The organism is Kitasatospora sp. NPDC091335 (genome assembly GCF_044757205.1).
GTDB lineage: Bacteria > Actinomycetota > Actinomycetes > Streptomycetales > Streptomycetaceae > Kitasatospora.
Genome location: NZ_JBIVUM010000001.1, coordinates 464,131 through 519,813, shown reverse-complemented (window position 1 = coordinate 519,813; position 55,683 = coordinate 464,131). Strand labels below are relative to the sequence as shown.

50 protein-coding genes and 1 pseudogene (1 of these 51 only partly in view) are annotated in these 55,683 nt (G+C 73.6%); 29 read left to right on the top strand and 22 right to left on the bottom strand.

The genetic code is table 11. From position 1 onward, the window contains the following. Positions 1–396: the final stretch of a GNAT family N-acetyltransferase gene (locus ACIQOW_RS02315; protein ID WP_401078823.1), read on the top strand. 465 nt of this gene lie to the left of the window's left edge; only the last 396 of its 861 coding nucleotides appear in the window; its start codon lies off the left edge, out of view; it ends in the stop codon at positions 394–396. 102 nt (positions 397–498) lie between these two features. Here the strand turns inward: ACIQOW_RS02315 and ACIQOW_RS02310 are convergent, their stop codons facing one another. From ACIQOW_RS02310 to ACIQOW_RS02300, 3 genes are all read right to left on the bottom strand, one after another. Further along, positions 499–1,866, bottom strand: coding sequence for a pyridoxal phosphate-dependent decarboxylase family protein (locus tag ACIQOW_RS02310; RefSeq protein WP_401078820.1), 1,368 nt, complete (start codon positions 1,864–1,866; stop codon positions 499–501). 186 nt (positions 1,867–2,052) lie between these two features. After that, complete coding sequence (locus ACIQOW_RS02305; protein WP_049651848.1) at positions 2,053–2,517, bottom strand: Lrp/AsnC family transcriptional regulator; 465 nt, start codon at positions 2,515–2,517, stop codon at positions 2,053–2,055. A 152-nt stretch (positions 2,518–2,669) separates the two neighbouring features. Beyond that, entirely contained in the window at positions 2,670–3,593 is a 924-nt protein-coding gene (locus ACIQOW_RS02300; RefSeq protein WP_401078817.1) for an NADP-dependent oxidoreductase, read from the bottom strand. A gap of 219 nt (positions 3,594–3,812) precedes the next feature. Here ACIQOW_RS02300 and nadA point away from each other — a divergent pair, with 219 nt between their 5' ends. Continuing rightward, complete coding sequence (gene nadA, locus ACIQOW_RS02295; RefSeq protein WP_401078814.1) at positions 3,813–4,997, top strand: quinolinate synthase NadA; 1,185 nt, start codon at positions 3,813–3,815, stop codon at positions 4,995–4,997. An 80-nt stretch (positions 4,998–5,077) separates the two neighbouring features. Here the strand turns inward: nadA and ACIQOW_RS02290 are convergent, their stop codons facing one another. Further along, positions 5,078–5,371, bottom strand: coding sequence for a hypothetical protein (locus ACIQOW_RS02290; RefSeq protein WP_401078811.1), 294 nt, complete (start codon positions 5,369–5,371; stop codon positions 5,078–5,080). A gap of 37 nt (positions 5,372–5,408) precedes the next feature. Beyond that, positions 5,409–6,215, bottom strand: a complete 807-nt coding sequence (locus tag ACIQOW_RS02285; RefSeq protein ID WP_188297387.1) for a PspA/IM30 family protein — start codon at positions 6,213–6,215, stop codon at positions 5,409–5,411. 301 nt (positions 6,216–6,516) lie between these two features. Here ACIQOW_RS02285 and ACIQOW_RS02280 point away from each other — a divergent pair, with 301 nt between their 5' ends. Then, the gene (locus tag ACIQOW_RS02280; protein WP_317620133.1) at positions 6,517–7,113 is read left to right on the top strand and encodes a DUF3043 domain-containing protein; all 597 of its coding nucleotides are present in this window, start codon (positions 6,517–6,519) and stop codon (positions 7,111–7,113) included. A gap of 221 nt (positions 7,114–7,334) precedes the next feature. Then, positions 7,335–8,075 (top strand): class I SAM-dependent methyltransferase, encoded by a 741-nt coding sequence (locus ACIQOW_RS02275; RefSeq protein WP_223244421.1) that lies wholly within the window; start codon positions 7,335–7,337, stop codon positions 8,073–8,075. 61 nt (positions 8,076–8,136) lie between these two features. Here ACIQOW_RS02275 and ACIQOW_RS02270 read toward each other — a convergent pair whose 3' ends face one another. Beyond that, positions 8,137–8,337, bottom strand: coding sequence for a hypothetical protein (locus ACIQOW_RS02270; RefSeq protein WP_188297388.1), 201 nt, complete (start codon positions 8,335–8,337; stop codon positions 8,137–8,139). Positions 8,338–8,473: 136 nt separating this feature from the next. On the opposite strand from ACIQOW_RS02270, the pseudogene cobU reads away from it, so the two are divergent. From cobU to ACIQOW_RS02235, 7 genes and pseudogenes are all read left to right on the top strand, one after another. After that, positions 8,474–9,055: pseudogene (gene cobU, locus ACIQOW_RS02265) on the top strand (bifunctional adenosylcobinamide kinase/adenosylcobinamide-phosphate guanylyltransferase); the annotation flags it as partial. Positions 9,056–9,083: 28 nt separating this feature from the next. Next, positions 9,084–10,208 (top strand): nicotinate-nucleotide--dimethylbenzimidazole phosphoribosyltransferase, encoded by a 1,125-nt coding sequence (locus tag ACIQOW_RS02260; protein WP_401078807.1) that lies wholly within the window; start codon positions 9,084–9,086, stop codon positions 10,206–10,208. A gap of 179 nt (positions 10,209–10,387) precedes the next feature. Further along, positions 10,388–11,185 (top strand): adenosylcobinamide-GDP ribazoletransferase, encoded by a 798-nt coding sequence (locus ACIQOW_RS02255; RefSeq protein ID WP_401078804.1) that lies wholly within the window; start codon positions 10,388–10,390, stop codon positions 11,183–11,185. Between the two features lie 257 nt (positions 11,186–11,442). Further along, positions 11,443–12,945 (top strand): leucyl aminopeptidase, encoded by a 1,503-nt coding sequence (locus ACIQOW_RS02250; protein WP_401078801.1) that lies wholly within the window; start codon positions 11,443–11,445, stop codon positions 12,943–12,945. 382 nt (positions 12,946–13,327) lie between these two features. Continuing rightward, positions 13,328–14,734 carry a dihydrolipoyl dehydrogenase gene (lpdA, locus tag ACIQOW_RS02245; RefSeq protein WP_188297393.1) on the top strand — a complete coding sequence of 469 codons (1,407 nt, stop codon included), beginning with the start codon at positions 13,328–13,330 and terminating at the stop codon, positions 14,732–14,734. Between the two features lie 80 nt (positions 14,735–14,814). After that, positions 14,815–16,560, top strand: a complete 1,746-nt coding sequence (gene sucB / locus ACIQOW_RS02240; protein ID WP_401078797.1) for a 2-oxoglutarate dehydrogenase, E2 component, dihydrolipoamide succinyltransferase — start codon at positions 14,815–14,817, stop codon at positions 16,558–16,560. Positions 16,561–16,718: 158 nt separating this feature from the next. Next, complete coding sequence (locus tag ACIQOW_RS02235; RefSeq protein WP_401078794.1) at positions 16,719–17,234, top strand: DUF4240 domain-containing protein; 516 nt, start codon at positions 16,719–16,721, stop codon at positions 17,232–17,234. Between the two features lie 18 nt (positions 17,235–17,252). Here ACIQOW_RS02235 and ACIQOW_RS02230 read toward each other — a convergent pair whose 3' ends face one another. Beyond that, positions 17,253–18,329, bottom strand: coding sequence for a DUF2510 domain-containing protein (locus ACIQOW_RS02230; protein ID WP_401078791.1), 1,077 nt, complete (start codon positions 18,327–18,329; stop codon positions 17,253–17,255). A gap of 133 nt (positions 18,330–18,462) precedes the next feature. After that, a complete protein-coding gene (locus ACIQOW_RS02225; RefSeq protein ID WP_401078788.1) occupies positions 18,463–18,960 on the bottom strand; it encodes a GNAT family N-acetyltransferase in 498 nt (165 codons plus the stop codon). A gap of 74 nt (positions 18,961–19,034) precedes the next feature. Between ACIQOW_RS02225 and ACIQOW_RS02220 the strand changes: the two genes are divergently transcribed. Both ACIQOW_RS02220 and ACIQOW_RS02215 read left to right on the top strand, forming a co-directional pair. Continuing rightward, on the top strand, positions 19,035–19,940 hold the full coding sequence (locus ACIQOW_RS02220; RefSeq protein ID WP_188296191.1) for a TIGR01777 family oxidoreductase: 906 nt from the start codon (positions 19,035–19,037) through the stop codon (positions 19,938–19,940). Positions 19,941–20,416: 476 nt separating this feature from the next. Beyond that, positions 20,417–21,748, top strand: a complete 1,332-nt coding sequence (locus ACIQOW_RS02215; RefSeq protein ID WP_401078784.1) for an FAD-dependent oxidoreductase — start codon at positions 20,417–20,419, stop codon at positions 21,746–21,748. A 567-nt stretch (positions 21,749–22,315) separates the two neighbouring features. On the opposite strand, the gene ACIQOW_RS02210 is transcribed toward ACIQOW_RS02215, so the two are convergent. Then, positions 22,316–24,181 carry a regulator gene (locus tag ACIQOW_RS02210; RefSeq protein WP_401078781.1) on the bottom strand — a complete coding sequence of 622 codons (1,866 nt, stop codon included), beginning with the start codon at positions 24,179–24,181 and terminating at the stop codon, positions 22,316–22,318. Between the two features lie 344 nt (positions 24,182–24,525). Between ACIQOW_RS02210 and ACIQOW_RS02205 the strand changes: the two genes are divergently transcribed. The 7 genes from ACIQOW_RS02205 to ACIQOW_RS02175 all read left to right on the top strand — a co-directional run bounded on the left by ACIQOW_RS02205 (position 24,526) and on the right by ACIQOW_RS02175 (position 32,268). Then, entirely contained in the window at positions 24,526–25,287 is a 762-nt protein-coding gene (locus tag ACIQOW_RS02205) for a 3-hydroxybutyrate dehydrogenase (protein WP_401078778.1), read from the top strand. A 152-nt stretch (positions 25,288–25,439) separates the two neighbouring features. Beyond that, entirely contained in the window at positions 25,440–26,858 is a 1,419-nt protein-coding gene (locus ACIQOW_RS02200; RefSeq protein WP_401078776.1) for an MFS transporter, read from the top strand. Positions 26,859–26,995: 137 nt separating this feature from the next. Then, entirely contained in the window at positions 26,996–28,921 is a 1,926-nt protein-coding gene (locus ACIQOW_RS02195) for a helix-turn-helix domain-containing protein (protein ID WP_401078773.1), read from the top strand. A 175-nt stretch (positions 28,922–29,096) separates the two neighbouring features. Continuing rightward, positions 29,097–29,867, top strand: a complete 771-nt coding sequence (gene lipB / locus ACIQOW_RS02190; protein WP_401079773.1) for a lipoyl(octanoyl) transferase LipB — start codon at positions 29,097–29,099, stop codon at positions 29,865–29,867. A gap of 168 nt (positions 29,868–30,035) precedes the next feature. Then, on the top strand, positions 30,036–30,989 hold the full coding sequence (locus tag ACIQOW_RS02185; RefSeq protein WP_401078770.1) for a lipoyl synthase: 954 nt from the start codon (positions 30,036–30,038) through the stop codon (positions 30,987–30,989). A gap of 174 nt (positions 30,990–31,163) precedes the next feature. Beyond that, complete coding sequence (locus tag ACIQOW_RS02180; protein ID WP_401078767.1) at positions 31,164–31,367, top strand: hypothetical protein; 204 nt, start codon at positions 31,164–31,166, stop codon at positions 31,365–31,367. Between the two features lie 211 nt (positions 31,368–31,578). Beyond that, entirely contained in the window at positions 31,579–32,268 is a 690-nt protein-coding gene (locus ACIQOW_RS02175; protein WP_401078764.1) for a DUF4191 domain-containing protein, read from the top strand. A 152-nt stretch (positions 32,269–32,420) separates the two neighbouring features. Here the strand turns inward: ACIQOW_RS02175 and ACIQOW_RS02170 are convergent, their stop codons facing one another. Next, the gene (locus ACIQOW_RS02170) at positions 32,421–32,888 is read right to left on the bottom strand and encodes an RDD family protein (RefSeq protein WP_188298586.1); all 468 of its coding nucleotides are present in this window, start codon (positions 32,886–32,888) and stop codon (positions 32,421–32,423) included. 273 nt (positions 32,889–33,161) lie between these two features. Between ACIQOW_RS02170 and glnA the strand changes: the two genes are divergently transcribed. Beyond that, positions 33,162–34,574 carry a type I glutamate--ammonia ligase gene (glnA, locus tag ACIQOW_RS02165; protein ID WP_188298585.1) on the top strand — a complete coding sequence of 471 codons (1,413 nt, stop codon included), beginning with the start codon at positions 33,162–33,164 and terminating at the stop codon, positions 34,572–34,574. A 195-nt stretch (positions 34,575–34,769) separates the two neighbouring features. On the opposite strand, the gene ACIQOW_RS02160 is transcribed toward glnA, so the two are convergent. Next, positions 34,770–37,370, bottom strand: a complete 2,601-nt coding sequence (locus ACIQOW_RS02160) for an ABC transporter permease (RefSeq protein ID WP_401078759.1) — start codon at positions 37,368–37,370, stop codon at positions 34,770–34,772. Beyond that, a complete protein-coding gene (locus ACIQOW_RS02155; RefSeq protein WP_401078756.1) occupies positions 37,370–38,167 on the bottom strand; it encodes an ABC transporter ATP-binding protein in 798 nt (265 codons plus the stop codon). Before ACIQOW_RS02155 ends, ACIQOW_RS02160 begins: the two co-directional genes overlap by 1 nt. Positions 38,168–38,376: 209 nt before the next feature. Between ACIQOW_RS02155 and ACIQOW_RS02150 the strand changes: the two genes are divergently transcribed. Both ACIQOW_RS02150 and ACIQOW_RS02145 read left to right on the top strand, forming a co-directional pair. Further along, positions 38,377–39,588 (top strand): sensor histidine kinase, encoded by a 1,212-nt coding sequence (locus ACIQOW_RS02150; RefSeq protein ID WP_401078753.1) that lies wholly within the window; start codon positions 38,377–38,379, stop codon positions 39,586–39,588. Next, the gene (locus tag ACIQOW_RS02145; RefSeq protein ID WP_401078750.1) at positions 39,585–40,265 is read left to right on the top strand and encodes a response regulator; all 681 of its coding nucleotides are present in this window, start codon (positions 39,585–39,587) and stop codon (positions 40,263–40,265) included. The genes ACIQOW_RS02150 and ACIQOW_RS02145 overlap by 4 nt, the downstream gene beginning before the upstream one ends. Positions 40,266–40,421: 156 nt before the next feature. Here the strand turns inward: ACIQOW_RS02145 and ACIQOW_RS02140 are convergent, their stop codons facing one another. Together ACIQOW_RS02140 and ACIQOW_RS02135 are read right to left on the bottom strand one after the other, a co-directional pair. Next, the gene (locus ACIQOW_RS02140) at positions 40,422–41,012 is read right to left on the bottom strand and encodes a phosphatase PAP2 family protein (protein WP_401078747.1); all 591 of its coding nucleotides are present in this window, start codon (positions 41,010–41,012) and stop codon (positions 40,422–40,424) included. Continuing rightward, positions 41,005–42,294, bottom strand: coding sequence for a diacylglycerol/lipid kinase family protein (locus tag ACIQOW_RS02135; protein ID WP_401079771.1), 1,290 nt, complete (start codon positions 42,292–42,294; stop codon positions 41,005–41,007). Before ACIQOW_RS02135 ends, ACIQOW_RS02140 begins: the two co-directional genes overlap by 8 nt. A 245-nt stretch (positions 42,295–42,539) precedes the next feature. Here ACIQOW_RS02135 and ACIQOW_RS02130 point away from each other — a divergent pair, with 245 nt between their 5' ends. After that, the gene (locus ACIQOW_RS02130; protein WP_401078744.1) at positions 42,540–42,731 is read left to right on the top strand and encodes a hypothetical protein; all 192 of its coding nucleotides are present in this window, start codon (positions 42,540–42,542) and stop codon (positions 42,729–42,731) included. Here ACIQOW_RS02130 and ACIQOW_RS02125 read toward each other — a convergent pair. Further along, on the bottom strand, positions 42,728–43,828 hold the full coding sequence (locus tag ACIQOW_RS02125; protein WP_401078742.1) for a PP2C family protein-serine/threonine phosphatase: 1,101 nt from the start codon (positions 43,826–43,828) through the stop codon (positions 42,728–42,730). The genes ACIQOW_RS02130 and ACIQOW_RS02125 overlap by 4 nt on opposite strands. Before the next feature lie 163 nt (positions 43,829–43,991). Then, on the bottom strand, positions 43,992–45,209 hold the full coding sequence (locus ACIQOW_RS02120) for a cytochrome P450 (RefSeq protein ID WP_401078739.1): 1,218 nt from the start codon (positions 45,207–45,209) through the stop codon (positions 43,992–43,994). Between the two features lie 134 nt (positions 45,210–45,343). Here ACIQOW_RS02120 and ACIQOW_RS02115 point away from each other — a divergent pair, with 134 nt between their 5' ends. After that, positions 45,344–45,700: an arsenate reductase family protein gene (locus ACIQOW_RS02115; RefSeq protein ID WP_401078735.1), complete on the top strand. Its 357-nt coding sequence runs from the start codon at positions 45,344–45,346 to the stop codon at positions 45,698–45,700. A gap of 24 nt (positions 45,701–45,724) precedes the next feature. Here the strand turns inward: ACIQOW_RS02115 and ACIQOW_RS02110 are convergent, their stop codons facing one another. Beyond that, positions 45,725–46,195: a pyridoxamine 5'-phosphate oxidase family protein gene (locus ACIQOW_RS02110; RefSeq protein ID WP_401078732.1), complete on the bottom strand. Its 471-nt coding sequence runs from the start codon at positions 46,193–46,195 to the stop codon at positions 45,725–45,727. 221 nt (positions 46,196–46,416) lie between these two features. Between ACIQOW_RS02110 and ACIQOW_RS02105 the strand changes: the two genes are divergently transcribed. Continuing rightward, positions 46,417–46,965, top strand: coding sequence for a DUF1697 domain-containing protein (locus ACIQOW_RS02105; RefSeq protein WP_401078729.1), 549 nt, complete (start codon positions 46,417–46,419; stop codon positions 46,963–46,965). Between the two features lie 158 nt (positions 46,966–47,123). Continuing rightward, the gene (locus ACIQOW_RS02100; RefSeq protein ID WP_401078725.1) at positions 47,124–47,693 is read left to right on the top strand and encodes an FHA domain-containing protein; all 570 of its coding nucleotides are present in this window, start codon (positions 47,124–47,126) and stop codon (positions 47,691–47,693) included. A 52-nt stretch (positions 47,694–47,745) separates the two neighbouring features. Here the strand turns inward: ACIQOW_RS02100 and ACIQOW_RS02095 are convergent, their stop codons facing one another. Further along, positions 47,746–48,708: a DUF1152 domain-containing protein gene (locus tag ACIQOW_RS02095; RefSeq protein WP_401078722.1), complete on the bottom strand. Its 963-nt coding sequence runs from the start codon at positions 48,706–48,708 to the stop codon at positions 47,746–47,748. Positions 48,709–48,841: 133 nt separating this feature from the next. On the opposite strand from ACIQOW_RS02095, the gene ACIQOW_RS02090 reads away from it, so the two are divergent. Beyond that, positions 48,842–49,435, top strand: a complete 594-nt coding sequence (locus tag ACIQOW_RS02090) for a DUF6891 domain-containing protein (protein ID WP_188298568.1) — start codon at positions 48,842–48,844, stop codon at positions 49,433–49,435. 198 nt (positions 49,436–49,633) lie between these two features. On the opposite strand, the gene ACIQOW_RS02085 is transcribed toward ACIQOW_RS02090, so the two are convergent. The 3 genes from ACIQOW_RS02085 to ACIQOW_RS02075 form a co-directional block, all read right to left on the bottom strand. After that, positions 49,634–50,035: a hypothetical protein gene (locus ACIQOW_RS02085; RefSeq protein ID WP_401078718.1), complete on the bottom strand. Its 402-nt coding sequence runs from the start codon at positions 50,033–50,035 to the stop codon at positions 49,634–49,636. Positions 50,036–50,276: 241 nt separating this feature from the next. Continuing rightward, the gene (locus ACIQOW_RS02080) at positions 50,277–51,089 is read right to left on the bottom strand and encodes a hemerythrin domain-containing protein (protein WP_401078715.1); all 813 of its coding nucleotides are present in this window, start codon (positions 51,087–51,089) and stop codon (positions 50,277–50,279) included. A 399-nt stretch (positions 51,090–51,488) separates the two neighbouring features. Beyond that, complete coding sequence (locus ACIQOW_RS02075; RefSeq protein ID WP_401078712.1) at positions 51,489–52,559, bottom strand: alpha/beta hydrolase; 1,071 nt, start codon at positions 52,557–52,559, stop codon at positions 51,489–51,491. A 412-nt stretch (positions 52,560–52,971) separates the two neighbouring features. Between ACIQOW_RS02075 and ACIQOW_RS02070 the strand changes: the two genes are divergently transcribed. Further along, positions 52,972–53,715 carry an SDR family oxidoreductase gene (locus tag ACIQOW_RS02070; protein ID WP_401078709.1) on the top strand — a complete coding sequence of 248 codons (744 nt, stop codon included), beginning with the start codon at positions 52,972–52,974 and terminating at the stop codon, positions 53,713–53,715. 66 nt (positions 53,716–53,781) lie between these two features. Here the strand turns inward: ACIQOW_RS02070 and ACIQOW_RS02065 are convergent, their stop codons facing one another. Further along, entirely contained in the window at positions 53,782–55,536 is a 1,755-nt protein-coding gene (locus tag ACIQOW_RS02065; RefSeq protein WP_401078706.1) for a carbohydrate-binding module family 20 domain-containing protein, read from the bottom strand. Between the last annotated feature and the right edge of the window lie 147 nt (positions 55,537–55,683).

The window sequence follows — 55,683 nt, the reverse complement described above, 5'->3', positions numbered from 1 at the left end:
CACCGCGGCAACGCCACCCACCGGCACCTGCTGGACTCGGTGGACCGGCGGCTGCGCGGGTCCGCGCACGGTCCTGACCACGAGCTGATGCTGGGCCACTTCGAGGAGTTGCTGATCGCCGACGCGCTGGCCGGCAGCGGCTACTGCTACCGGGACGGCGGCGTGGTGCGGCTGCTCGCGGCGACCAGCAAGCGGATCGCCGCCCGGCTGCTGCGCGAGGCACTGGCCCGGGTGCCGGACGGGGCCGAGGCCCGGGTGGAGTACCTCACCGCGGAGCAGGAGTGGGCGCTGGACGTCGGGCTGGAGGTCGGGCTGACCCCGCGGTCCCGCGGTTTCGTCGGGGTGCGGGGGATGCGGCCGCCGGCGCCGTACCTGCCGAGCGGGGCGTTCCTGTAGCGCGGGCGTTCCCGTGGCGCGGGCGCCGTCCGTGGCGAGGCCGGGCGGGAGCGCGTCCGGCCCCACCGGGGAGCCGGTGGGGCCGGACGGCGGATGCCTCGGTCAGGCCATGGTGGCCAGGATCTCCTCGACCATCTCCATGGTGGTGCCGGGGTGGAGGAAGGCGAAGCGGGCGACCGTCTCGCCGTCCCAGCCGGTGGGGGTGACGAAGCCGATCTGGTCCGCGAGCAGCTGCTGCGACCAGCGGTAGTAGTCGTCGTTGGTCCAGCCCCTGCGCTTGAAGCAGACCGCCGAGAGCTGCGGGTCGAACAGCAGCTCCAGGTGCTCGGTCTCGCGGATCAGCCGCGCGGTCTCCCTGGCCAGGGTGAGGCCGGCCTCGATGGCGTCGGTGTAGGCCTGGACGCCGTGCACGGCCAGCGAGAACCAGAGCGGCAGGCCGCGGGCGCGCCGGGTCAGGTGGTAGGCGTAGTCGGTGGGGTTCCACTCGTCGCCCTCGGTGTGCAGCACGTCCAGGTAGGAGGCGTCCTGGGTGTGCACGGCGCGGGCGAGCTGCGGGTTGCGGTAGATCAGCGCGGCGCAGTCGAAGGGGGCGAACAGCCACTTGTGCGGGTCGACCACGAAGGAGTCGGCGTGCTCGATGCCGTCGTAGCGCTCGCGGACCGAGGGGGCGAACAGGCCCGCGCCGCCGTAGGCGCCGTCCACGTGGAACCACAGGTCGCGCTCGCGGGCGACCTCGGCCAGGCCCTTGAGGTCGTCGACGATGCCCTCGTTGGTGGTGCCCGCGGTGCCGACGACGGCGATCACCGTCTCGGGGTCGGGGTCGGCGGCCAGCGCGGCGCGCAACGCCTCGCCGGTGAACCGCCGGTCGACGGTCGGGACCTTGAAGGCCTCGACGCCGATGATGTTGAAGGTGTTCTTGACCGAGGAGTGCACCTGGTCGGCGACCGCGATCCGCAGCCGCGCCTCCGGACCGACGCCGAGCCGGCGGCGGGCCGTGTCGCGGGCGACCACGAGGGCGGAGAGGTTGCCCGCCGAGCCGCCGGAGACGAAGGTGCCGCCGGCCGACTGGGGCATGCCCGCGCGGTCGGCGATCAGGCGCAGCACCTGGTTCTCGGCGGCGATCGCGCCGGCCGCCTCCAGCCAGGAGATGCCCTGGAGGGAGGCGCAGGAGACGACCATGTCGAACAGCAGCGCGGCCTTGGTCGGGGCGCACGGGATGAAGGACAGGTAGCGAGGGCTGTCGGCGGAGATGACCGCCCTGGACAGCTCGTGGTCGTACAGCTTCAGCACGTCGGCCGGGGCGTTGCCGTCCTGGTTGAGCAGGCCGGCCAGCTGGCCGCGCAGGTGCTCGCCGTCGCCGGGGTGGTCGAGCGGGACGGGGTCGTACTGCAGCCGCTCCCGCATGTAGTCGAAGACCAGGTCGACCAGGTCGTTGTCGGGCCGGTGCATGCGGTCGGGTGCTGCGGACACGGCTGTCCCTCTCGGCGTGGGGTGTCGGGGGGCGTCCGGTCGGCGGGACGCTTCACCGCGACGGCCGGACATGATCAGCGTAGGCAGCACCGGCACCCCGGCGCGCGTCGGAACGCGGCTGGTCAGGCAGGTTTCGGGCGTCTTCGGGACGGTCCGCGCAGGATTCCTGCGTGCCGCCCGCAGGGGCTATCCGATGAGCTGTGAGAGGACCACGGAGGAGCGGCTGCGCTGCACGCCGGGCTCGCGCCGGATGCGCTCGATGACGGCCTCCAGGTGGCGCATGTCGGCGGCCCGCAGGTGCACCAGGGCGTCCGGATCGCCGGTGACCGTCCAGGCGGCGACCACCTCGGGGAACTGCCGCAGGCTGGCGAGGATCTCCTCGGGGGCGGTGCGCTCGCGGCAGTAGACCTCGACGAAGGCCTCGGTCTGCCAGCCCAGCACGGAGGGGTCGAGCACCACGGTGAAGCCCCGCACCACGCCGCGCGCCCGCAGCCGGTCGATCCGCCGGCGCACCGCGGTGGCGGAGAGGTTCACCTGGAGGCCGATCTCGGCGTAGGAGGCACGGCCGTCGCTGCCGAGCCGGGCGAGCAGGAGGCGGTCGGTCTCGTCCAGGTCGGCCCCGACCACCTCGTGCGCTCGGCTGCTGGTCATCGGTGCGGGGCTCCACGGGTCGTACGGGCGTTTCGGCGGGGCGCTCCGGTGGCGGGCTCCACTGCCCGGGCGCCTTTGCCGAAACGGTTCGTCACCATTCTGGCGGATGACCCGGACGAGTTCACCGCCGACGGACGACCGGCGGGCGGCCGTCACCGGACGAGCAGCACGATCTTCCCCCTGGTGCGGCCCTCGGCGCTGAGCGCCTGGGCGGAGGCCGCCTGGGCCAGCGGGAAGGTGGAGGCGACGGTGACGGTCAGCCGGCCGTCGTCGGCGAGCGCGGCCAGCTCGGCGAGGTCTCCGGCGTCCGGACGGACCCAGACGTACCGGCCGCCGAGCGCCTTGACCCCGAAGTCGGCGGTCGAGGCGATCCGGCCCGGGTCGGCCACCAGGCCGGCCGAGACCTGGACGGCTCCGTGGCCGACCAGGTCGAGGGCCGCGTCCACCCCGTCGGGGGCGAGCGCGCGGACCCGCTCGGCCAGGCCCTCGCCGTACACGACCGGCTCGGCGCCGAGGCCGCGCAGGAAGTCGTGGTTGCGCTCGGCCGCGGTGCCGATCACCCGGGCGCCGCGCGCCCTGGCCAGCTGCACCGCCAGGTGGCCCACCCCGCCGGCGGCGGCGTGCACCAGGACGGTCTCCCCCTCGGCGACGCCCAGCGCCCGCAGGCCCTGCAGGGCGGTGAGCCCGGCCAGCGGCAGGCCGCCGGACTGCGCCCAGTCCAGCGCGGCCGGCCTGCGGGCCAGGGTGCGGATCGGGGCGGAGACCAGCTCGGCGTACGTCCCGTGCTCGACGGCGTCCTTGCGGACGTAGCCGTACACCTCGTCGCCCGGGGCGAACTCGGTGACCGCGCCGCCGACCGCGCGGACCACCCCGGCCACGTCCCAGCCCATGACCAGCGGGAAGTGCACGTCGAAGAGGCCGTCCAGGGCGCCGTCCCTGATCTTCCAGTCCACCGGGTTCACCCCGGCCGCCCTGACCTCCACGAGAACGGAGTCGGGCCCGACCCTGGGGTCGGGCAGGTCGGTGTACTCGACCACCTCGGGGCCGCCGTAGCGGTTGATCGCGATTGCCTTCATGGGCTCAGCCATACCCCCGGGCTCCGGCATATCGATTCGGCCACACCCGGACTGCCCCGAATCGGTGATCCGGCTCCGCGGGGTCCATTCCGGCAAGCGGTTCTCGTCACATCGACAGAATGGCCGTCGTCACTCTGACGCTAAGCGGTTAGAATAGATAGCGTCAGTTAGACGAAAAGGCCCCACCGCTAGCTCGGCCGCACAGAAGGGCACCCGCCCGTGACCACCACCATCACCGAGACCTACGGCGTCGACCCCACCCCGACGCCGCTCGCTCTGCTGCTGCTCGGCCGTGAGGCCGACCCGAACAGCGAGCGCGGCGTCGAATGCCCCGGTGACCTCCCTCCGGCCTCCGACCCGAACCTCGTCGAGCGAGCCCGGGCGGCCAAGGCCGCCCTCGGCGACCGCGTCTTCATCCTCGGCCACCACTACCAGCGCGACGAGGTGATCGAGTTCGCCGACGTCACCGGCGACTCCTTCAAGCTCGCCCGCGACGCCGCGGCCCGCCCCGAGGCCGAGTACATCGTCTTCTGCGGCGTGCACTTCATGGCCGAGTCCGCGGACATCCTCACCAGCGAGCGCCAGCAGGTCGTCCTGCCGGACCTCGCGGCCGGCTGCTCGATGGCCGACATGGCCACCGCCGAGCAGGTCGCCGAGTGCTGGGACGCGCTGACCGACGCCGGCATAGCCGACGTGACCGTACCGGTCTCGTACATGAACTCCTCCGCCGACATCAAGGCCTTCACCGGGCGGCACGGCGGCCTCATCTGCACCTCCTCCAACGCCAAGCGCGCCCTGGAGTGGGCCTTCGAGCAGGGCCAGAAGGTGCTGTTCCTGCCCGACCAGCACCTCGGCCGCAACACCGCGGTGCGCGACATGGGCTTCTCCCTCGACGACTGCGTGGTCTACAACCCGCACCGGCCGAACGGCGGGCTGACCGCCGAGCAGCTGCGGGACGCGAAGATGATCCTCTGGCGCGGGCACTGCTCGGTGCACGGCCGGTTCAGCCTGGACTCGGTGAACGACGTCCGCGAGCGGATCCCCGGCGTGAACGTCCTGGTGCACCCCGAGTGCAAGCACGAGGTCGTCGCGGCCGCCGACATGGTGGGCTCGACCGAGTACATCATCAAGGCGCTGGACGCCGCCGAGCCCGGCTCCAAGTGGGCCATCGGCACCGAGCTGAACCTCGTCCGCCGCCTGGCCAAGGCGCACCCGGACAAGGAGATCGTCTTCCTGGACCGCGCGGTCTGCTTCTGCTCGACCATGAACCGGATCGACCTGCCGCACCTGGTCTGGGCGCTGGAGTCGCTGGTCGAGGGCCGGGTGCCGAACGTGATCACCGTCGACCCGGAGACCGAGAAGTACGCCAAGGCCGCGCTGGACCGGATGCTGGCCCTGCCGTAGCCCCCGGGCGGACGACGACGAAGGGCGGGCCCCCTCCGGTGGGAGGGGGCCCGCCCTTTCGTCTGGCAGCAGTCGCAGCGCTACTCGGGGAAGCCCGGGATCACGCCTTCGCCGTCGGCCAACAGCAGCTCGCGGACCTCGTCGATCGTCGCGTCCGCGCTCGGCAGGATCAGCTCCGACGGCTCCAGAGAGTCCAGCGGCAGCGGAGCGCCCGAGCCCTTCACCGCGGCAAGCAGCTTGCCGTAGGTCAGCCGGAAACGCTCCTCGTCGCCCGACTCCACCGCGGTGACGAGGTCAGAGTCGAGCGTGTTCAGCTCGTTCAGGTGGTCCTCGCCCACCTCGTACTGCCCTTCACCCATGACCCTGATGATCATGCCGTGCGTCTCCCTGGTTCGTGGGGTCGAGCTCAGATCACTTGTTGTAGTTGATGCGCGGGGTGTCCTGCTGCGGCTGCGGCTGGGCGTCCTGCGGCCTGCCCTGCTCGATCGCGGCGGGGCCGGCGGAGGAGGGACCGGACAGCTCGGCCTTCATCCGGGCCAGCTCCAGCTCGACGTCGGACCCGCCGGCCACCCGCTCCAGCTCGGCCTCGATGTCGTCCTTGCGGCCCAGGCCGCTCGCGTCGTCCAGCGCACCGGAGGCGAGCAGCTCGTCGATCGCACCGGCCCTGGCCTGCATCTGGGCCGTCTTGTCCTCGGCCCGCTGGATCGCCAGGCCGACGTCGCCCATCTCCTCCGAGATCCCGGAGAAGGACTCGGCGATGCGGGTCTGCGCCTGGGCGGCCGTGTACGTCGCCTTGATGGTCTCCTTCTTGGTGCGGAAGGCGTCCACCTTGGCCTGAAGTCGCTGGGAGGCGAGGGTGAGCTTCTCCTCCTCGGCCTGGAGCTGCTGGTACTGCGTCTCCAGGTCGGTGATCTGCGACTGCATGTTGGCCTTGCGGGTCAACGCCTCACGGGCGAGGTCCTCGCGGCCCAGGGACAGGGCCTTGCGGCCCTGGTCCTCGTACTTCGCCGACTGCTGCTGGAGCTGGGTCAGCTGGAGTTCGAGCCGCTTGCGCGAGGTCGCGACATCCGCGACACCCCGTCGTACCTTCTGGAGCAGCTCAAGCTGCTTCTGGTAGGAGTAGTCAAGCGTCTCACGCGGATCCTCCGCCCGATCCAAGGCCTTGTTCGCCTTGGAGCGGAAGATCAGCCCCATACGCTTCATGATTCCGTCGCTCATGGGCCTCGGGTGCCCCCTTCTCCGGCCTGCGGTCTCTATCTCGTTACCAGACACGACGAGTGTATGTGCAGCGAGCCCGTCGCCGCAGTGCACCTGCCTGCAACAAGACTGCTACAGGCACCAGGGGCGTTTCCTCCTCCCCCGGGTGGATCCGCCCCTCATACCCCCCATCGTCCATCCGACTGATCCCCTACGGGAAGGCCCCGGGAAACCCGCGCCGGACCGCGACCTCGCGGTATCGATATGTGTTCGGTTCCGAGGGCACCCGTGGAAGCCGCGTCGCACCCCGTACGCTGGGGGTGTGTTCCGACGCCGTTCAGATGATGCCGCCGCCTCCGCCACCGTGCTGGAGAAGCAGGACGAGACGACCGCCCGCGACCCGCAGGCCAAGAAGGGCCGACCCACCCCCAAGCGCAGTGAGGCCGAGGCCAACCGGCGTACCCGGGTGACGGTGCCCAAGGACCGCAAGGAGGCCAGCCGCCAGGCCCGCGACCGCATGCGGGTCGAGCGCGAGAAGCAGCGCCAGGCCCTGATGGACGGCGACGAGCGCCACCTGCCGGCCCGTGACAAGGGCCCGGTGCGCAGGTTCACCCGCGACTTCGTGGACTCCCGCTGGTCGCTCGCCGAGTTCTTCCTGCCGGCCGCCGTGGTCATCCTGGTGCTGAGCATCGTCAAGGTGCCGACGCTCCAGCTGCTCTCCACGCTGCTGTTCCTGCTGTTCTTCGTCTTCGTGATCCTGGACTTCGTCCGCCTCGGCCTCGGCCTGCGCAAGCAGCTGGCCGAGCGCTTCGCCGGGCAGAACACCCGCGGCGCCGTCGCGTACGGCATCATGCGCACCCTCCAGATGCGCCGGCTGCGCCTGCCCAAGCCGCAGGTGCGGCGCGGGGAGAAGCCCTGACCGCCGAACCGGTCGACTCCGGCTGGGCCCCGCCGTCCTGGGAGGGGCCCGGCCTCTACGCACTTCCCGGCCATGGGGACGCGCTTCCCGGCCAGGGGGGCGCACTTCCCGGACACGGGAGCGGGCTTCCGGGGCAGGGTGAGGGCGTCCACGACCGGCTCGCCCAGGAGCGTCGGCTGCCCTCCCGCAGCGGGTCCTTCGCCGGCGGCACCGGTGCCTGGCTGGAGCGGCTCGGCGGGCTGCGCAACTTCGTCCGCCAGGAGCTCGTCGCCCGTCAGCTGGCCGAACAGCTGGCCGGGCGCAGCGCGCAGCGCGTCCTCGACATCGGCTGCGGCCAGGGCACCCAGGCCCTGCGGCTGGCCCGGGCCGGCCACTACGTCACCGGACTCGACTCGGACCCGGTCGCGCTCGGCGTCGCCCAGGGGGCGCTCGCCGAGGAGCCGCCGGAGGTCCGCGGCCGGATGCAGCTGCTCAGCGGCGACGGCCACCAGTGCGGGCGCTGGTTCGGCCCGCGCAGCTTCGACGTGGTGCTCTGCCACGGCGTGCTGATGTACCTGCCCGACCCGGACCCGATGATCGCCTCGCTGGCCCGGCTGCTGGCGCCCGGCGGACTGCTCTCGCTGCTCGTCCGCAACCGCGACGCGCTCGCCCTGCGGCCCGCCGCCGCCGGGGACTGGCGGGCCGCGCTGCACGCCTTCGAGAGCGACCGGTACTACAACCGGCTCGGACTGGCCGCGCGCGCCGACCGGCTCGCCGACCTGACCGTCACCCTGTCCGAGGTGTCGGTGCCGATCCGGCACTGGTACGGCGTGCGGGTCTTCACCGACAACGCCCCGGACGACGCGACGCCGCCGGTGGACGGGCGGCAGCTGGCCCAGCTCCTGGAAGCCGAGGACCGGGCCGGCCGCACCGACCCCTACCGGCAGGTCGCCGCGCTCCTGCACGTGATCGGGGCGAAGTAGCCCCGCCGGATCGGGGCGAAGTGGCCGCACCGGCCGCACCGGCCGCTCCACCCCGTCGGGCCTACTCCTCGCTCAGGCTCATCGCGTAGACGACCCGGTCGTCCTCCAGCAGCACCGCGGTGTCCACACCGTCCTCCGCGAGCTGCTTCCAGGTCTCCCCGATCCAGGTCTCGGCGTCCCCCTGGCCGGCGAACTCCTCCTGGTTGCCGCCGGGCGCGACCGCACTGCCGTCCGACTTCTCGTACCGCCACGTCCAGACCATGCCGGCTCCTCCCACTGACCACTGACCACGCTGCCTGTGTTGCTGCGCACCATAGCCTGCCCGGCTCGATCTTCCGTATGCCTCGTCCGGCAGGATGGACGGCATGGCGACCCCATCCCAGCCCAGCCGCCCCGCGCCGCCCCGGACCCTGCTGCTCGGCGGCGCCCGCTCCGGCAAGTCCACCCGCGCCGAACAGCTGCTCGCCGGCCACCGGGACGTCCTGTACGTGGCCACCGGCGGCACCAGGGACGGCGACACCGAGTGGGCCCAGCGGGTCGCGCTGCACCGGGAGCGCCGGCCCGCGAGCTGGCGCACCGCCGAGACCTGCGACCTGGAGGCCGTCCTGGCCGACCGGACCGACCGGGCGCCGGTGCTGGTCGACTGCCTCGCGCTGTGGCTGACCGCCGTGATGGACGAGTGCGGCGCCTGGGACGACGAGGTCTGGGCGGACGGCGGAGAGGCCGCCGTGCAGCGCCGCTGCGAGGCGCTGGCGCGGGCCTGGGCGGCCACCGGCCGGGCCGCCGTGGCGGTGAGCAACGAGGTCGGCATGGGCGTCGTCCCCGCCACCGCCGCCGGCCGCCGCTTCCGCGACACCCTGGGCCGGCTCAACATGGCCGTGGCGGACGCCTCCGAGCGGGTCCTGCTGGTGGTGGCCGGGCAGGCGCTCACCATCAAGCCGGACCCCTTCGCACCGGACGTCAAGCCAGCCTCGGCATGAACATCCGCGGCGTGTAGCCTTCCGGACGATGGACACGACCGTGGATCTCGATACGTTCTCCTCGCTCGTCGAGCGCCCCGACGAGAGCGCCCGGCGGGCCGCCGAGGAACGCTGGCAGGCGGCCGACCGGCCGCGCGGCGGGCTCGGCAGGCTGGAGGAGCTGGGCAGCTGGCTGGCCTCCGTACAGGGGCGCTCCCCGGTGCTGCCGGTCTCCGCGCCCAAGGTGCTGCTGTTCGCCGCCGACCACGGCGTGGCGGCGCTCGGGGTCTCCCGGATGCCCGCCGACGGCGGCACCGCGGCCCGGGTGCGGGCGGTGCTCGACGGCAGCGCGCCGGTGTCCCGGCTGGCCGCGCGCTACGGCGCACAGGTCAGGGTGGTCGACGTCGCGGTGGACGCCGACCCGGCCGACTTCCCGGACGAGGTGGTCGCCCACCGGGTCCGGCGCGGCTCCGGGCGGATCGACGTCGAGGACGCGCTCACCGCGCAGGAGACCGTCCGGGCCTTCCGGGCCGGCATGGCCGTCGCCGACGAGGAGGCCGACGCCGGCACCGACCTGGTGCTGCTCGGTGACCTCGGGGTCGGTGCCACCACGGTGGCCGGCGTCCTGGTCGGCGCGCTGTGCGGGACGGACGCGGCGGCGGTGACCGGGCGCGGCTCCGGGATCGACGACCGGGTGTGGATGGTCAAGTGCGCCACCATCAGGGACTCGCTGCGGCGGGCCCGGCCGGTGCTCGGCGACCAGCTGGCGCTGCTCGGCGCCACCGGCGGGGCCGACTTCGCGGCCATCACCGGTTTCCTGCTCCAGGCGGCCGTACGGCGGCTGCCGGTGGTCCTGGACGGCGTGGTCTCGGCGGCCTGCGCGCTGGTCGCCCAGCGGATCGCCTTCCGGGCACCGGAGTGGTGGCGGGCCGGGCAGTCCAGCGGCGAGCCGGCCCAGGCGAAGGCGTACGACCGGCTGACCCTGACGCCGTTGCAGGACCAGGGCATCATCATGGGCGAGGGCCTCGGGGCGCTGCTGGCGCTGCCGCTGCTCCAGGCCGCGGGGGACGTGCTCGCGGACGAGGCGCCCAAGCCGTTCGTGCCGGCGGCACCGCGGGAGCCGAAGGCGCAGCCGAAGCTGCCCTCGGCGGCGGACCTGCTGCGAAAGCTGTAGACGGAGGCGGGGGCATCGGCGACCGGCCGCCCGCGACCGGGTGACGGCTCGTCGCCTTCCGCCGTACGGTTCCCCGCGCCCCTGTCGGGCGCGGGGATTTCCGTTTGTGCGGTGCGGTGCAGCGCGGTGCGGGTCAGGGCAGCGCCGTGCGGGTCAGGGCAGGTCAGTGCGATGAGGAGATGACGATGGCCGGCGGCGGCGATCGGGCCGGCTGGGCCGACGGCCTGCGGTTCGGGTTCGGGACGCTGTCCGTCCTGCGGGTGCGGGTGGAGCGGTGGGACCGGGCGGCCGGGGCCCGGGCGATGATGACGGCTCCGCTGGTGGGGCTGGTGCTGGGGACGGCCGCGGCCGCGGCCGGAGCGCTGGTGGCCTGGCGGGCGGGCGGGCTGCTCGGCGCGGTGACGGCGGTGGCGGTGCTCGCCGGGCTGACCCGGGGGCTGCACCTGGACGGTCTGGCGGACGTCGCCGACGGGCTGGGCAGCGGGAAGCCGGCCGAGGACGCCCTGCGCATCATGAAGCAGTCCGACATCGGGCCGTTCGGCGTACTGACCCTGGTCCTCGTCCTGCTCCTCCAGATCGCCGCCCTGGCCGGTCAGTTCGGTCACTCTCCGTTGCGAGGCGCGCTCGCGGTGCTCGCCTCCGCGACGGCCGCGCGGTGCGCGCTCACCTGGGGTTGCCTGCGCTCGGTGCCACCCGCACGGCCCGGCGGGCTCGGGGCGATGGTGGCCGGCACCGTGCCGCCCGCGGGAGCCGCCGCGGGGACGGCCGCCACGATGCTCGCCCTGGCCGCGCTCGGATTTTCTGACGGATGGTCAACTCTCCGGCTGCCACTGGCCGTTGTGATCGGCGTGGGCTGCGCCCGGCTGCTGCTCGGCCGCTGCGTGCGCCGGTTCGGCGGGATCACCGGCGACGTGCTCGGCGCGATGGCCGAGACCGCGACGGCCGCCTCGCTGTTCGCCCTGGCGTTGCTCGGCTGACACCGGGCGGCGCGTGATCCCAGCATGCGGACTACCATGCGTGAAGCACCGCAGCCCTGCACCGTGGCAGGTCCTGCCCGCCCGGCGCGCACCGAGGAGCCGGGGCCTCTGATGTGCGCGGCCGCCTCCGGCGGACGCGCGCTCCAGGGGGCCCGGACCTCCGGGCCCGCCGGCGGACGGCCTGCGACGGCGGGCTGCGCCGGTGCGGCAGTCTCGCCGTGACCGGCCGTGGACCGCGAAAGAACAGGACGCATTACGTGACTGCATTGTCTGTGAGCACCTCCTCCGCCGCCTCGCTGCGCGCGGACGCCCTGGTGGTCGGTGTCGCGAAGGGCCCGAAGGGCATCGTGCTGGCCCCCGGCGCCGAGGCCGTGAACGAGGCGTTCGAGGGCAAGCTGGCCGAGGTCCTCGGCACCCTGGGCGCGACCGGCGCCGAGGGCGAGGCCGTCAAGGTCGCCTCCCCCGCCGGGCTGAAGGCCGCGCTCGTGCTCGCGGTCGGCCTGGGCGAGGCCGCCGAGGACGGTTACCAGCCGGAGGCGCTGCGCCGCGCCGCCGGTGTCGCCGCCCGCACCCTGGCCGGCGCCAAGAAGGCCGCGCTGGCCCTCCCGGTCGAGTCCGCGGCGGACGTCGAGGCGGTCGCGCTGGGCGGCCTGCTCGGCTCGTACGCCTTCGGCGCGTACAAGGCCAACGGCAACGGCAAGGAGCCGGTCGGCGAGCTGGTCGTGCTGGCCGCCCGCAAGGGCAGCAAGGACGCCAAGGCCGCCGTGGAGCGTGCCGCCGCGATCGGCGAGGAGATGAACCGCGCCCGCGACCTGGTCAACACCGCGCCGAACGACCTGAACCCGAAGAGCTTCGCCGCGATCGCCCAGGCGGCCGGCAAGGAGCACGGCCTCAAGGTCGAGGTGCTGGACGAGAAGGCGCTGACCAAGGGCGGCTTCGGCGGCCTGCTGGGCGTCGGCGGCGGCTCGGCGAACCCTCCCCGCCTGGTGAAGGTGGCCTACACCCACCCGAAGGCCAAGGCCACCCTGGCGTTCATCGGCAAGGGCATCACCTACGACTCGGGCGGCATCTCGCTGAAGCCGGCCGGCCACAACGAGACCATGAAGTGCGACATGGCCGGCGCCGCCGCCGTGTTCGCCACCGTGGTGGCCGCCAAGCGCCTGGGCCTGGCCGTCAACGTGACCGGCTGGCTCGCCCTGGCCGAGAACATGCCGTCCGGCAGCGCCACCCGCCCGGGTGACGTCCTGAAGATGTACGGCGGCAAGACCGTCGAGGTCCTGAACACCGACGCCGAGGGCCGCCTGGTGCTGGCCGACGCGATCGTGCGGGCCGGCGAGGAGAACCCGGACGTCATCATCGACGTGGCGACCCTGACCGGCGCCATGGTGATGGCCCTGGGCAACCGCACCTTCGGCGTGATGGCCAACGACGACGAGCTGCGCTCGGAGCTGCACACCCTGGCCGGCGAGGCGGGCGAGCAGTCCTGGCCGATGCCGCTGCCGGCCGACCTGCGCAAGGGCTTCACCGAGTCGACCATCGCCGACCTGTCCAACATGGGCGAGCGGATGGGCGGCGGCCTGACGGCCGGTCTGTTCCTGCAGGAGTTCGTGGCCGAGGGCACCGCCTGGGCGCACCTGGACATCGCCGGTCCGGCGTTCCACGAGGGCGCGCCGTACGGCTACACCCCGAAGGGCGGCACCGCGAGCGCGGTGCGCACCCTGCTCCGCTTCGCCGAGCAGAAGGCGAACGGCAAGGCCTGATCCAGGCACCTCCCCGCTGACGGGGCCCGGCGCGCGTGCGCCGGGCCCCGTCGGCGTTCCGGCCCGGTTACCCACGGGTAGGCCGGGGCGCCATGGCGAACCCCTGTTCGCTGCGGGCGAAACTTTGTTCCACAGTGCGGAAGTCGCCGCGGCGAGCGGTGCGGAAGCCGCCCGTCCGGCGGCTGTCAACACCGCGCTGAGCTGCGATGATGCCCTTCCGTCCGGGGTGCTCCCGCCCCGGTGACCGCTCCACGGGACACCCCTGGGGCGGGCCCGGACATCAGCCGCCGTGAACAAGTGCGAAGATGTATTTCCGGCACGACTGGGCGCCCCACAAAGGCTTCCGACCCACCGGACCGCGACCGGCCCGGCGACCCACCCCATGCATGGAGGACGTGACGTGGCGAACGACGCCAGCACCGTTTTCGACGTTGTCATTCTCGGAGGCGGAAGCGGCGGTTACGCCGCGGCGCTCCGCGCCGCTCAGCTGGGCCTGAGCGTCGCCCTGGTCGAGAAGGGTGAGCTCGGCGGCACCTGCCTGCACCGCGGCTGCATCCCGACCAAGGCTCTGCTGCACGCCGCGGAGATCGCGGACGAGACGAAGGAGGCCGCCGAGTTCGGCGTGCTGGCCACCTTCCAGGGCATCGACATCAACGGCGTCCACAAGTACAAGGACGACGTCATCGCCGGCCTGTACAAGGGCCTCCAGGGCCTGGTGGCGTCCCGCAAGGTGACCTTCATCCAGGGCGCGGGCAAGCTCTCCTCGCAGACCTCGGTGGACGTCAACGGCCAGCGCATCGAAGGCCGCCACATCGTCCTGGCCACCGGTTCGGTGCCGCGCTCGATCCCGGGCCTGGAGATCGACGGCAACCGTGTGATCTCCTCGGACCACGCCCTCAAGCTCGACCGCATCCCGAAGTCGGTCGTCATCCTCGGTGGCGGCGTCATCGGCGTCGAGTTCGCCTCCGTCTGGAAGTCCTTCGGCGTCGAGGTCACCATCGTCGAGGGGCTGCCGCACCTCGTCCCGCTGGAGGACGAGAACTCCTCCAAGCTGCTGGAGCGCGCGTTCCGCAAGCGCGGCATCAAGTTCGAGCTGAAGGCTCGCTTCTCGGGCGTCGAGTACACCGAGACCGGTGTCCGCGTCTCCACCGAGAACGGCAAGCAGATCGACGCCGACCTGCTGCTCGTCGCCATCGGCCGCGGCCCCGTCTCGGCCGGCCTCGGCTACGAGGAGAACGGCGTCGCGATGGACCGCGGCTACGTCCTGGTCGACGAGTACATGCGCACCAACGTGCCCACCATCTCCGCCGTCGGCGACCTCGCCCCGACCCTCCAGCTGGCCCACGTCGGCTTCGCCGAGGGCATCCTGGTCGCCGAGCGCCTGGCCGGCCTCAAGCCGGTGCCGATCGACTACGACGGCGTTCCGCGCGTGACCTACTCCAACCCCGAGGTGGCCTCCGTCGGCATCTCCGAGGCCAAGGCCGTCGAGCTGTACGGCAAGGAGAAGGTCGTCACCCTGAAGTACAACCTGGCCGGCAACGGCAAGAGCAAGATCCTGAAGACCGCCGGCGAGATCAAGCTCGTCCAGGTCAAGGACGGCGCCGTGGTCGGCGTCCACATGGTCGGTGCCCGCATGGGCGAGCAGGTCGGCGAAGCCCAGCTGATCTACAACTGGGAGGCGCTGCCGGCCGAGGTCGCGCAGCTCATCCACGCGCACCCGACCCAGTCCGAGGCCCTGGGCGAGGCGCACCTGGCGCTGGCCGGCAAGCCGCTGCACGCGCACGACTGATCACGCCCCACCCCCTTTCCCGGTACTTCCCGTACGCAAGTACTTCCCGTACGCAAGACTTGATAGGAGTCGCTGAAACCATGGCGGTCTCAGTAACACTGCCCGCGCTGGGCGAGAGCGTTTCCGAGGGCACCGTCACCCGCTGGCTGAAGGCCGAGGGTGAGCGTGTCGAGGTCGACGAGCCGCTGCTGGAGGTGTCGACCGACAAGGTCGACACCGAGATCCCGGCCCCGGCCTCCGGCATCCTGGCCTCGATCAAGGTCGCCGAGGACGAGACCGTCGAGGTGGGCGCCGAGCTGGCGATCATCGACGACGGCTCGGGTGCCCCGGCCGCCGCCCCGGCCCCGGTCGCCGAGGCCGCGCCCGTCGCCGCTCCGGCCGCTCCGGTTGCCGCCCCGGCTCCGGTCGCCGCTCCGGCTGCCGCCCCGGCCGCCGACGCCACCCCGGTGCTGCTGCCCGCGCTGGGCGAGTCGGTCACCGAGGGCACCGTCACCCGCTGGCTGAAGGCCGAGGGCGACACCGTCGAGGTCGACGAGCCGCTGCTGGAGGTCTCCACCGACAAGGTCGACACCGAGATCCCGTCGCCGGTCGCCGGCACTCTGGTGAAGATCCTGGTCGGCGAGGACGAGACCGCCGAGGTCGGCGCCCAGCTCGCGCTGATCGGCGCCGCCGGTGCCGTCGCCGCCGCCCCGGCTCCGGTTGCCGCTCCGGCTCCGGTCGCCACTCCCGCCCCGGTTGCCGCCCCGGCTCCGGCTCCGGTTGCTGCTCCGGTCGCCGCTGCTCCGGCTGCCCCGGTTGCCGCTCCGGCTCCGGTCGCCGCCCCGGCCCCGGCCGCTCCGGTCACCCCGGCCCCGGTCGCCGCCCCGGCTCCGGCCGCCCAGGCCGCTCCGGTGGCCGACGCCGGTGACGCCTACGTCACCCCGCTGGTGCGCAAGCTCGCCGCCGAGCACGGCGTCGCGCTGTCCTCCGTCGCCGGTACCGGCGTCGGCGGCCGCATCCGCAAGCAGGACGTCGTCGCCGCCGCGGAGGCCGCCAAGGCCGCTCCGGCCCCGGTCGCCGCTGCCGCTCCGGCCGCCGCGCCGAAGGCCGCCGCCGCGCCGTCCGCCCTGCGCGGCCAGACGGTCAAGATGACCCGCATGCGCAAGGTCATCGGCGACAACATGCTGAAGGCGCTGCACGAGCAGGCCCAGCTGACCAGCGTGGTCGAGGTCGACGTCACCAAGATCATGTCGCTGCGCGGCAAGGCCAAGGAGGGCTTCCAGGCCCGCGAGGGCGTCAAGCTCTCCCCGATGCCGTTCTTCGTGAAGGCCGCCGCCCAGGCGCTCAAGGTCCACGCGGTCGTCAACGCGCGGATCAACGACGCCGAGGGTACCGTCACCTACTTCGACACCGAGAACATCGGTATCGCGGTGGACTCGGAGAAGGGTCTGATGACCCCGGTCATCAAGGGCGCGGGCGACCTCAACATCGCCGGCATCTCGAAGAAGACCGCCGAGCTGGCCACCAAGGTCCGCGACAGCAAGATCACCCCGGACGAGCTGTCCGGTGCCACCTTCACGATCAGCAACACCGGCTCGCGCGGTGCGCTCTTCGACACCGTGATCGTGCCGCCGAACCAGGTCGCCATCCTGGGCATCGGCGCCACCGTCAAGCGCCCGGTGGTCATCGAGGCCGACGGCGGCACCGCCATCGGCATCCGCGACATGGTCTACCTGTCGCTCTCCTACGACCACCGCCTGGTGGACGGCGCCGACGCCGCCCGCTACCTGGTCTCGGTCAAGGAGATCCTGGAGGCCGGCGAGTTCGAGGTCGAGCTCGGCCTCTGACCCCACCAGGTCCCCGCGGAACCCCGCGTACGGAACCCCGCGTCGTCCCCGGACGGCGCGGGGTTCCGCCGTTCCCGGCCCCCGGTCGTACCGAGTCGCGGGCATGAACCGAGTCGTGGCATGCGCGGACGCGGCCGAACGGGGATGCTGGAGCGGTGATGGACGAGACCGACTTCTGGCAGATCATCGACGAGACCCGGGAGGCCGCCGACGGCGACCCCGACGAGCAGGCCGACCTCCTGGTGGAACGGCTCCTCCAGCTGACCCCGGACGACGTGATCGACTTCGCCCGGCTGTTCCAGGCGCGCTTCGGGCGCGCCTACCGCTACGACCTCTGGGGTGCGGCCTACCTGCTGCTCGACGGCGCCTCCGACGACACCTTCGACTACTTCAGGTGCTGGCTGATCGGCCAGGGCCGGGAGGTCTTCGAGGGCGGGCTGACCGAGCCTGACGACCTGGCGGACCTGCTGCCCGAGTTCGACGAGGAGGAGGACGGCGAGGCCGAGGACCTCGGCTACGCGGCGGACGAGGCGTACGAGCGGCTGACCGGGCTGCCGCTGCCCGAGGTGGGCGGGCGGCAGGCCGACCGGCCGGCCGGGCCGGTGCTGGACTTCGACGACCCGGACGCCATGGCGAAGCGCTTCCCCAAGCTCTGGGAGCGGTACGGGGACTAGCCGCGCCCTGGGGACGTGTCAGGTGCTGCTGCCCGACGAGCTGTCCTGCTTGATGCCCTTGAGGATCTGGTCCAGCACCGAGACGTCCGGCGCGGCCGGGTTGTCGTCCACGCCGCCCTCCATGACCACGTAGCCGCCGCCCTTGGCCGGGAGGGCGACCAGCAGAACGTGGCCCTGGGTGCCGTCCGTGGTGCGGACGTGCCAGCGGGTGGCGTAGCCGAGCACGCCGGCCACGCTGACGTAGCCCGAGCCGGAGTCGGTGTGGGAGCTGATCCCGGAGAAGATCTGCCCGGCGTAGACGGGCATCTGGGCGTCCGCGGCCCCCTTCGGCGTGGAGCCCTGGATGGTGTCCTTCTCGACCGAGAACTGGCCGCGGATGCACTGGCTGCCGTCCGGGCAGGTGTAGCGGCCGGTGCCGAGGTAGACCGACGAGTGCGGCGGGCTGCTCGTCACCTCCCAGCCCTCGAAGACCGGCACCGTGATCGAGTGCTGCGCGTCGGGGACGGTGCTCTTGACCACCGGCAGGGGCTTGGGCGTGGGAGGGGGCACGATCGGGCTGGGGCTCGACGACGGACTGGGACTCGACGAGGGGCTGCTGCTCTGGGTCACGGTGACCGTGGGGTTCGGGGTCGGGTCCGCCTTCGGGTCGCCCCCGCCGCCGCCGAACGCGATCCCGGCGGCGATCCCGCCCACGGCCAGCACGCCGACCGCGATGCCGACGATCAGGCCGGTCTTCGGCTTGGGCGGGGGCGGCGGGTAGCCGGGGCCCGGGTAGCCGTAGCCCGCGCCCTGGGCGGGGTAGCCGCCCTGGGCCGGGGCCGGGTAGCCGCCCTGGGCCTGGGGTTGGGCCTGGTAGGCGTCCTGTCCCGGGTATCCGTAGGCCGGGGCCGCCGGTCCGCCCGGGTAGCCGTAGTCGGGCCGCTGGTCGGACGGCGCCCAGGGCTGGGTGGGGGCTTCGGCGAACCCGCCCGCGACGCCGCCCTGAAGCGGTCGTACCTCACTGGTCCAGGCGTTGCCGTCCCACCAGCGCTCGTGACCGGGGGTGCCGTCCGCACCCGGGACCGGGTACCACCCGGGAGGCGTCGAGTTGCTCACGGGCGAAACGGTACCCGGCGCGGCGGCGGGCCGGACAGCGCGGGACCGTCACGACTCTGCACCGCCGGGGAGACGGTGGACGGCCGCTTCCGCCGGGCCGGTCCCGCTGGCCGGCGAGCGGGCCCCGGCAGGCTCAGCCGGCCAGCCGGCGGGCCATCCAGACGTCGTCCACGTACTGCCCGTCGATCAGGAACTCCTCGGCCAGCGAGCCCTCGACGACGAAGCCGCAGCCCTCGTAGAGGCGGCGGGCCTGCGCGTTCCAGCCGAGCACCCGCAGGGTCATCCGGCGGGCGCCCTCGGCCCTGGCCGCCTCGCAGGCCGCCTCGACCAGGCGGCGGCCGATGCCCCGGCCGCGGACGGTGCCGTCGACGGCCAGGCCCTGGATCTGCCGCACGTGACGGTTGCTCGCCAGTGGAGTGGGCGGGACCTGGCGGACGTAGCCGACGATCCGGCCGTCCAGCACGGCCAGCAGGAACTGCCCCGGGGTGCGCCGCTCGTCGAAGAGCGGGTCCTCGACGGGCGGTCGCGGGGAGACGTCGGACCGGACGGACCAGGCCGCGTGGTTGAGGACGGCGAGCTCGCGCTCGTCCTCGCTCCGCGCCGTACGGATGATCAGATCGTCGTCAGGCATACGCGCCATGCTAGTGAGACGCGTCCGAACGTGACAGGCGGTCGGAAACGCGCGGGAGCTGCGAGGATGGGCGCATGCGCATCGCTGTCACGGGTTCCACGGGTCTGATCGGTTCGGCGCTCGTCCGCTCCCTGCTGGCGGACGGCCATGAGGTGGTCCGGCTGGTCCGGCACCGGTCGAAGACGGGCCCACGGCCGGACGGCAGCACCGCGATCGGCTGGAACCCGCTGCTCGGCGAGGTCGAGCGGGACGGGCTGACCGGCGTCCAGGCCGTGGTGCACCTGGCCGGCGCCGGGGTCGGCGACCGCCGCTGGACGGACTCCTACAAGCGGGAGATCCGGGAGAGCCGGGTGTACGGCACCGAGACGCTGGCGGTCGCGCTGGCCGGGCTCAAGGAGCCGCCGCAGGTGCTCGTGAGCGCCTCCGCGGTCGGCTGGTACGGGCAGACCGGCGACCGGGTGATCGACGAGGACTCGCCCGCCGGTGACGACTTCCTGGCCGAGGTCTGCCGGGAGTGGGAGGACGCCGCCCGGCCGGCCGAGCGGGCCGGGATCCGGGTCGTCCACCCGCGCACCGGGATGGTGCTCTCCACCAGCGGCGGGGCGGGCGGGCGGCTGTTCCCGCTGTTCAAGCTCGGCCTCGGCGGGCGGCTCGGCGACGGACGGCAGTACTGGAGCTTCATCTCGCTGCACGACGAGGTGGCCGCGCTGCGGTTCCTGATCGACCACGACGACCTCTCCGGCGCCTTCAACCTCACCGCGCCGAACCCCGCGACCAACGCCGAGCTGACCACCGCGCTCGGCCGGGCGCTGCGGCGGCCGACGCCGTTCCCGGTGCCGGAGGCGGTGCTCAGGGCGGTGCTGGGCGAGCTGGCGGTCGAGGTGGTCGGCAGCCACCGGGTGGTGCCGCGGCGGCTGCTGGACGCGGGCTTCCGCTTCACCCACCCGGACGTGTACTCGGCGGTGCTCGCGGCGATGTGACGGGGCGGGTGGGGCCGGGCGCCCGGGGCGGGTGGGCGAGCTGCCCGGCCGTGGGTGCCGACCATGGGTGCCGACCGGGCGGGCGCGCGGGGTGCTGCGCGCGCGGGGCGGGTTGGCGCGCGTGCGGGTGGTGCGCGACCGTGCGTACTCCGACTACGGCATTCGCCCTGGCCAGGGGCATATGCCGAGCGTGGCTGAAGGGGGCCCGGGAAGGGGGCGCACGGGAGCACGCGACGGGCGCGTCGCACGCCCCCGGTGACCGTACGCGCCCGCCGACCCCCGAACCCGGCCGCCACGGCGCACTGTCCGTGACCGGCGTCCTGCCCGGTGCCGCACAACCCGCCCTTCCCCTCGGATCCGGTCCGACGCGCTTGTCTGATGCTCACACTGACTGGGCATCACCCTCCACGGACCGTGTCCCGGCACCCCGCTGCCTGCGTCGGCCGGAGCCCCGGGACCAGGGAGGGAGCACGCCAGTGCCCACGTACGACTTCACCCGCCGTGCCCGTCGGACGTCCGACCCGGACGTCGTCGTGGTCGGTGCCGGACTCGCCGGCCTGGCCGCCGCCCGCGCGCTCACCGGCCACGGCCTCGCCGTTCAGGTCCTGGAGAGCACCGACCGGATCGGCGGCCGGATGGCCACCCGCGAGCAGGACGGATTCCGGCTCGACGACGGCAGCCACCTGCTGAACACCGCCTTCCCCGAGCTGCGCCGCACGCTCGACCTCGACCGCCTCGACCTGCGCCCGCTCGCGCCCGGCGTACTGGTGCACAGCGCCGGCCGCCGGTACCGCGCCGGGGACCCCCAGCTCACCGTCGCCCGGCACGCCACCACCCGGGCCCCGCTCGGCAGTCCGCTGGACAAGGCCCGGCTGGCCGGTTGGCTCGGCCGGCTCGCCACCACCCCGGTCGGCCGGCTCCAGGCCAGGCCGGAGACCACCGCCGCCCGCGCGCTGGCCGGCCACGGCCTCGCCCCGCGCACCGTGGACGGCTTCCTGCGCCCGCTGCTCAGCGCGCTGCTCTCCGATCCGGCGCTCGGCACCAGCAGCCGGATCGCCGACCTGGTGCTGCGCTCGTACGCGCGCGGCCGCCTCTGTCTGCCCGCCGGCGGCATCGCGGCGGTACCGGCCCAGCTGGCCGCCGCCCTGCCCGCCGGCACCGTCCGCACCCGGATCCAGGTCGGCTCGATCGCCGCGGACGGCGTGGAGACCCTCGCGCACGGGCGGATCGGCGCCCAGGCCGTGATCGTCGCCACCGACGCCCGCTCCGCCGCCGAACTGCTGCCCGGGCTACGGCTGCCGGACTTCCACTCCGTCACGACCTTCTACCACGCGGCCGACCGCGCCCCGCTGGGCGAGGCCGTCCTGCTGCTCGACGGCGACCGGCCGAACGGGCACCCGCCACTGGTCTCGCACTCGCTGGTGCTCAGCGAGCTGCACCCGTCCTACGCCCCGGCCGGCCAGGCGCTGGTCGCCACCACCGTGCTCGGGCGGCGCACCTTCGACGCGAGCGGCCCGGCCGGGCTGGAACCGGCCGTCCGGACCCGGCTGGCCGCGCTGTACGGCACCTCGACGACGGGGTGGCAGTTCCTCGGCGTGCGGCACGTCCCGGACGCGCTGCCCGCCATGCCGCCGCCGCACAACCCCCGGCGTCCGGTACGGCTGCTGGCCGGGCTGTACGTCGCCGGGGACCACCGGGACACCAGCACCGTGCAGGGCGCGCTGGTCTCCGGGCGGCGGGCGGCAGAGGCGGTGCTGCGCGACCTCGGCGTCCCGGTCGACGCCAGGGAGGCCGAGGCGGCGGCCTGACGGTCCCGGTCCGCGGCCGGCAGGCCGCTGCCGGCACGTCGAGGCCTCCCCCCACACCAGCGGTCTGCCGGGGTGACAGACCGACGGCGTGCCGGGACGCCGACGCGCCCGTTCCGCCTGTTCCGACCGTTCCGCCTTCCGATCGGTCCGTCTGTTCCGATCGGTCTGACCGTTCATCGGATGATTCCGACCACTCGGCCGGTCGCGCGGTGAGCGCCACCGCCCAGCGACCGGCCCTGATCCCGATCCCCGCCGCAGCCGTGGCCGCCCCGCTGCTCGCCGACCGGCTGCCGCGGTGGGTCGTCGTACCCGACCACCGTCCCGACCGCGGTCCCGACCGCCTTCCCGACCCGCCTTCCCGACCGTCGTGTCCGGGATCGCGCTCGGCTCCTGACCGGCCGGGACGTACCGGGCCGGGGCACGTCGACGACCCGGCCGGCCCCGGGACCGGCTCCGGCACGCCGCGCGGGGCCCGCTGGAGACGGGCGGGCACCGCGGCGGCCGGTCCCGGTGGTCGTGGCGGTCGACGCCGAGCGGCCGAGGGCCGGGCCCCGCGCACCCGGCCGCTCAGATCACCCCCGCCTGCCTGGCCGTCTCCTCGAAGGCGCGGGCCACCGGGCTGCCGCGGTACGGGGTGAGGCGGCGGTGGAAGTCCCGGACGTACTCCAGCGAGCGGGCCGAGCGCATCTCCCCCGCCGCCCGCAGCGCGTCGGTGGCCATGGTGCAGGCCTCGTCGAGGTCCCCCATGCCGAGCCTGGCGGTGGCGAGCACCAGGCGGCAGAAGATCCGGCTGCGGGCGTAGGCGGGCGAGCGCAGCCGCAGCGACTTCTCGGCGTGCTGCGCGGCCGTCCGCCACTGCTGGAGGTCGCGGTAGCAGTGGGCGAACTCGTCGGAGAGCTGGGCCTCGTCGAAGTAGCGCGCCCAGGAGGGCAGTTCGTCGCCGGACCGGGCCGCGGCCAGGGAGCGTTCGGCGCGCACCAGGGCGGTGGTGCAGGACCGCACGTCGCCCAGCAGGCCGTGGCCGCGGGCCTCGGCGGCGTGCATCAGCGACTGGACCACCGGCGGCACGGCGGTGCCCACGCCCTGCTGGGCGACCCGGGCGAGCTGGACCGCCTCCCGGCCGTGGCCGAGGTGGACGGCCTGCTGGCTCATCGTCACCAGCACGTAGCCGCCGAGCGCGCGGTCCCCGGCGGCCTGGGAGAGGCGCAGCGCCTGGACGAAGTAGCGCTGGGCGAGGCCGTGCGCGGCGATGTCGAAGGACGTCCAGCCCGCCAGTCTGGTGAGGTCGGCGACCGCCCCGAACAGGGCCCGGCCGATCTGCTCGCCGTAGCGGCCGCGCAGCATCGGCTCGGCCTCGCTCTCCAGGTAGCGGACCAGCGCCTGGCGGGCGTGGCCGCCGCCGTAGGCGTGGTCGAGCGCCCGGAAGAGGTCGCCGACGGCGCGGATGGCGGCGATGTCGCCGCGGCCGACCCGCAGGGTGGGCCGGGACTCGCGGGCCTGGTCGGTGTAGGCCGGCTCGACCGCGACCGGCGGGCGGCGGCTCTGGATCGGCACCCGGCCGATGGTGGGGGCGGTGCCGGTGGTCCCCGCCGTGCTGCGGGCGGTGGGGGCACCGGGGGCGCCGACGGCCGGGCCGCGCGCCGGGCCCATGGGGGACGCGCCGGGCGCACCCGGCGCCGGGGCGCCGGTGATGGCCGCGGAGGTGGCGCTGCCGGACGGCGGCCCGGCGGCGTCCGGCCTGACCAGGGTGGAGCCGTCCCGCGCGACCCGCTCGTCGGTGCGGCCGATCAGCCAGTCCCGGCTGGGGACGACCAGGCCGGCCGGGGTGAAGGCGATCCGGCGCAGCTCGGACTGCGGGCCGTTGTCCTTGCGCCACATGCTCGCCACGATGTCCACCGCCTCCTGCGGCGTCTCGGCGAACTCCAGGCCGGCGTAGACCGGGGCGCAGGCGTCCAGGCCGAGGTCCTGGGCGGTGAGGCGGCGGCCGAGCCGGCGGGTGAAGACCTCGGCGATCAGCGCCGGGGTGGCGCCGCGCGGCTGCTGGCCGCGCAGCCAGCGGGTGACCGAGGTCTTGTCGTAGCGCAGGTCGAGGCCGTGCTCCAGGCCCAGTTGGTCGACCCGGCGGGCGAGGCCGGCGTGCGAGAAGCCGGCCTCCTCGATCAGCGCCGCGAGCTGACCGTTCTGCGGGGCCGGGCCGGAGTGGCCGGGGCCGCGGGCCGAGGCGGGCGCGGACGCGACGGGGTTCTCGTGCCGTTCAGGTGTGGCCTGCACGGGCAGCCGCAGGTCGTCGGCGCCCGGGGCGTCGGCGGCCAGCGTGTCGGCGGTCAGGGCGTCGGGGGCGTCCGGAAGGGTCCGGCCGACCGGACCTCGGTGCTGGCCGAGCGGGTCGAGCGGTCCGTACGCCGGGCTGTCGGTTGCAGGCCGTTGGGGCATGTCTGTCAACACCTCTCGGACGTCGCACCTGGCCTCACCAGCACTTCGGCGGCCTGGGGCGGCGCCCCCTGTCGGGAATCGGCGTGAATGTAGCGAGCATTCGGGCGCTATGGGTGGATCTGACCGAGCAATCCACCGAACGGGTGAAGCAACCGCGCCCATTGTGGGGAAGCGCGCTCACGTTGGGTTTGGTCATCCGCAGCCGAACCGTCAGCCGATCGACCGGTCGATCCACCGTTCGGACCCCGCGCCGTTCTCATGGCTGACAACACCACAGCCCAACGGGATGCTGTGGCGGTCCGCCACATGGGAGCGGGGCCGCCGGATTCCTACCGTTCTCGGCCATGGACACCTCTACTGCCCGCCCGCTCGCCGGCCGCACGGCCATGGTCACCGGGGCCGCCTCGGGCATCGGCCGGGCCTGCGCCGAGGCCCTCGCCGCCGCCGGCGCCCGGGTCTACGTCGTCGACCTCGCGGCCGACCCGGCCGAGGAGCTCGCCGAGCGGATCGGCGGCCGCGCGATCGTCACCGACCTCGCCGACCCCGGGGCCGTGGACGCCCTGCCGGACGACGCTGACATCGTCGTCAACAACGCCGGCCTCCAGCACGTCGCGCCCGTACACGAGTTCCCGCCGGACCGCTTCACCCTCATCCAGCGCGTCATGGTCGAGGCCCCGTTCCGCATCCTGCGCCGCACCCTGCCGCACATGTACGAGCAGGGGTGGGGCCGGGTCGTCAACGTCTCCTCCGTCCACGGGCTGCGCGCCAGCGCCTTCAAGTCCGCGTACGTCACCGCGAAGCACGCCCTGGAGGGCCTGAGCAAGACCGTCGCGCTGGAGGGCGCTCCGTACGGCGTCACCAGCAACTGCATCAACCCCGGCTACGTCCGGACCCCCCTGGTGGAGAAGCAGATCGCCGCCCAGGCGCTCGCCCACGGCATCCACGAGGACGAGGTGGTCGAGCGGATCATGCTCGACCGCACCGCCGTGAAGCGCCTGATCGAGCCCGACGAGGTCGCTCAGCTGGCCCTCTGGCTCTGCTCCCCCGCCGCCTCCTACATCACCGGCGCCAGCCTCCCCGTCGACGGCGGATGGACGGCGCACTGAGCGGGGAGCGCTCCGGGATCCGACCGGCCCGCTCATAGGGCGGACAGGCACATTCGACCCCGGGACTGTGTGGGCCACCCACATAGTCCCGGGGTCCGGTGCTTCCTACCTTGTGGCGACATCGTCTCCCCCTGGTTCTGGAAGTGGTGGCCATGAACGCCTCTGCGCGAGGTACGACGGCGAGCAGCTCACTCCCGAGAGTGGTAGCCGCGAGCCTGATCGGCACGACCATCGAGTGGTACGACTACTTCCTGTACGGCACGGCGGCGGCGCTGGTGTTCGGGAAGCTGTTCTTCCCGCACAGCGACCCGCTGACCGGGACCCTGCTGTCCTTCCTGACCTACGCGATCGGGTTCGCCGCGCGGCCGCTCGGGGCGCTGGTGTTCGGGCACTTCGGGGACCGGGTCGGGCGCAAGCGCCTGCTGGTGGTGAGCCTGCTGCTGATGGGCGGGTCGACCACCGCGATCGGGCTGCTGCCGACGTACGACTCGATCGGGGCCGCGGCGCCGGTGCTGCTGACGGCGCTGCGGCTGGTGCAGGGCTTCGCGCTCGGCGGCGAGTGGGGCGGCGCCGTCCTGCTGGTGTCGGAGCACGGGGACCAGCGGCGGCGCGGGTTCTGGGCGTCCTGGCCGCAGGGCGGGGCACCGGCCGGGAACCTGCTGGCGGCGGGGGTGCTGTCGCTGCTGACGACGGTGCAGTCGGACGCGCAGTTCCTCGCGTGGGGCTGGCGGGTGCCGTTCCTGCTGTCGGCGGTGCTGGTCGTGGTCGGGTTGTGGATCCGGCTCGCGGTGGACGAGTCGCCGCTGTTCAAGCAGGCGCTGGCGGCGAAGCAGAAGCGGGAGAAGGAGCGGAGGAGCGCCGAACGGCCGCCGCTGGTCGAGGTGTTGCGGAACCACTGGCGGGAGGTGCTGGTGGCCATGGGCGCGCGGATGGCGGAGAACATCTCCTACTACGTGATGACGACCTTCGTGCTCACCTACGCCGTCACCCACGCGCACTTCTCCAAGCAGACCGCGCTGAACGCCGTCCTGATCGCCTCCGCGATCCAGTTCGCGCTGATCCCGCTGTTCGGCGCGCTGTCCGACCGGGTCGGGCGCAAGCCGGTGTACCTGGTGGGCGCGGTCGGGGTGGGCGTCTGGGCCTTCGTCTTCTTCGGCATGATCGACACCGGGTCCTTCGGCTCGCTGGTCGCCGCCGTGACCGTCGGCCTGGTCTTCCACAGCGCCATGTACGCGCCCCAGGCCGCCTTCTTCTCCGAGCTGTTCGCGACCCGGATGCGCTACTCGGGAGCCTCGATCGGGGCCCAGTTCTCCTCGGTGGCGGCCGGCGCCCCGGCGCCGCTGATCGCCACCGCGCTGCTCAAGGACTACGGCAGCGCCACCCCCATCGCGGTGTACGTGGCCATCGCGGCGGCGATCACCGTGCTGGCGGTGCTCTGCGGCCGGGAGACCAGGGGCCTGGACCTCGCGGAGGTCGCGGAGGACGCGCCGGACGCCGGGACCGCGGGAGCGGACGGGCAGCACGGCCAGGAGGCGGACGCCGCCTCCACCGGGAAGCCCGCCGTCGCCTGAGCCCCGAGCCCGCCGGGAAGCCCGCCGTCGCCCGAGCCCCGAGCCCGCCGGTAAGCCCGCCGTCGCCCGAGCCCCGAGCCGGTACGATCGCGCTCTCTCGGAACCGACGGAACCGACGCCGATTGGCAGCACGCACCATGAACCACCCTCACGAAAGCGCCGCGCCCGCGCTGCGGCGGCTGCTCGACCTGCTCGCCTCCGGCGCCGCCACCGAGGACTTCGCCGACGTGCTGGCCGACGCCCGCCGCCGCGGTGCGTCGGCCGCCGTCCTCGCCGAGATCGACGACGCCACCTGGCAGGCCCTGCGGGTCCACCGCACTCTGCGTCAACACCGGCGCCGCGAGGCGGAGTTGACGGCCCTTTTCGACACCGCCGGGGACCTCGCCGCGTCCCGGGACCTGGACACCGTGCTCCAGGCGATCGTCCGCCGGGCCCGGATGCTGCTCGGCACCGACACCGCGTACCTGACCCTGCCGGACGAGGCCGCCGGCGACACCTACATGCGGGTCACCGACGGCTCGGTCTCCGTCCTCTTCCAAACCCTGCGGCTCAGCCTCGGCCACGGACTGGGCGGGCTGGTCGCCCAGACCGCCCGCCCGTACGCCACCCCCGACTACCGCGCCGACGAACGCTTCCACCACACCGGCACGATCGACGCGGGCGTCCTCGACGAGGGCCTGGTGGCGATCATCGGGGTGCCGCTGCTGATCGGCGGGCGGGTCATCGGCGTCCTGTTCGCCGCCGACCGCACACCGCGCGCCTTCTCCCCCGACGAGGTCGCGCTGCTCTGGTCGCTGGCCGCGCACGCCGCGATCGCCCTGGACACCGCCAAGTCGCTGGCCGACACCCGGGCCGCGCTCGCCGAGCTGAACGCCGCCAACGAGCTGGTCCGGGCCCACTCCGCCGCCGTCCAGCGCGCCGAGCAGGCCCACGACCGGCTCACCGACCTGGTGCTGCGCGGCGCCGAGGTCCCGGACGTCGCCGCCGCCGTCGCCGTCCTGCTGGGCGGCGAGATAGCCGTCCTGGACGCCGAGGGCGAGCCGCTGGCCGGACGCTCCGCACCCGCCGCGGAACTGACCGCCGCGGTCGCCGCCTCCCGGGCCGAGGGCCGGTCCGTACGGCACGGCGACCAGTGGGTCTGCGCGGTGCTCGCCGGACACGACGCGATCGGCACCATGGTGCTGCGCGGCCGGCCCGACCTGGACGACGCCGACCGGCGGCTGTTCGAGCGGGCCACTGTGGTCACCGCGCTGCTCCTGCTGCTGCGCCGCTCGGTCGCCGAGACCGAGAACCGGGTCCGCGGCGAACTGCTCACCGACCTGCTGACCGCGCCCGAGCGCGACCCGGCCGGGCTCACCGCGCGCGGCCGCCGGCTCGGCGTCGACCTCGCCCGGCCGCACCTGGTGCTGGTCGCGGAGCCGGCCGACGGGAAGGACGACGACCGGGGACGGCTGGCGGGCGCCGCCCGGCGCTACCTGTTCGGCTCGCGGGGCGTCAGCGCCGAGCACGCCGAGACGGTCGTGCTGCTGGTGCCCGCCGAGAACGGCGGCGCCGGTGGCACCGGGGGCACCGGCGATCCCGAGGAGACCGCCAGGCAGGCCGCCGAGCGGCTGGCCCGGCTGGCCGGGTTCCCGGTCACCGTCGGTGCCGGCCGCCCCGCCGCGGGACCGTCCGCGCTCGCCGCCTCGTACGGCGAGGGCCTGCGCTGCGTCCGCGCGCTGCGGGTGCTCGGCCGGGCCGGGGAGGGCGCCTCGGCCCGCGCGCTCGGCTTCCTCGGCGTCCTGCTCGGCGACGGCCACGACGTGGACGGCTTCGTCGGCGCGACGCTCGGCCCGCTGCTGGCGTACGACGCCCGGCGCGGCACCGAGCTGGTCCGCACCCTGCGCACCTACTTCGACTGCGGCGGCAGCCTGACCCGGGCCAAGGACGAGCTGCACGTCCACGTGAACACCGTGGTCCAGCGGCTGGACCGGGTCGAGGCGCTGCTCGGACGGGACTGGAACCACCCGGAGCGGTCGCTGGAGCTCCAGCTCGCGCTGCGGCTCCAGCTGCTCGCGGGCTGAGCGGGGCGGGGCCGGGCGGGGCGTCCGCTCGGGGCCGGACGGGGCCGGATCGGGCGGGGCGGCTGCCCACGGGCGGCCGAAGGGGTCCCGCCGGGCTGGGCGTACAGTGGCGAGGTTGGTCTCGAACGCCTGGCAAGGAGCGGCAGCGGTGAGCGAGAACGTGCGTTTTGTCCACATGGGCATAGGTGAGCGGACGGTGCCCTACCAGGAGGCCTGGGAGGAGCAGCAGCGGCTGCACGCGCTGCGGGTCGCGGACGAGATCCCCGACACCGTCCTGCTCCTGGAGCACCAGTCGGTGTACACCATGGGCAAGCGCACCAACCCCGCCGACCTGCCGCTGGACGGCACCCCGGTGGTGGAGGTCAACCGCGGCGGGGAGATCACCTGGCACGGCCCCGGCCAGCTGGTCGGCTACCCGATCGTCAAGCTGCCCGACCCGATCGACGTCATCGCCTACGTCCGCCGGCTGGAGGAGGCGCTGATCCGCACCGCGGGCGGGTTCGGCATCGACACCGCCCGGGTCGAGGGCCGCAGCGGGGTCTGGGTGCTGGGCGAGTCCATCCCGGACGCCGTGGTGGACCCGGCGCAGGTGGTGGACATCGGCAGGCTGACCCTGCGGATGGGCCTGCCACTGGGCATCGACCCGCGGCTGGCCGGCCCCGAGTACGCGCCCTCCAACGCCGGCCAGCGCGGTGACGACCGCAAGCTCGCCGCGATCGGCGTGCGGGTCGCCCGCGGGGTGACCATGCACGGCTTCGCGCTCAACTGCGCCCCGGACATGACCTGGTTCGACAAGATCGTGCCGTGCGGCATCCGGGACGCGGGCGTGGCCTCGCTCACCGGCGAGCTGAAGCGCGAGCTGTCCGTCGCCGAGGCCGCGCCGGTGGTCGAACGGCACCTGGCCGACGTCCTCGCCGAACTGCCGGAGCCGGCGCTCAGCCGCTGAGCACCTCCCGTCCCGCCCGCCCGGCGGCCGCCGGAGATCACGGCGGCCACCGGGAATCTACCGACCGGTAGCCGTGTTGCCCTGCGATTGCAGGGCGGCAGGCCCGGCGAAGGCCCCACAACCACAGGCGTACCCTGGGGGTACCCCGTCTAGTTCTAGGAGTCGCACGTGTCCGCTGTCGCGCCCGACGGCAGGAAGCTGCTCCGCCTGGAGGTCCGCAACAGCGAGACCCCCATCGAGCGGAAGCCCGAGTGGATCAAGACCCGCGCGAAGATGGGGCCGGAGTACAACGCCCTCCAGTCGCTGGTGAAGAAGGAGGGGCTGCACACGGTCTGCCAGGAGGCCGGCTGCCCCAACATCTTCGAGTGCTGGGAGGACCGCGAGGCGACCTTCCTCATCGGTGGCGACCAGTGCACCCGCCGCTGCGACTTCTGTCAGATCGACACCGGCAAGCCCGCCGAGTTCGACCGCGACGAGCCGCGCCGGGTCGCCGAGTCCATCGTCACCATGGACCTCAACTACGCCACCATCACCGGCGTCGCCCGCGACGACCTGGCGGACGGCGGCTCCTGGCTGTACGCCGAGACGGTGCGCCAGGTGCACGCGCTGACCGCGGGCCGCGAGGCCGGCCGCACCGGCGTCGAGCTGCTCATCCCCGACTTCAACGCGGTGCCCGAGCAGCTGGCCGAGGTCTTCTCCTCCCGCCCCGAGGTGCTCGCCCACAACGTCGAGACGGTGCCGCGGATCTTCAAGCGGATCCGCCCGGCGTTCCGCTACGAGCGCTCGCTGGACGTCATCACCCAGGCCCGCGCGGCCGGGCTGGTGACCAAGTCCAACCTGATCCTGGGCATGGGCGAGACCCGCGAGGAGGTCAGCCAGGCGCTGGCCGACCTGGTCGGCGCCGGCTGCGAGCTGATCACCATCACCCAGTACCTGCGTCCCTCGCTGCGCCACCACCCGGTGGAGCGCTGGGTGAAGCCGCAGGAGTTCGTCGAGCTCCAGCAGGAGGCCGAGGAGCTGGGCTTCGCGGGCGTCATGTCGGGCCCGCTGGTGCGTTCCTCGTACCGGGCCGGCCGGCTGTACCGGCAGGCGCTGGAGCGGCGCGCGCAGGCGGCTGTCTGACGGCCGGCGGTCGGTTTCAGGCCATGGAAGGGCGGAGCGACTGCTCCGCCCTTCCGGTTTTCACCACGCTTTGACTGCCTGGTCACGGACTGGTAACACGGGGTGGGGACTCTGGACGCCTGATGGGCGTTCGATTCTTCTCGGCCATCACAGCCAGGAGAGGAGCTGTTCGGCATGGGGATGCGGATCCGGTCGGTGGGGGTGGCGCTGCGGTTCGCCGAGAGCGTCCTGCTCGCTCCCGGCCAGCGGCACGCACGGCGCAACGCCTGGGCGGCGGTGTGCGAGAACCGCAGGTACGCGGCGGACCGCCGGCACGACGAGGCGGTGGCGGTGTCGGGGTCGTCCGGGGTGTCCGGACCGGCCGGGACACGGCCGTAGGTGCGGCCGTAGGTGCGGCCGTAGGTGCGGCCGTAGGTGCGGCTGCCAGTGCGGCCACGGGGCGGGCCGTCCGCGCGGCGGTGACGCTTCGGCGTCGGCGATGGCCCCGGCGTCGCTCTGTGCGACGGTGTGCGGGCGCTCGGGTCACGGTTGGGGCGAACGGGTACCCGGGCTTGGATATCCCGTACCCGTGCCACGTACCATGAGCGTTATGGCGAGGGAAACATCCGAGAACCCCGGACGGCTGAAGCAGATCCGTCTGGCGTACACCATGACCAAGAAGGTCGACACCAAGATCGGCCTGATCATCGCCGGCGTCGGCCTGCTGACCTTCGGCGTGTTCCTCGCCATCGGCTTCGCGATCGAGCACCCCGTCTACCTGGGCATCCTGGGCTTCATCGTGGCCGTGCTGGCCATGGCGATCGTCTTCGGGCGCCGGGCCGAGCGCGCCGCGTTCGGACAGATGGAGGGGCAGCCGGGGGCCGTGGCGGCGGTGCTGGACAACATCCGGCGCGGCTGGAGCTCCAGCACGACGCCGGTGGCGGTCACCCGCAACCAGGACGCGGTCTACCGTGCCGTGGGCCGGGCCGGCATCGCGCTGATCGGCGAGGGCAACCCGAACCGGGTCCGCCAGCTGCTGGCCTCCGAGAAGAAGAAGATGGCCCGTGTGGTCGGCGACGTGCCGGTGCACGACATCGTGGTGGGCACCGGCGAGGGCGAGATCCCGCTGAAGAAGCTCCAGGTCCACCTGATGCGCCTGCCCCGCGCCATCACCGCCGCCCAGGTCACCGAGACCAACGACCGCCTGCGCGCGCTGGGCGACCTGCTCTCCAAGGCGCCGATCCCCAAGGGTCCGATGCCGAAGGGCGCCCGGATGCCCAAGGGCGGCCAGGCCCGCTGACCCTCCCTCCCCTGACGACAACGGCCCCGCCGCGGAAGCTCCGCGGCGGGGCCGTTCTGTGTCCTACGGGACCGGCGTGATCGCATGGGGCCGGGATGGTCCTACGGGAACCGGGGGGTACGGGCCTGGGGTGGCCGCACCGACCCCGGGCGCTAGATCCGGACCTCGACGGTGCCGACCGCCTTGTCGTGCAGGCCGCGGGTGTCGCGGTCCCAGACCAGCGGCGGCACCACCAGGCAGAGCAGCAGGGTGCGCAGCAGGACCTGCGGGATGGTCGCCCGCCTGCCGTCCAGCCGGACCACCCGGAGGCCGAACAGCCGCTTGCCGACCGTCGTGCCGGTGGTGGCCAGCAGCAGGGCCGCGACCAGGAAGAACAGCGGGCTGGTCCACAGGTTGGCCTCGGCCTGGTCGCCGCGGGCGATCAGCCCGTACGAGATCAGGGCGACCAGCCACCCGTCCACGAACAGGGCGCCGATCCGCCGGCCGGGGCCGGCGATCGAGCCGGGGCCCTCCTTGGGCAGCCCGAGGCGCTCGCCGCGGTAGCCGAAGTCGGCGCCCAACTTCTCGGCGGCCGCCCGGGGGCCGTCGATCCACGATCCCAACGCTTCTCTGGTGTCCACGAATCCACACTAACCGGGCTGACGGCGTGCACCCCCACCGGCTCCCCTCCGGCCGGGGCAGCACCCCCCGACCGGGTGAACCGTCGTTCCCGGGCTTTCCAAGTGGTCCAGACCACTTGCGGAAGGACGCCCAGCTCGGCGAGGCGATTTGTACAGGCCCGTCCATCTTTGCCACCCGTGCGGCGGCCGTGGTTAACATCTAGGAAACGACCGGGTCACCGGCTGGAAACGACCCATTCCTATGGTGAGCCAAATTCGCACCGAGGAGGATGGATGTTCAACAACGCCGCCGAAGTGAAGCAGTACATCCAGGACAACGACGTCAAGTTCGTCGACGTCCGCTTCTGCGACCTGCCGGGCGTCTTGCAGCACTTCTCCGTACCCGCGGCGACCTTCGATCCGTCCGAGATCCTGATGTTCGACGGCTCGTCGATCCGCGGCTTCCAGGCCATCCACGAGTCCGACATGGCTCTGGTGCCGGACCTCGCCACGGCCCGCCTCGACCCCTTCCGGGCCGAGAAGCACCTCAACATCAACTTCTTCATCCAGGACCCGGTCACCGGCGAGGCGTACAGCCGCGACCCGCGCAACGTCGCCAAGAAGGCCGAGGCCTACCTCGCCTCCTCCGGCATCGCCGACACCGCGTTCTTCGGGCCCGAGGCCGAGTTCTACGTCTTCGACTCGGTCCGCTTCGAGACCAGCGCCAACGCGTCCTTCTACCACATCGACTCGGAGGCCGGCGCCTGGAACAGCGGCGCCGCCGAGGGCGACGTGCGCGGCTACAAGGTCAAGTACAAGGGCGGGTACTTCCCCGTCCCTCCGGTCGACCACTTCGCCGACCTGCGCGCCGAGATGTCGCTGGAACTCGCCGCGGCCGGGCTGGAGGTCGAACGCCAGCACCACGAGGTCGGCACGGCCGGCCAGGCCGAGATCAACTACAAGTTCAACACCCTGCTGCACGCCGCCGACGACCTGATGCTGTTCAAGTACATCATCAAGAACGTCGCCTGGCGGAACGGCAAGACCGCCACCTTCATGCCCAAGCCGATCTTCGGCGACAACGGCTCGGGCATGCACGTCCACCAGTCGCTGTGGACCGAGGGCTCGCCGCTCTTCTACGACGAGCAGGGCTACGCCGGGCTCTCCGACACCGCCCGCTACTACATCGGCGGACTGCTGCGGCACGCCCCCTCGCTGCTGGCCTTCACCAACCCCTCGGTGAACTCCTACCACCGCCTGGTGCCGGGCTTCGAGGCGCCGGTCAACCTGGTCTACTCGCAGCGCAACCGCTCGGCCGCGATCCGCATCCCGATCACCGGCTCCAACGCCAAGGCCAAGCGCATCGAGTTCCGCGCGCCGGACCCGTCCTCCAACCCCTACCTGGCCTTCTCCGCCATGCTGATGGCCGGCATCGACGGCATCCGCAACAAGATCGAGCCGCTGGAGCCCGTCGACAAGGACCTCTACGAGCTGGCCCCCGAGGAGCACGCCAACGTCCCCCAGGTCCCGTCCTCCCTCCCCGCCGTCCTGGAGGCCCTGGAAGCCGACCACGAGTACCTCCTCGCGGGCAACGTCTTCACCCCGGACCTGATCGAGACCTGGATCGACTTCAAGCGCACCAACGAGATCGCCCCGATCGCCCTCCGGCCCCACCCGCACGAGTTCGAGCTGTACTACGACCTGTAGAGGGCCTCCGACCTGCGGGAACGCAGGTCGGTCTCTCAACGTTTCCGCAGGTCAGCACCTCGCTGACCTGCGGAAACGCCGGCTGCCGACTCGCGCCGAATGCCCTGGGCTCGCCGTGTGGAATGAGAGTGTCGCGACGCTGCCCGGTTTCGAGCCGTTCCGCGCGGTCCCGCCGAGCGGGAACGCAGCGCGTTTCTAGTCCGCGGCCAGCGCGGACAGGATGTCGAGGCGAGCCGCCCGCACAGCCGGGGTCAGCGCCGCGAGGACGCCGGCGATCACGGCAGCCGCCGCCAGTTCCGCAAGGGTGATCCAGGGCACTGACAGGATGGTTTGCCCCTCGCCCGCCATTCGATGGAGGGCGATCCCCCAAGCGATGCCGAGCGACAGTCCTGACAGAGCCCCCAAGGCAGTGATCACGACCGACTCCAAGCGGACCATGCGGCGGACTTCGCGGCGTGAGGCCCCGACCGCGCGCAGCATGCCGATCTCGCGCGTCCGTTCCCCGACCGACATGGCCATCGTGTTGGCCACGCCCAGCACCGCGATGACGACCGCGAGGGTCAGGAGCCCGTACGCCATCGAGAGCATCCGGTCGGCGCTGTTTCGGACGGATGCCTTGTAGGCCGCCCGGTCCTGCACGGCCAGCTGCGGATACCCGGCCAGCGCCGTGGTGAGCGCCTTCCCGACCGCTGTCGGGTCCGCGCCGCGGGCCGCGAAGGCGAACAGGGTGGTGTCGGAGGCGGTGGGAGCCAGGGTGGACAGGACGTCGAATCCGACACTGGGCGCGAGTCGTACCCGGCCCATCGACATGCCGGGCGGTTCTTGGCGTTGAACGGCGCCGATCGTCAGGGTCACCGGGCGGCTGCCCGGTCCGGCGAGGGTGACGTGGTCGCCGATGCCGACGCCGAGTCGCTCGGCCATGGCGTCCACGAGGACGATCCGGCCGTGGGCGAGCGCGGCCTGCGGGTCGCCCGCTGGGTAGGTCTCGTGCATCGCGGTGGGGAAACCGGGCTCGTCGCCGTAGACGGTGGTGGACAGCGTGGTCGCTCCGGCGGTGAGCGTGGCCCTGGTGACCCGTTCCCTGACGATCTCGCCGATTCCCGGTACGCGCCGCGCCGCCTCGGCGGCCTCGGGCCCGAACTGCGCCTGCGAGTGCTGTCCGCTGACGATGAAGTCCGCGCCGAGCATCCGGTCGGTGCGAGCCGCCATGGAGTCCGAGGCGGAGGCCGCCGAGACGGCCATCGCCGTTGCCACGCAGATGCCGATCATCAGCGCGGCAGAGGTGGCGGCAGTGCGGCGCGGGTTGCGCAGCGTGTTCCCGGCGGCGATCGCGCCGATCGGCCCGAAGAGCCGCGGGAAGGCGGCCGTCAGGACCGGGACGACGCCGCGGACGAGAGCGGGCCCGAGCGGGAAGAAGGCGATCAGGGTCAGGATCATGCCCGGCGCCGTCGCGGCATGGCCCGCGATCAGCAGACCGGCCCCGGCCAGCAGCAGCGCCGCGCCGGTCAGCGTGCGGCCCCGGCCGGGCCGGGTGCTCGGCGCGGCCGCCTCGCGGAGAGCGGCCATCGGCGGGATGCGTCCCGCACGCCGCGCCGGGATCACTCCGGCGGCCAGCGTGGCCACGGTGCCGACGGCGTAGCCGACCAGCACGGCGTCGGGCCCGACGACCAGCGAGGTCGAGCCCAGGTCGAGGCCGAAGGAGGCCATCGCCGCGTGCAGCCCGACGGCCAGCCCGATCCCGGCGCCGATGCCGAGGGTGGAGCCCAGGAGGCCGAGGACCAGGGCTTCGAGCAGGACGGACCGGTTCACCTGCCGGCGGCTCGCGCCGATCGCGCGCAGCAGGCCGAGCTCGCGGGTCCGGGCCCCGACCAACATCGAGAACGTGTTGAAGATGAGGAGCACGCCGACCAGGACGGCCACCACCGCGAAGCCCGTCATCACCATGCCGAGGAAGTCAGTGGTCTGACCGGCCCCGTTGTCCGGGCTCACGGCGGTCGGATCCTTGGCCTGGACCTGGACCGCGCCGCCCAGGGTGGCCTCGAGGCCGCGACGGAGGTCGGCGGGCGTCACACCGGCGGCGGCGTCCACCCGGATCGAGGTGGCCGCGCCGGGCTTGCCGAGCAGCCGCTGCTGGGCGGTGGCGGTGTCGACGTAGACGCGGGTGTTGCCCTGGCTGGCGGCCTTGAAGTCGGCGATGCCGGTGACCCTGGCCTCGAACGTGCCGGGGACGGCGACCACCCTGATCGTGTCCCCGATCCGCACGTGGGCGCGGTCCGCCGAGACGCGGTCGAGCACGGCCTCGTCAGGGCCCTGCGGGGCCCGGCCGCCGGCGAGCCGCACCGGCGACCGGTCGGAGTCGTACCAGTTGCCCGCCAGTACGGGGATGCTGCTCTTGGCGCCGAAACCGGACATCCCGCCGGCCGCGTCGATCGCCTTGTCCTGCGAGTCGGTCAGCGTCGCGGTGTCGACCGTGACGTCGGGGTACGCCGCCGCCACGCCCGGCACGGCGCGCACCTTCCCGACCAGGGTGTCGGCGTCCGGCAGCGTGCCGCCCTCGCCGACCACGGCCCGCTGCACCGCGTCGCCGGCCTCGGCCGGCCCCGTGCCCGCCGGCAGCGGGGCAGTGACGGTGACGTCCGGGGCGCTCGCCGCCGCGGCGTCGTCCAAGGCCCCGTTGATCGTGCCGGTGAAGATCATCGTGCCGGTGACGAAGGCCACCGAGAGCACCACGGCAAGGCAGGACAGCGCGAGTCGTCCTGTGTGCGCGAAGATCCCGCGCAGCGCCACCTTCGGCATCAGCGGTGCCCCCCGCCTTGGCGCATCCGGTGCAGGACGGCCTCAGCGGTCGGGGACCGCAGCTCGCCGGCCACCCGGCCGTCGGCGAGGAAGACCACGCGGTCGGCGAAGGACGCGGCGGTCGGGTCGTGGGTCACCATGACGACGGTCTGTTCGAGCTCGTCCACGCTCCGGCGCAGCAGCCGCAGTACCTCGGTCCCGGCCTGGGAGTCCAGGTTCCCCGTGGGCTCGTCGGCGAACACGATCTCCGGCCGGCCCGCGAGGGCGCGAGCACAGGCGACCCGCTGCTGCTGCCCGCCGGACAGTTCCGAAGGCCGGTGGCGCAGCCGGTCCGCCAGGCCGAAGGTCACCAGGATCTCGTTGAGCCAGGCCCGGTCGGGCGTGCGGCCCGCGATCGCCATGGGCAGGGTGATGTTCTCCAGGGCGGTCAGGGCCGGGATGAGGTTGAACGACTGGAAGATGAAGCCGATCCGGTCGCGGCGCAGCTCGGTGAGCTCGCGCTCGCGCAGCGCGGTGAGCTCGATGTCGTCGATCCAGATCCGGCCGCCGTCCACCGAGTCCAGGCCCGCCAGACAGTGCATCAGGGTCGACTTGCCCGAGCCGGACGGGCCCATGATCGCGGTGAACGCGCCGCCCTCGATCTCGACGTCGACGGCGTCCAGAGCTGTGACCTTCGCGTCGCCCGTGCCGTGGACCTTGGTGATCTTCTCGCCGCGGGCGGCGGGCTCGGACACGGGAACCGGTGCCCGGCCGGAACCCGGTGCTTGATCCGGAGCGGGTGCTCGGTCGAGAGTCATGCGGATGCTCCATCCTTCGAAGATCGTCAGGTGCCGGATGGCTTTCCACGATGGCGGTCGCGGCCGGTCCGCCGGATCAGGCCGCGGCACGGAGTCGGTGTCCGGGCCCCGGGCCCGGACACCGTGTGCGCCCCTGGTCCGAGGTACAGGTCCGAAGATGCGACCGCAGACGGATGACGCGCCCACGCGCCCGCGACTAGCGTCAGGACGTGCTTCGGCCCCCGCTCACCAAACGGCTGACCCGCGTCCAACTCGTCGGGCTGGACGTCGCGGTCGGCATGGCGCTCCTGCTGTGGGGGCGTCCCACCGACGCCCAGCTCGCCACCGCCGGCCTCCCGCTCCCGGGCTGGTACGCGCTGTTGACCTTGCTGGCCTGCGCGGTGGCGGCCAGACGGCTGTGGCCCCGGCCGGCCCTCGGGGTGTCGCTGGCCACGTACGCCACGATGGCGGCCTACGGGTTCGTCAAGTTCCCGTCGCTGGCGGTCGCGTTGTGCCTCTACCAGTTCGCGCTCTCGCAGCCGCGGTCCCGGGCCGTGGCCGGCCTGGTGCTCACCGAGGCCGTCGTCGGCGTCGGCATGGCGATGGGCGGCAGCTCGGTGACCTTCGACAACGCCTGGGCCGCGATGTGGTTGGGACAGAGCGCGCCGATCGTGGCCTTCTGGGCGGCCGGCATGATGATCAGGTCACAGCGCGCCTACGACGCCGGGCTGCGGTCCCAGGCGGAACGTCAGGCGCAGGCCCGCATCGAGGAGGCGCAGCGGACGGTCATCGAGGAACGTCTGCGCATCGCCCGCGAGCTGCACGACGTGATGGCCCACAGCATGGGCGTGATAGCCGTGCAGGCCGGCGTCGGCCGCCACGTCATCACCGGACACCCTGACGAGGCCGCCAAGGCGCTGACCGCGATCGAGACGGTCAGCCGCACGGCGCTGCGCGAGATGCGGGCCCTGCTCGACGTGCTGCGGGAGGAGTCACCCGCCGACGACCCGGCGGCCGCCTCGGACCTGGCGAAACCCGGCCTGAGCGACCTCCCCTTCCTGATCGAGCAGACCGGCCGGACCGGGCTCCAGGTCGAGCTGCGGATCAGGGGCGCCGCCCGGCAGCTCCCGCCGTCGATCGACCTGGCCGGCTACCGGATAGTCCAGGAGGCCCTGACCAACTCCGTCAAGCACGCTGCGACCGCCCGCGCCCGGGCCCAGGTCAGCTACCACCCGGACGGCATCGAGATCGAGGTGACCGACGAGGGCCGCGGCCGCCCCGGCCCCGCCGTCACGTCCGAAAGCCCTGGCGGCCGTGTCGGTCACGGCCTGATCGGCATGCGGGAACGGGTCGCGCTCTCCGGCGGCGACTTCGCCGCCGGCCACCTCCCGCTCGGCGGCTTCCGCGTCTGGGCCCGGTTCCCCACCGGGGAATCGGCGTGAGCGGGGACGTGAGCGGGGACGTGCGGGTCGTGATCTGCGACGACCAGGCCCTCGTCCGCGCCGGCTTCCGGGTGCTCGTCGACACCACGCCGGGCCTCACGGTGGTCGGCGAGGCCGGCGACGGAGCCGAGGCGGTCGAGGTCATCCGACGGGAACGGCCCGACGTCGCCCTGATGGACATCCAGATGCCCGGGATGGACGGGATCGAGGCCACCCGGCGACTGCTCGGCGGCGAAGACCCGCCACCGGTGCGGATACTGATCCTCACCACCTTCGACCTCGACCGCTATGTGTTCACCGCGCTCCACGCGGGCGCCAGCGGCTTCCTGCTGAAGGACACCCCACCGGAGGACCTCCTCTCGGCCATCGGCGTCATCGCCGACGGCGAGGCTCTGCTCTCCCCCCGCGTGACCCGGAAACTGGTGGCCGAGTTCACCAGGCGCCCCCAGGTGGCGGTCGGAGCGAACCGCCGCCTCGACGAGATCACCGACCGGGAGCGCGAGGTCCTCGTCCTGATCGCGAACGGCATGTCCAACACGGAGATCGCCGACGGACTGCACCTGTCGCACTCCACCGTCAAGTTCCACGTCAGCAGACTCCTCGCCAAGCTCGGCGCCCGGGACCGGGCCCAGCTCGTCATCGCCGCCTACGAGAGCGGCCTCATGAACCACCGGTGAATCAGCCCTCTCTCGCTTCGGCCATGGTCGCTCCGGATTCGCCACCGCCGCCCGCGTGGAGGGCGCCGTTCTCGATGTCGTCGACGTGAGGTGACGCCCGCCGTCGCGCGGCGGCGTTCCGCGGCCATCGGGCGGACGGGCCGGGGCGCGGGCGGGTCACTCCGGGGCGGACGGCGGTGCGGTCCTGACGACGGCCAGGGACGCCACCGCGGCCGCGAAGCCGAGCAGCGCGCCGGCCGCGACGTCGCCCGGGTAGTGCACGCCGGTGTGGACCCGGGAGTAGCCGACGGCGGCCGCCAACGCGCCCAGCGGCACCGCCAGCGGCGGCAGCAGCACGCCGACCGCGGTGGCGAAGGCCGTCGCCGAGGCCGTGTGCCCGGACGGGAAGGAGGCCGACTCCGGCATCGGCACCTGCCGGCCGACGATCACCCTGGCGCGCTCCCGGTCGGGCCGGGGGCGGCGGACCAGCTGCTTGCCGACCAGGTTCGCCGCCGCCGAGGCCAGCGCCACCGCGCCGACTCCGGCCGCCGCCGCCTGCCGGGGGCGGCCGGGGCGCAGGGCGAGCAGCGCGGCGACGGTCAGCGAGATCTTCGAGCGGTCGGCGGCCCGCGAGAGCCGGCGCAGCGCGGAGTCCAGGGCCGGGGTCGGGGTGGCGGCGACGGCCCCGTAGACGGCGCCGTCGACCGCCCGGAGGTCGTCGAGCACGGCCCCGACGGCGGACGGGGAGGAGGCTGAGGGGTCAGTCACGGCTCTGCTCCCTGGAGGTCCGGTCGGAGCCGCGGTCGGCGCGGCCGAAGGCCAGGGCGGCCAGCCGCCGCCAGTTCACCGTCGGTACGGGGGCGGGCAGGCCCGGGCGGTCGCGCGGCACCAGGACCCGCAGGGCCCGCGGGTGCAGGGTGCACACGACCGGTGCGGGCATCCGCAGCGCGTCGCCGTCGACCGCCACCGGAAGCTCGCCCGCGCCGGCGCCCCCGGCCGCCGTCACCTCCACCCGCTGGGCGGTCAGCGCTCGCAGCCCGGTGGACCGGGTGCCGCGCAGGACCACGTCCGCGGCCTCGGCCACGCCGTCCACCCTGATGCCCAGCACGCCGAGTTCGCCGCCGTCGAGCCGGGGGCGGCGATCGCCGAGGCCGAGGCCCTCGGTCGAGCCGTACGGGTTGTTGCTGACCAGCAGCGCCTGCCGGTCGGTGAGCACGGTGGCGTCGGCCCGGGCGTCGACGCGCTGCACACCCTCCCCGGCCAGCAGCTCGGGCAGCAGCGCCAGGACCGTTCCGACCTTGTCCTCCCGGTACCCGGGGCTCTGCACGATGTCGGCGTACACCCCGAAGGAGACGGTGTTGACGAAGGCCCGGCCCGAGACCTCGCCGAGGTCGACCCGCAGTTCCTCGCCGCCGGTCAGCGCGGCCAGGGTGCGGGACGGGTCGGCGCGGTCGAGGCCGAGGTCCAGGGCGAAGTGGTTGCGGGTGCCGGCGGGGACCACCAGGAACGGCAGGTCGTGCTCGGCGGCGACGGCCGCGACCGGCGCCAGGCTGCCGTCGCCGCCCGCCACACCGAGCAGGTCCGCACCCTCGGCCACGGCCGTACGGGCCAGCGCGGCGACATCGGTGCGAACGGAGTGGTCGAGCAGGACCACCCGGGCGCCGTGTTCCTCCGCCCGCTCGACCAGCCCGAAGCGGCCGACCTTCCCGCCGCCGGACCTCGGGTTCATGAACAGGACCGGCCGCCGCGGCCCGGGCGCGGCGACCGCCCGCATCGGCGGTTCCGGGTCGGCTCTGCGCAGCGCCGCGCGGGCGAGGGCCAGCGCGGCTCCCCAGCACAGGACGATGACCAGGGCCGTCAGCCACAGCCGGTGGTGGGCGAAGAGCACCAGCACCGCGACCGGCGCCGCGACCGCGACGAGCAGCCCGAACACCCGGACCGCGCCCCGGTAGGCCAGGAACCACCAGACGCCGGCGGCCCAGACGACCAGCCCGAGCACGCCCGCCGCGACCACCAGCAGCCCGCCCTCCCCCAGCGCGAACAGCAGCATCCCCACGGCCCCGAGCGCCGCCGGCAGGGCGCCGCGCGCGAGCAGCCGCGCGTCGGCTCCCTCGTCGGCTCCTCCGCCGGTGCCCGCCGTCCGTGTCCCGTCGATCTCGTCCTCCCGCGCCGCGGCGTCGGGGCCCGGTCGGGCCCGGTCGTTGCCAGCAGCCTGCGCACTCCCGCCCCCGGAGGCACCCCGGCGGGGTCGTCCGGGTGACGGGAGCGGCAGGCGACAAGCGTTTGCCTGGGCGGGTGCCGTTCGCCGGGATCGGCAAGCGGTCGATGCCCTCGGAACTGCTGCCCGGCCTGCCGCACACCCACCACGCCCTCGACGACGCCAGGGAGCAGGCGGAGCTGTTCGCGAACCTCTGGGAGTGGGGCGGTCCCGGCGAGGGCGGGTCCCCGGCGGGTGACGGCGGGTCCGGCGGGCGGCGGCGGGTCTAGCGGGTGACGTCGGGGGTGAGGGCGAGGACGGCGAGGTCGTCGGCGAGCAGGCCGGCGTACCGGTGGACGTCCTGGGCGAGGAAGGAGACCACCCGGTCAGGGGCGGTGGTGCCGAGGGCGGCGAGCCGGGGTGCCAGCGGGTAGAAGGCGCCGGTGGAGTCGCGGGCCTCGCTGACGCCGTCGGTGTAGAGCAGCACGGTGTGGCCCGGGGGCAGCGCGGCGGCGATCGCCTTGCTGCGCTCACCGGCCGGGCCGAGGTGGCCGAGGCCCAGCGGGAGCTCGTCGGCGCAGGGCACCGGGGCTATGGCACCGCCGCCGAGCAGCAGCGGGGTGGTGTGGCCGCGGTTGACGATCTCCACGCAGTCCGAGCCGGGGCGGTACTGGAGCAGGACAGCGGTGACGAACAGCTCGTCGTCGCCGCGGTCGGCCGCGTCGCGCAGCACCGCGCGGTCCAGCTGGTCGGCGAGTTCGACCAGCCCGGGGGTGTCGTACGCGGTCGCCCGGAACGCGCCGAGGACGTCGGCGACGGTGCGGACCGCGCCCAGGCCCTTGCCCCGGACGTCGCCGAGCAGCACCCGCACGCCGAAGCGGGTGTCGCACACCTCGTACAGGTCGCCGCCGACCAGGACCTCGGCCTGGGCGGGGCGGTAGAGGCCGGCCACCCGCAGCCCGCCGGCCCGCTCGGGCACCGGCCGCAGCACGGTGCGTTGCAGGGTCTCGGCGACCGTACGGGCCTGGAGCAGGTTCCGGTTCTGCCGGGTGCGCTGCCAGGACAGCGCGGTGCCCATGACGCCGGAGAGCAGGGTGGCGATGTAGACCCAGACGTGGTGCTGCTCGTCGATGTGGCCGGCACGCAGCGCCAGGACGAGCTGGAGTGCCAGCGAGCCGGCCGTGGTGACGGCGGTCAGCGCCGGGCCGTAGCTGAACGCGGCCACCACGGGCAGCGCGGTCAGCAGGAAGCCGGCCGCGACGGCGTCGGGGACGACGGCCTCGGCGATCAGGTCCAGCACCAGCAGGAGCACCGGCAGCCAGGGCACCCACCGCGGCGCCTTGGGCTCCAGCGCCGCGGGGCGCGGCGGGCGGGGTGCTGTGGGCACGGGGGACCTCCTGGCAGGCGGCCGTTCCGGGTGATCGGTCCGGATTGGCCGGTTTCATCCCCCATGTTCTCCTACGGGTGACAGGACCACGAACGGCCGAACGTCCCGGTCCCCGGGGCCGGAGGGGCCGAATCCGGCCCGGAAGGGGCTGATCGGCGCGCGGTCACCGGACGGTCACCGGCAGGGTCTCGTAGCCGCGCAGCACCAGGCGGTCACGCCGGGTGGGGACGCCGCCGGGGGCGAGCCTGGCGAAGCGGTCCAGCAGGGCGGGCATCGCGACCTCGGCCTCCAGCCGGGCCAGCTGGGAGCCCAGGCAGAAGTGCGTGCCGCCGCCGAAACTCAGCGGCTGGCTGTCGGTGCGGGTCGGGTCGAACACCTCGGGGTGCTCGTACCTGGCCGGGTCGTGGTTGGCCGCGCCGATCAGCAGGGTCACCTCGTCGCCGGACAGGACGGGCACGCCCTCGACGGACAGGCCCTCCTCCAGCGCGACCCGCCCGGTGGCCTGGACCGGGGAGTCGAAGCGCAGCACCTCGTCGGTGAACCCGGCCGGGGTGATCGCGCCGCTGCGCAGCCCGGCGGCGGCCTCGGGGTGGCGGAACAGCAGGGCCAGGCCGTTGCCGAGCAGGTTGGTGGTGGTCTCGAAACCCGCCACCAGCAGCAGCACCAGGTTGGCCAGCAGCTCCCGGGCGGAGAGCCGCTCGTCGTCCGCGACGGCGATCCGGGCCAGGTCGGTCACCAGGTCGTCCTGCGGCCTGGCCAGGCGCTCGGCGGCCAGTCCGGTGAAGTACCCGGCCAGCTCGTCGGCGGCCGCGTCGGCGACGGCCAGCTCGTCCGGGTCCTGGATGATCTCCAGCGCCACCGTCAGGTCGGAGGCGAGGTCGCGGAAGCGGTAGCGGTCCCGCTCGGGGACACCGAGCAGCTCGCAGATCACCCCGACCGGCAGCCGGAAGGCGAAGGCGTCCATGAAGTCCACCGGAGAGCCGTCGGCGCCCTGCTCGGCCATCCCGTCCAGCAGCCGGCCGACCGCCGCCTCCACCGCCGGACGCAGCGCGGCGACCCGGCGGGCGGTGAACACCGAGGCGATCAGCGAGCGGACCCTGGGCTGGTCGGGGGCGTTGCGCTGGAGGATCGAGCGGCCGAACAGGGCCAGCGAGGAGTGCGCGGCGTACTCGGGGGCCAGACCGGACATCATCTCGGCGGTCGCGACGCCGAAGGCGGGCGTGCGCAGCACCTTGTTGACCGCCGCGTAGCCGGTCGCCACGAACATGCCCTCCCCGGCGGGGACCACCGGGCCCAGCTCGCGGGCCCTCGCGTACAGCGGGTACGGGTCGGTCCTGACGTCCGTGGTCATCAGCTGTTCGATGATCGCCGCGCCGTCCATGCGGTGCTCCCCTCCCGAGACACGCTTCCTGTCCGGTCAACCACCGGCGGGCGCAGCGGAGTTCCCGTACGGACGGAATCGCGCGGCGCGGCGGGTCCGGAGGCGGGCCCGGCCGGCTCGGTAGGGTGGCCGGCATGGAGATCTGGATCAACCCTCGGTGCGGCAAGTGCAGGACCGCGCTCGGCGCGCTGAACGACGCCGGGGTCGAGTACACCGTGCGGCGTTACCTGGAGGATCCGCCGACCGCGGCCGAGCTGGCGAAGGTGCTGGAGCGGCTGGGCCTGGAACCCTGGGACATCACCCGCATCGACGAGCAGGCCGCGAAGGACCTGGGGATGAAGGACTGGCCCCGGGAGGCCGGGGAGCGGGACCGCTGGATCGTGGCGATGGCCGATCACCCGATCCTGATCCAGCGCCCGATCATCACCGCGGACGACGGGCACGCCATCGTGGCCCGCACCCCCGATGCCCTCAAGTCCGTTCTGCCGTAGGGCGGTTTCTCCGCACCCGGCCGGTCAGTGGAGCTGGATCCTCTCCACCGGCCGGCCCGGGTGCCAGTTGTGGACGATCAGGTGGTCGCCCTCCAGGGCGGTGTGCACCACCTGGTCGAGCTCCAGCCGGAAGGCGTGGAACGGGGTGGGCGGCGGCTCGGGCAGATCGGCGGCGAACGCGGCGAGTTCGGTCTCGTCGGTGATCTCCACCGCCCGGCCGGAGACCTTGGAGTCCCCGCCGGCCATGGTCTCGCCACCGGGGTGCGCGTGCAGGGCGTAGCGGGCGTCGCGCTGGAGGTCACGCGCCTTGACCGCGCCGTACATCGACCCGATCCACAGGTCGGCGCCGACGAAGTCGACCTCCGTCCCGCTCACCCGGGGCGCACCGTCCTTGCGCAGCGTCGCCAGGACGTGGTGCTTGTTCGCCTCGAACCGGGCCCGGACCAGGAGTGCCAGCTCGGGGGCCTGCTGTTCGAAATCCTGCCAGGTAGCCATGGCGCCAGTCTGGCACCCGGCACTGACAACCGCCGGGCGCGGACGACCGGACGGGCGGGGCGGCCGTGGCCGCGACCGCAACCGGACGGACAGTCGTACCGGCAGTCACGGCAGAACGGCAGTCACAGCAGGACCGGCAGTCACGGCAGGACCGTACAGCTGCGGCAGGACCGGACAGCCGCGGCCGGGCCGTTGTCGGCGGCCGGTGCCACACTGGCGGGGTGACCACCACGACCACGTACATCGCCTTCCTGCGGGCCGTCAACGTCGGCGGCCGGACGGTGAGGATGGAGCGGCTGCGGGCGCTCTTCGCCGAACTCGGGCTGGAGAACGTCCGCTCCTACATCCAGACCGGCAACGTCTTCTTCACCACCGACGAGCCCGACCGCGCGGCGCTGACCCGGCGGATCGAGGAGCACCTGGAGAATTCGCTCGGGTACCCGGTGCCGGCGCTGCTGCGCACCCTGGACGAGGTGGCCGGCCTGCTCGCCGCCGAGCCGTTCCGCGGCGTCGAGGTGACGCCGGACGTCCGGCTGGTCGTCGCCTTCCTGTCCGAGCCGCTGCCGGCCGAACTCACCCTCCCCCACCGCTCGCCGAAGGGCGACGTCGAGGTGGTCGGCGCCGACCCCGGGGCGGCGTACGTCGTGGTCCACCTCCAGGACGGCAAGTGGGTCACCAAGGAGATGTTCGGCAAGGCCTACCGGGGCGCGGTCACCTCCCGGTTCCTGCACACCACGGAGAAGATCCTCGCCGCCGCCCGCAAGGCCTGACGGCCCGTACGGCAGCCCGGGGCGGGCGAGGGCGCCCGGCCGGGACGCGCGGAACCGGCCGGCGGGACAGGGCGTCTGGACTGCCGTGACGTACGAATCCCGCGCCCGCGCACGGCGTGATCTGGACAGCCGGAGTCGGCCGCGCCGACAATTTGGCCATGACGCCTCCTGAACTCCCCACCGGCGCGGCCCGGCCGACCGGCGCGGTCCGGCCCTCCGACGCCGAACGGGACCAGGCGCTCGGGATGCTCCGGGACGGCGCGGGCAGCGGGCGGCTCTCGCACGACACCTTCCTCGGCCGGATGGACGTCGTCCTGCACGCCACCAGCCGCGGCGAGTTGGACGCGGCGGTGGCCGGGCTGCCGACCGGCGGGCCGGTCGAGCGCTTCGTGCTGCGCACGGTCGGCCGGGTCTCCGCCTTCGGGGACCGGCTGGGCCGGGCCTGGCGCACCGAGCGGCTGCCGGGGCTGAACCTGCCGCAGGCCGGGACCGGGAGCGGGCAGCTGACGATCGGCCGGCTCCCCGGCTCCGGACTGCGGCTGCACGACGCCTCGGTGTCCCGGCACCACGCCGAACTGCGGCACGAGGCGGGCGGCTGGATGCTGTACGACCTCGGCTCGACCAACGGGACGCACGTGAACGGGCGCCGGATAGCGGGCGGCGTCCGGGTCCAGCCGGGCGACCAGGTGCGGTTCGGCAACCTGGAGTTCCGGCTCGCCGCGTTCTGACCCGGCCGCCGCCCGCCGCGCGGGCCCCCTTCGGGCGCCCGCGCACCCCCGGTCAGTGCGGGAACTGCCGGGGCATCCGCTGCCGGGGCAGTTCGTCCTGGAACTCCGCGATGCCGGTGGCGATCTGACGGGTCACCACGGTGTGCTCCAGCCGGTCCAGGTACCGGTTCTCGGCGGCGAGCGCCCCGACCGTGACACCGAAGTAGAGCGTCATCAGGGGATTGATGAAGAGCTGCCCGTCCTTGGTCCGCTCGGTGAACCGGACGTCGCCGAACTCGCCGCGCAGCGCCGCCGCCACCGAGCCGTTGACGATGCTGGGGTGCTCGGGGAACGCGGCCCTGGCGTACTCGACGGCGTCCAGGTAGAGCATGCCCTCCCGGCTGTCGCGCGGGATGGAGAAGGCGCCGAGGTAGCCGCCGGCCCGGTCGATCGCGGCGAGGTTCTCCAGCACCAGGGAGTGGTTGACGCCGTGGTGGGCGTCGATGCCGAAGCCCAGGCAGGCGACCAGCCGCTCGGGCACCTCGGCCAGGCCGGCCACCGCGGCCAGGCTCGCCATGTCCTCCTCGGGGGTGCCGAGTCCGGCCTCGTCACCGCGCATCAGGATGTCGGTGCCGCCGTCCACCAGCAGGATCGCGTCCACGCCCAGGCGGGCGACCAGTGCGCGGTAGGCCTCGCGCAGCGGCTGCACGCCGACCGAGGGGAACGCCCAGACGGTGTCGGGCATCCCGTGCCGGTGCAGCCAGCGGGCCAGGGTGCGCTCGGGGAAGTAGCCCTCGGGGGCGGCGGTGTCCGGTTCGATCCGGGCCACGTCGGGGTCCGCCCAGACGTCGAGGGGCAGGCCGTAGAGGTGGGTGAAGGAGAGGTTCGCCAGGTGCACCTCCTTGCCCGCGGCCCGCAGGGCGAGGGCGATCGGCAGCCCGGCGTACACGTCGAAGCCGCCGCCGGCACCGGCGACGAGGATCCGCTCGGCAGCCAGCAGCCGGGTGATCAGTGGCGGTTGCAGCAGAGAAGTCACCGGCGGACGGTAGCACCGGGAAGCCCGGCCCCGGCTTATGGCCCCGGCCCCGGCCCCGGGCTCCGGCTCCGGCTCCGGCTCACGGTCCCGGCTTTCGGAGGGCGGTGTCAGTGGCGGGTGCGAGGATGCGGGCATGACCGAGGAGACGGCTCTGACCCCCGACGTGCTGCGCGAAGCCCAGGAGCAGGCCCGCGAGTTGATCCGGTGCGGTTTCCAGGAGCCGGACGAGATAGCCGAGTCCCTGGTCGAGGTCCTCGACGACCAGGGGCTCACCGAGGAGGAGGCGGAGCGGATCGTCGCTCCGCTGTGGACCGAGCGGCTGGCCGAGCAGGCGGCCTGGCCGGAGACCACCGACGTGGACAGGCTGGCGGACGCCTTCGACGCGCTGGAGGACGAGGGCATCGTCGCGGCGATGGACTTCACCTGCTGCACGAGCTGCGGCTACGCGGAGATCGGCGGCGAGGCCGGGGAGGACTCGACCGGCTTCGTCTTCTTCCACCAGCAGGACACCGAGGCGGCCGCCGCCGGGCGGGGGTTGATGCTGCGCTACGGCGGGTTCCGGACCGGGGAGGAGACGGCCGAGGTCTCCGAGCGGCGGACGGTGGAGGTCGGGCGGGCCGTGGTCGCCGCGCTGGCGGCGGTCGGGCTCCCGGCGGAGTGGGACGGCTCGCCGCACACGGCGATCCGGGTCGCCCCGCTGGAGTGGCTCAACCGCCTGCCGGAGTAGGCGCCGGGGAGCGCTTCGCCGGCACCTGGACGACTCGTCGGCGCCTGGACACCTCGCCGGTGCCGGGCCGCCCCGTCGGCGCCGCGGCACGCGTCGGCCGGTGACACGGCACGTCTCGGTCAGTGGCGCGGAACGCCGGCGTCAGTGCCGGGAGACGTTCCACCGGTGCCGGGGAACGTTGCGCGGGCGCTCCGGCAGTCAGTCCCGCTCGACGTGCACCTCGGCGTAGTGGTCGCCCTTGTCCGCCTTGCGCAGGGTGACCTTGACGTTCCCCACGGAGGTCTGCGAGTCCTTGGTGACGGTCTTCCTGTCCTCGCCGATGGTCACCTCGGCCGAGTTGTCCGTGATGTGGCTCATGGTCAGCTTCATCGGGTTGTCGCCGCCGAAGATCTTGACGGTCTTGGCGGCGTCGGCGCCGTCGGTCTTGATGCCGACGGTGCACGTGCGGTCGTCCAGGCAGAGCGCCACGCCGCCCTCGCAGGCGGTCAGTCCGGCGCCGAGCACCAGGACGGCGCCGGCGGCGAGGAGCGCCGGTCCGCGCCGGAAGCGGGTCCGCAGGCGGGTGCGGTGCGGGTTGGGGGTCCTGCTCGCTGTGGTCATGCCGCCGACGGTAGTGGGGTGCGTCCGGCCCGCCATCAGCCGTCGGCCTGACGCCTTCCCTGGTACGGCCCGGAGCGGCCGGGGCCGCCCGACCCCGAGAGCGATGGGTCGAATCCCCTAGGGGACATGGGGAGTTGAGCGATCGATCGGCGCGCCGGGGAAGGCCCGGCGGCTGCCGGAGGCTCGTCCGTCCGACTCATGCCATGCGCGTAGAACAACGGGCCGTGAAAGCGCCCCGACGTCAGTCGGCGAAGCCCCCCAGGCCGTCGAAGCCACGGCCGGCCCGGCCGGCCGGAGCGTCCGCCGGCCCCCACAGCGGCGCGGTGCAGCGCTGGTAGGTCGCGTGCCAGTGCGGCCAGTTGCGGGCCACGTCGTCGTCGCACTCGGCCAGCAGCCGCTCGACCAGCGCGGGCTCCACGCCCTCCAGCAGCCAGGCCAGCGCGTCCGCCATGCCGGGGCCGTCGGCCAGCCGCAGCAGGTCCAGCAGCTCGCCCAGCCCGCCGAGCCGGGAGCCCTCGGCGACGACCCGCTCCATCCGGGGCAGCAACTGCCGCTCCTCGATCCGCAGGTGGGTCTCCAGCCGGGCCGACAGGTCCTCCACCGCGTACGCCACCGGCCAGGCGCTGCCGGCGTCCCGGCTGGCGATCCGCACCAGGGTGGTGACCCGGGTGAAGGAGTGGTCCAGGTTGTGGTGGTCGTCCTCCAGCCAGTTGAGCAGCAGCCTCAGCTCGGGGGCGAAGCGGCGCACGATCGGCCAGAGCCTGGTGTCCTGCTGCTCGTGGTGGCAGGTGAGCATCGCGGTCATGAAGTTCCAGTGCCGCAGCAGCGCCTCGCCCTTGTCGTCCTCGTCGGGCTGGAGCAGCCGCAGCGCGTTGGGCAGCCGGGCGAGGTCCCGGCGCAGCGCGGCGTACACCAGGCGCAGCCCGGAGAACCGCAGGGTGACCGGCTCGTCCTCCGGGGCCAGGCCGTAGGCGTCCGCGCCCAGGGAGTCGGCTCCGGAGTGGCCCTCGACGGGCACGGTGGGGGCGGGCTGGGGCACCAGGTGGATCGGCATGGCACTCTCTTCACGGCTTGGGGCACGGCGGGTGGCGGCGGCCGGTCGAGGACCGCCCCAGCCAAGGTGCTCGCAGTCGATCAGAAGCGAATCAATGTCCGATTGACGCGCAGGTCACGGCCCTGCGGACGGACGGACGGCGGCACGGCGCCGGACCGGCCACGGGCCGCCGGAGAGACGCCGGAGGAACGCCGGGGAACGCCGGGGAACGCCGGGGAACGCCGGGGAACGCCGGGGAACGCCGAGGGACACCCGAAGACGCCGAAGGAGCGCCCGGAGATCCCGAGGAGCCCCGCAGCCCCGCAGCCCCGCAGCCCGGGAGCGCCGGAGAACGAGACCGCCGGCACCGGGAGCGCGAACGCGCCTCCGGCACCGGCGGTACGGGTGCGGGCGGGGGCCTCAGTCGGCCGCCGGTCCCGCGAGGTGGGCGGTGAGCCACACCAGGGTGTCCGGGATCATCTTCTTGAAGTCCGAGGTCAGGTGCTTGCCGCCGGGCTGCTCGTGGTACTCGAGGCTCAGCGGCGGGACCGCCTTGCCCACCCAGGCCTTGACCAGCTTGGTCTCGTACGGGTTGGCGCCGCCCGCGGTGACCAGCATGCTCACGTCGGCCTTGCCCTGGGTGACCAGCGTCTCGGGGCTGTTGGCGGCCTTCTCCGCGTCGTGGCCCTTCCACAGCAGCGAGTCCGGGGCGAAGTAGCCGTCGATCGGCACCGCGGCCTTGTAGACCTGGGGGTACTGGAGGGCGAGTTTGGCGCTGCAGAAGCCGCCGGTGGAGGCGCCCATCACGCCCCAGCCGTCGCGGCCCTTCACGGTGCGGAAGTTGGCGCGGACGAAGTCCGGGATGTCCTCGGCCATCCAGGTGCCCATCTTGGCCTGGCCCGGGATGTCGGAGCAGTCCAGCGCGTTCTTCTCGTCGCTGGTGAAGTTCTGCACCGGCATCACCATGATGAACGGGTGGGCCTTGCCCTCCTTGACCAGCCGCTCGTTCTCCTCCTGGATCGGCAGCTGGTTGTCGGTCCAGGTGTTGTAGCCGTTGCTCTGGCCGCCCGCGAAGAGGGTGAGCACCGGGAAGCCGGTCTTGGCGAACTTGGGGTCGTTGTACTCGGGCGGCAGCCAGACCCAGACCTGGCCGGTGACGCCGGACTTGGCTCCGGTCACCTTGGTCATCAGGATCGGGCCGGCGCCGGTGTCCCTGGACTTGGTGAGGTTGGCGGCGGGCCCGGTCGGCATCAGCACCTTGCCGGCGGCGGCCGGGGGCGTACTGGCGGCCGCGGACGGGGTGGTGCCGGTGGCGCTCGGGCTGCCCGACGAGCTGCCCGAGGAGCTGGCGGTCCCGGCCGCGGTGGTGTTCGCCTTGGCGCTGTCCCCCTTCTCTCCGCCGGAACTCCCGCAGGCCGCGAGCGAGGCGGCCAGGGCGAGCACGGCGGCACCGGACAGGACGGCACGGGAACGGGACGACTGCCTAAGCACGGTGAGGACTCTCCGACCGATGTCGCGCCCGGTCCGTCTGGCCGGGCGGCGGCCCCCCGGTGGGGCCGGACATGCCGGGGGCACGGCGCTGGTGCGTCCCCCGGGGTGCGGCGCGCCGCCCCTCGCGGGGGTGCGCCTTCCTGCGATCTTATGACGTGGACCGGGGCGGGCCGGTTGCGCGGTGGCCACCGGAAATCCAATGTTTGTTCGCGATCGGGTAAAGGCCTCCGCCACTCCCCCCGGACGGCGGGGGCCGATCGGCGGGGGCCACGGTCGGCGTCCGAATCCGCGCCCGGATCGGCGCCCGCCGCCCGACCCTCCGGCTTCCGGGCGGTCCGACCGGTGACGGCGGCCCGCGGATCCGGAACGATCGCTCCCGGGACAACCGGGAAGAGCCATCGAGGAGGACGCCATGAACCAGCGGATCGCCGTCGTCACCGGAGCCGGGAGCGGCATCGGCCGGGCCGTGGCGGTCGAACTCGCCGCGGCCGGCTGGCGGACGGTGCTGGCCGGCCGACGGCCGGGCCCGCTGCACGAGACCGCCCGGCTCTGCGCTGCCCCGGCCGACGCGGTGCCGACCGACGTCACCGACCCGGACGCGGTGGACGCGCTGTTCGCCGCGGCCGCCGGGCGCCACGGCCGGGTGGACCTGCTGTTCAACAACGCCGGCACCTTCGGCCCGGCCGTCCCGGTGGAGGAGCTGGCCGTCGAGGACTGGCGGGCCGTGGTCGACCTCAACCTGACCGGCGCCTTCCTGTGCGCCCGGGCCGCGTTCCGGCAGATGCGGGCACAGGAGCCGCAGGGCGGCCGGATCATCAACAACGGTTCGATCTCGGCGCACGTCCCGCGCCCGCACTCGATCGCCTACACCGCGACCAAGCACGCCGTCACCGGCCTGACCAGGTCGCTGTCGCTGGACGGCCGCCCGTACCGGATCGCCTGCGGGCAGATCGACATCGGCAACGCGGCGACCGACATGACGGCGGCGATGAGCGCGGGCGTCCGGCAGGCGGACGGCCGGATCGCCCCCGAGCCGACCATGGACGTGGCCGACGTGGCGCGCACCGTGCGCCACATGGCCGGGCTGCCGCTGGAGGCCAACGTGCAGTTCGCCACCGTGATGGCGACGGCCATGCCGTACGTCGGCCGGGGGTAGCCGGCGGCCTCGCAACGCGCGAGGGGCCCCAGTCGGCACCTGTCGGCCGGGGCCCAGCGCCGGGGGCTATGCCCGCCAGGTGTCGTTCAGCGTGACCGTCCCGCCCGAGGGCACCGTCGCCGTCCGGTTGGCGCCCGACTCCCAGGTCACCGCGCCGCTCGCGTCCTTGCGGACGTACTTGTACTGGAAGGACGTGCCGGCCGGCAGCGAGAGCGCCAGCGACCAGACCGGGTAGCCGGCCGAGGAGAGCGGCAGCGCCCTCGCCGGGTCCCAGCCGCCGAGCGCCGCGACGTCGCCGGCCACGAAGAGGTTCTGTCCGTACGAGGTGGCGGCGTTGACGTTGAACGAGGCTCCGGAGACGCTCGCGCCGCCCTGGACGTACAGCGCGACCGCGTCGCCCGCGCCGACCGTCGCGGTGAACTGCCCGTTGGCGCCGACCTGGTACGTCGGGCCGGTGCAGCCGCCGCCCGGCTGCGGGTCGCCGTGCTGGACGTCGCAGTAGGTGCCGGCCGGCAGCCCGGTCTGGAAGGCCCGGGTGACCGCGCCGCTCCCGCGGTTGATCGCGACGTAGCCCTTGTTGCCGCGGCCGAAGGCGATCGCGTCGGCGCCGTCGGACCACCAGTCGGTGACCCCGGTGCCCGCCACCGCGTTGCGGAAGCCGACCATGTTGGCGACCTGCCGCCAGGCGTGGGTGCAGTTCCACCCGTCCTGGTAGCAGGCCTTGACGGTGCCGCCGTTGGGCGGGCCGTCGTCCTTGTTGGTGAAGGCGTAGCCGGAGTACACGTTGGGGGCGCCGTACGGCGAGGCCAGCAGGAAGACGTTGGCCAGGGTGTAGGTGCTGCCGTAGGTGTAGTCGAGCGTGGAGCCGTTGCGCTCGGTGTCCCAGTTGTCGACGAAGCTGCGCGCCTGGCCGCTCGGCAGGTAGCCCCAGGAGGCGCCCCAGCCGCTGAGGTCGGCGAGCTTGCCGGTGGTGAACACCCGCTTGAGGTCGGTGCCGACCCGGAACTCGTCCACGTCCCCGGTGCCGGTGTACTCGCCGGGCTGGACCGGCTCGCCGGCGCCGTAGATGGCCTCCTGGACCCAGTAGGCCCCGGGGTTGGCCATCGCGGCCTTGATCGCGGCGAGGTCGGCGGCGGCGATGTGCTTGGCGGCGTCGATCCGGTAGCCGTCGACGCCGAGCGAGGCGAGGTCGTCCAGGTAGTGCGCGATGGTGGTCCGGACGTACGCGCTGCCGGTGTCCAGGTCGGCGAGGTTCACCAGTTCGCAGTTCTGGACGTCGGACCGGTCCCGGTAGTTGCCGATCGCCCGCCGGCAGCCGTGGAAGTCCTGGTCCTGGTACGTGCCCGGGTAGGCGTACTTGGTGTACGCGGTGCCGCCGGTGCCGGTGCCGGAGCCCGCCGACATGTGGTTGACCACCGCGTCGGCGATCACCTTGACCCCGGCCGCGTGGCAGGTGGCGACCATGTTCCTGAAGGACGTGCGGTCGCCGAGCCGTCCGGCGATCCTGTAGCCGACCGGCTGGTAGGAGGTCCACCACTGCGGGCCCTGGATGTGCTCCTGCGGCGGGGAGACCTCGACGAAGCCGTAGCCCTTGGGGCCGAGGGTGGAGGTGCAGGCCTGGGCGACGGAGTCGAAGCGCCACTCGAAGAGGGTGGCGGTGACGTCCTTGCCGTTGTTCGCGGGCGGGGCGGCCTGGGCGGCGGGGGCGCCGAGGGAGGTGCCGAGCGAGAGCGCGAGCGCCGCCGAGGCGGCGAGCGCACCGGCCGTACGGGCGGGCCGGCGGGACCGGTTGGGCCGGCGGGTGGGGGCGGTGGTGACCACGTCGTCTCCTGAGGGTGGCTGGGGTGGGGCAGCCGGAGGGCGAAGTGTGCAGGAATTTTCTGCAATTTGCCGGAAACTTGCAGCGCCGAACCTAGAGGCGCCCGCAGGAGCCGTCAAGGCCTCGCTCACGCCCCGGGAGGCACGTTC

Bases quoted from the DNA above. Each gene is read 5' to 3' on its own strand.
- ACIQOW_RS02220 (WP_188296191.1), top strand. From the start codon at position 19,035: ATGCGCATCGCTGTCACGGGTTCCACGGGTCTGATCGGTTCGGCGCTC.
- ACIQOW_RS02210 (WP_401078781.1), bottom strand. From the start codon at position 24,181: ATGCCCCAACGGCCTGCAACCGACAGCCCGGCGTACGGACCGCTCGAC.
- glnA (WP_188298585.1), top strand. From the start codon at position 33,162: ATGTTCAACAACGCCGCCGAAGTGAAGCAGTACATCCAGGACAACGAC.
- ACIQOW_RS02180 (WP_401078767.1), top strand. From the start codon at position 31,164: ATGGGGATGCGGATCCGGTCGGTGGGGGTGGCGCTGCGGTTCGCCGAG.
- ACIQOW_RS02255 (WP_401078804.1), top strand. From the start codon at position 10,388: ATGACGATGGCCGGCGGCGGCGATCGGGCCGGCTGGGCCGACGGCCTG.
- ACIQOW_RS02070 (WP_401078709.1), top strand. From the start codon at position 52,972: ATGAACCAGCGGATCGCCGTCGTCACCGGAGCCGGGAGCGGCATCGGC.
- ACIQOW_RS02205 (WP_401078778.1), top strand. From the start codon at position 24,526: ATGGACACCTCTACTGCCCGCCCGCTCGCCGGCCGCACGGCCATGGTC.
- lipB (WP_401079773.1), top strand. From the start codon at position 29,097: ATGGGCATAGGTGAGCGGACGGTGCCCTACCAGGAGGCCTGGGAGGAG.
- ACIQOW_RS02155 (WP_401078756.1), bottom strand. From the start codon at position 38,167: ATGACTCTCGACCGAGCACCCGCTCCGGATCAAGCACCGGGTTCCGGC.
- ACIQOW_RS02115 (WP_401078735.1), top strand. From the start codon at position 45,344: ATGGAGATCTGGATCAACCCTCGGTGCGGCAAGTGCAGGACCGCGCTC.
- ACIQOW_RS02135 (WP_401079771.1), bottom strand. From the start codon at position 42,294: ATGCTGCTGTTCGCGCTGGGGGAGGGCGGGCTGCTGGTGGTCGCGGCG.
- ACIQOW_RS02120 (WP_401078739.1), bottom strand. From the start codon at position 45,209: ATGGACGGCGCGGCGATCATCGAACAGCTGATGACCACGGACGTCAGG.
- ACIQOW_RS02305 (WP_049651848.1), bottom strand. From the start codon at position 2,517: ATGACCAGCAGCCGAGCGCACGAGGTGGTCGGGGCCGACCTGGACGAG.
- ACIQOW_RS02090 (WP_188298568.1), top strand. From the start codon at position 48,842: ATGACCGAGGAGACGGCTCTGACCCCCGACGTGCTGCGCGAAGCCCAG.
- ACIQOW_RS02300 (WP_401078817.1), bottom strand. From the start codon at position 3,593: ATGAAGGCAATCGCGATCAACCGCTACGGCGGCCCCGAGGTGGTCGAG.
- ACIQOW_RS02160 (WP_401078759.1), bottom strand. From the start codon at position 37,370: ATGCCGAAGGTGGCGCTGCGCGGGATCTTCGCGCACACAGGACGACTC.
- ACIQOW_RS02080 (WP_401078715.1), bottom strand. From the start codon at position 51,089: ATGCCGATCCACCTGGTGCCCCAGCCCGCCCCCACCGTGCCCGTCGAG.
- ACIQOW_RS02225 (WP_401078788.1), bottom strand. From the start codon at position 18,960: ATGCCTGACGACGATCTGATCATCCGTACGGCGCGGAGCGAGGACGAG.
- ACIQOW_RS02235 (WP_401078794.1), top strand. From the start codon at position 16,719: ATGGACGAGACCGACTTCTGGCAGATCATCGACGAGACCCGGGAGGCC.
- sucB (WP_401078797.1), top strand. From the start codon at position 14,815: ATGGCGGTCTCAGTAACACTGCCCGCGCTGGGCGAGAGCGTTTCCGAG.
- ACIQOW_RS02200 (WP_401078776.1), top strand. From the start codon at position 25,440: ATGAACGCCTCTGCGCGAGGTACGACGGCGAGCAGCTCACTCCCGAGA.
- ACIQOW_RS02175 (WP_401078764.1), top strand. From the start codon at position 31,579: ATGGCGAGGGAAACATCCGAGAACCCCGGACGGCTGAAGCAGATCCGT.
- ACIQOW_RS02290 (WP_401078811.1), bottom strand. From the start codon at position 5,371: ATGATCATCAGGGTCATGGGTGAAGGGCAGTACGAGGTGGGCGAGGAC.
- ACIQOW_RS02100 (WP_401078725.1), top strand. From the start codon at position 47,124: ATGACGCCTCCTGAACTCCCCACCGGCGCGGCCCGGCCGACCGGCGCG.
- ACIQOW_RS02285 (WP_188297387.1), bottom strand. From the start codon at position 6,215: ATGAGCGACGGAATCATGAAGCGTATGGGGCTGATCTTCCGCTCCAAG.
- ACIQOW_RS02270 (WP_188297388.1), bottom strand. From the start codon at position 8,337: ATGGTCTGGACGTGGCGGTACGAGAAGTCGGACGGCAGTGCGGTCGCG.
- ACIQOW_RS02195 (WP_401078773.1), top strand. From the start codon at position 26,996: ATGAACCACCCTCACGAAAGCGCCGCGCCCGCGCTGCGGCGGCTGCTC.
- lpdA (WP_188297393.1), top strand. From the start codon at position 13,328: ATGCATGGAGGACGTGACGTGGCGAACGACGCCAGCACCGTTTTCGAC.
- ACIQOW_RS02260 (WP_401078807.1), top strand. From the start codon at position 9,084: ATGGACACGACCGTGGATCTCGATACGTTCTCCTCGCTCGTCGAGCGC.
- ACIQOW_RS02085 (WP_401078718.1), bottom strand. From the start codon at position 50,035: ATGACCACAGCGAGCAGGACCCCCAACCCGCACCGCACCCGCCTGCGG.
- ACIQOW_RS02110 (WP_401078732.1), bottom strand. From the start codon at position 46,195: ATGGCTACCTGGCAGGATTTCGAACAGCAGGCCCCCGAGCTGGCACTC.